This is a genomic window from Paenibacillus sp. FSL R5-0923 (genome assembly GCF_038009145.1).
Taxonomy (GTDB): Bacteria; Bacillota; Bacilli; order Paenibacillales; family Paenibacillaceae; genus Paenibacillus_AQ.
In genome coordinates, this window is the sequence record NZ_JBBPAT010000001.1 from 2,537,548 (window position 1) to 2,595,218 (window position 57,671).

At 43.3% G+C, this 57,671-nt stretch carries 54 protein-coding genes and 2 pseudogenes (2 of these 56 only partly in view); 43 read left to right on the plus strand and 13 right to left on the minus strand.

The genetic code is table 11. The features are described 5' to 3' along the window. The 10 genes from MKX35_RS11210 to MKX35_RS11255 all read left to right on the plus strand — a co-directional run. Positions 1 to 1,551 carry the 3' portion of an insulinase family protein gene (locus MKX35_RS11210; RefSeq protein ID WP_076300764.1) on the plus strand. 1,380 nt of this gene lie to the left of the window's left edge, so only the last 1,551 of its 2,931 coding nucleotides appear in the window; its start codon lies beyond the left edge, outside the window; its stop codon occupies positions 1,549 to 1,551. A gap of 258 nt (positions 1,552 to 1,809) precedes the next feature. Beyond that, positions 1,810 to 2,241, plus strand: a complete 432-nt coding sequence (locus MKX35_RS11215; RefSeq protein ID WP_042190718.1) for a MarR family winged helix-turn-helix transcriptional regulator — start codon at positions 1,810 to 1,812, stop codon at positions 2,239 to 2,241. A gap of 18 nt (positions 2,242 to 2,259) precedes the next feature. Then, positions 2,260 to 3,642: an MATE family efflux transporter gene (locus tag MKX35_RS11220; protein ID WP_076300765.1), complete on the plus strand. Its 1,383-nt coding sequence runs from the start codon at positions 2,260 to 2,262 to the stop codon at positions 3,640 to 3,642. A 293-nt stretch (positions 3,643 to 3,935) separates the two neighbouring features. Further along, positions 3,936 to 4,835 carry a carbohydrate ABC transporter permease gene (locus tag MKX35_RS11225; RefSeq protein WP_042190714.1) on the plus strand — a complete coding sequence of 300 codons (900 nt, stop codon included), beginning with the start codon at positions 3,936 to 3,938 and terminating at the stop codon, positions 4,833 to 4,835. 63 nt (positions 4,836 to 4,898) lie between these two features. Next, on the plus strand, positions 4,899 to 5,681 hold the full coding sequence (locus MKX35_RS11230; RefSeq protein ID WP_042194330.1) for a carbohydrate ABC transporter permease: 783 nt from the start codon (positions 4,899 to 4,901) through the stop codon (positions 5,679 to 5,681). Between the two features lie 139 nt (positions 5,682 to 5,820). Then, complete coding sequence (locus MKX35_RS11235; RefSeq protein ID WP_076284704.1) at positions 5,821 to 7,185, plus strand: ABC transporter substrate-binding protein; 1,365 nt, start codon at positions 5,821 to 5,823, stop codon at positions 7,183 to 7,185. A gap of 105 nt (positions 7,186 to 7,290) precedes the next feature. After that, entirely contained in the window at positions 7,291 to 9,090 is a 1,800-nt protein-coding gene (locus MKX35_RS11240; RefSeq protein ID WP_256716403.1) for a cache domain-containing sensor histidine kinase, read from the plus strand. Further along, positions 9,065 to 10,663, plus strand: a complete 1,599-nt coding sequence (locus tag MKX35_RS11245) for a response regulator transcription factor (RefSeq protein ID WP_076300766.1) — start codon at positions 9,065 to 9,067, stop codon at positions 10,661 to 10,663. Before MKX35_RS11240 ends, MKX35_RS11245 begins: the two co-directional genes overlap by 26 nt. A gap of 24 nt (positions 10,664 to 10,687) precedes the next feature. Then, entirely contained in the window at positions 10,688 to 12,553 is a 1,866-nt protein-coding gene (locus tag MKX35_RS11250; RefSeq protein WP_256716404.1) for a DUF2264 domain-containing protein, read from the plus strand. Then, complete coding sequence (locus MKX35_RS11255; protein ID WP_076300767.1) at positions 12,543 to 13,658, plus strand: glycoside hydrolase family 88 protein; 1,116 nt, start codon at positions 12,543 to 12,545, stop codon at positions 13,656 to 13,658. Before MKX35_RS11250 ends, MKX35_RS11255 begins: the two co-directional genes overlap by 11 nt. Before the next feature lie 175 nt (positions 13,659 to 13,833). Here MKX35_RS11255 and MKX35_RS11260 read toward each other — a convergent pair whose 3' ends face one another. Beyond that, the gene (locus MKX35_RS11260; RefSeq protein ID WP_076300768.1) at positions 13,834 to 14,844 is read right to left on the minus strand and encodes a LacI family DNA-binding transcriptional regulator; all 1,011 of its coding nucleotides are present in this window, start codon (positions 14,842 to 14,844) and stop codon (positions 13,834 to 13,836) included. A 345-nt stretch (positions 14,845 to 15,189) separates the two neighbouring features. Here MKX35_RS11260 and MKX35_RS11265 point away from each other — a divergent pair, with 345 nt between their 5' ends. The 10 genes from MKX35_RS11265 (at position 15,190) to MKX35_RS11310 (ending at position 28,196) form a co-directional block, all read left to right on the plus strand. Continuing rightward, positions 15,190 to 16,503, plus strand: a complete 1,314-nt coding sequence (locus tag MKX35_RS11265; protein WP_076300769.1) for an ABC transporter substrate-binding protein — start codon at positions 15,190 to 15,192, stop codon at positions 16,501 to 16,503. Positions 16,504 to 16,505: 2 nt separating this feature from the next. Further along, positions 16,506 to 17,384, plus strand: a complete 879-nt coding sequence (locus MKX35_RS11270) for a carbohydrate ABC transporter permease (RefSeq protein WP_179085781.1) — start codon at positions 16,506 to 16,508, stop codon at positions 17,382 to 17,384. Beyond that, a complete protein-coding gene (locus MKX35_RS11275) occupies positions 17,371 to 18,210 on the plus strand; it encodes a carbohydrate ABC transporter permease (protein WP_076284699.1) in 840 nt (279 codons plus the stop codon). Before MKX35_RS11270 ends, MKX35_RS11275 begins: the two co-directional genes overlap by 14 nt. Before the next feature lie 23 nt (positions 18,211 to 18,233). Further along, on the plus strand, positions 18,234 to 19,889 hold the full coding sequence (locus MKX35_RS11280; RefSeq protein WP_256716406.1) for an alpha-glucosidase: 1,656 nt from the start codon (positions 18,234 to 18,236) through the stop codon (positions 19,887 to 19,889). 17 nt (positions 19,890 to 19,906) lie between these two features. After that, on the plus strand, positions 19,907 to 20,851 hold the full coding sequence (locus MKX35_RS11285) for an MTP-1 family protein (protein WP_076284698.1): 945 nt from the start codon (positions 19,907 to 19,909) through the stop codon (positions 20,849 to 20,851). Positions 20,852 to 20,887: 36 nt separating this feature from the next. Continuing rightward, on the plus strand, positions 20,888 to 21,949 hold the full coding sequence (locus MKX35_RS11290) for a BtaManbiosPhlase (protein WP_076300770.1): 1,062 nt from the start codon (positions 20,888 to 20,890) through the stop codon (positions 21,947 to 21,949). Between the two features lie 67 nt (positions 21,950 to 22,016). Then, positions 22,017 to 24,566, plus strand: coding sequence for a beta-mannosidase (locus MKX35_RS11295; RefSeq protein WP_076300795.1), 2,550 nt, complete (start codon positions 22,017 to 22,019; stop codon positions 24,564 to 24,566). Between the two features lie 31 nt (positions 24,567 to 24,597). Continuing rightward, a complete protein-coding gene (locus tag MKX35_RS11300; RefSeq protein WP_076300771.1) occupies positions 24,598 to 25,611 on the plus strand; it encodes a zinc-dependent alcohol dehydrogenase family protein in 1,014 nt (337 codons plus the stop codon). Positions 25,612 to 25,813: 202 nt separating this feature from the next. Then, positions 25,814 to 26,998, plus strand: a complete 1,185-nt coding sequence (locus MKX35_RS11305; RefSeq protein ID WP_076300772.1) for an MGDG synthase family glycosyltransferase — start codon at positions 25,814 to 25,816, stop codon at positions 26,996 to 26,998. Continuing rightward, positions 26,985 to 28,196: an MFS transporter gene (locus MKX35_RS11310; protein ID WP_076284695.1), complete on the plus strand. Its 1,212-nt coding sequence runs from the start codon at positions 26,985 to 26,987 to the stop codon at positions 28,194 to 28,196. The genes MKX35_RS11305 and MKX35_RS11310 overlap by 14 nt, the downstream gene beginning before the upstream one ends. A gap of 23 nt (positions 28,197 to 28,219) precedes the next feature. Here MKX35_RS11310 and MKX35_RS11315 read toward each other — a convergent pair whose 3' ends face one another. After that, positions 28,220 to 29,605 (minus strand): MFS transporter, encoded by a 1,386-nt coding sequence (locus tag MKX35_RS11315; protein WP_076300773.1) that lies wholly within the window; start codon positions 29,603 to 29,605, stop codon positions 28,220 to 28,222. Positions 29,606 to 29,715: 110 nt separating this feature from the next. Here MKX35_RS11315 and MKX35_RS11320 point away from each other — a divergent pair, with 110 nt between their 5' ends. From MKX35_RS11320 to MKX35_RS11330, 3 genes are all read left to right on the plus strand, one after another. Then, a complete protein-coding gene (locus tag MKX35_RS11320) occupies positions 29,716 to 30,600 on the plus strand; it encodes a LysR family transcriptional regulator (protein ID WP_042190664.1) in 885 nt (294 codons plus the stop codon). Between the two features lie 421 nt (positions 30,601 to 31,021). Continuing rightward, positions 31,022 to 31,645 carry a hypothetical protein gene (locus MKX35_RS11325; RefSeq protein WP_076284693.1) on the plus strand — a complete coding sequence of 208 codons (624 nt, stop codon included), beginning with the start codon at positions 31,022 to 31,024 and terminating at the stop codon, positions 31,643 to 31,645. Between the two features lie 74 nt (positions 31,646 to 31,719). Continuing rightward, positions 31,720 to 31,908 (plus strand): hypothetical protein, encoded by a 189-nt coding sequence (locus tag MKX35_RS11330; protein ID WP_042129995.1) that lies wholly within the window; start codon positions 31,720 to 31,722, stop codon positions 31,906 to 31,908. 56 nt (positions 31,909 to 31,964) lie between these two features. Here the strand turns inward: MKX35_RS11330 and MKX35_RS11335 are convergent, their stop codons facing one another. After that, entirely contained in the window at positions 31,965 to 32,201 is a 237-nt protein-coding gene (locus tag MKX35_RS11335) for a hypothetical protein (RefSeq protein ID WP_341044162.1), read from the minus strand. Between the two features lie 281 nt (positions 32,202 to 32,482). Between MKX35_RS11335 and MKX35_RS11340 the strand changes: the two genes are divergently transcribed. The 3 genes from MKX35_RS11340 to MKX35_RS11350 all read left to right on the plus strand — a co-directional run bounded on the left by MKX35_RS11340 (position 32,483) and on the right by MKX35_RS11350 (position 35,485). Then, positions 32,483 to 33,466 carry an ABC transporter ATP-binding protein gene (locus tag MKX35_RS11340; RefSeq protein WP_076300775.1) on the plus strand — a complete coding sequence of 328 codons (984 nt, stop codon included), beginning with the start codon at positions 32,483 to 32,485 and terminating at the stop codon, positions 33,464 to 33,466. Next, the gene (locus MKX35_RS11345; protein ID WP_076284690.1) at positions 33,444 to 34,217 is read left to right on the plus strand and encodes an ABC transporter permease; all 774 of its coding nucleotides are present in this window, start codon (positions 33,444 to 33,446) and stop codon (positions 34,215 to 34,217) included. Before MKX35_RS11340 ends, MKX35_RS11345 begins: the two co-directional genes overlap by 23 nt. A gap of 128 nt (positions 34,218 to 34,345) precedes the next feature. Continuing rightward, entirely contained in the window at positions 34,346 to 35,485 is a 1,140-nt protein-coding gene (locus MKX35_RS11350; RefSeq protein ID WP_076300776.1) for a 5-methyltetrahydropteroyltriglutamate--homocysteine S-methyltransferase, read from the plus strand. A gap of 592 nt (positions 35,486 to 36,077) precedes the next feature. Here the strand turns inward: MKX35_RS11350 and MKX35_RS11355 are convergent. From MKX35_RS11355 to MKX35_RS11365, 3 genes are all read right to left on the minus strand, one after another. Next, positions 36,078 to 37,019, minus strand: coding sequence for an NAD(P)H-binding protein (locus MKX35_RS11355; protein WP_076300777.1), 942 nt, complete (start codon positions 37,017 to 37,019; stop codon positions 36,078 to 36,080). Positions 37,020 to 37,097: 78 nt separating this feature from the next. Next, positions 37,098 to 37,997, minus strand: a complete 900-nt coding sequence (locus MKX35_RS11360; protein ID WP_076300778.1) for a LysR family transcriptional regulator — start codon at positions 37,995 to 37,997, stop codon at positions 37,098 to 37,100. A gap of 89 nt (positions 37,998 to 38,086) precedes the next feature. Next, positions 38,087 to 39,277, minus strand: coding sequence for a coenzyme F420-0:L-glutamate ligase (locus MKX35_RS11365; protein ID WP_076300779.1), 1,191 nt, complete (start codon positions 39,275 to 39,277; stop codon positions 38,087 to 38,089). A gap of 205 nt (positions 39,278 to 39,482) precedes the next feature. On the opposite strand from MKX35_RS11365, the gene MKX35_RS11370 reads away from it, so the two are divergent. Both MKX35_RS11370 and MKX35_RS11375 read left to right on the plus strand, forming a co-directional pair. Further along, complete coding sequence (locus MKX35_RS11370) at positions 39,483 to 40,430, plus strand: helix-turn-helix transcriptional regulator (RefSeq protein ID WP_076300780.1); 948 nt, start codon at positions 39,483 to 39,485, stop codon at positions 40,428 to 40,430. A 67-nt stretch (positions 40,431 to 40,497) separates the two neighbouring features. Next, positions 40,498 to 41,040 carry a DinB family protein gene (locus MKX35_RS11375; protein WP_076284853.1) on the plus strand — a complete coding sequence of 181 codons (543 nt, stop codon included), beginning with the start codon at positions 40,498 to 40,500 and terminating at the stop codon, positions 41,038 to 41,040. Between the two features lie 61 nt (positions 41,041 to 41,101). Here MKX35_RS11375 and MKX35_RS11380 read toward each other — a convergent pair whose 3' ends face one another. Together MKX35_RS11380 and MKX35_RS31860 are read right to left on the minus strand one after the other, a co-directional pair. Then, positions 41,102 to 42,709: a response regulator transcription factor gene (locus tag MKX35_RS11380; protein WP_256716408.1), complete on the minus strand. Its 1,608-nt coding sequence runs from the start codon at positions 42,707 to 42,709 to the stop codon at positions 41,102 to 41,104. Positions 42,710 to 42,723: 14 nt separating this feature from the next. Beyond that, complete coding sequence (locus MKX35_RS31860) at positions 42,724 to 43,071, minus strand: sensor histidine kinase (protein ID WP_143759571.1); 348 nt, start codon at positions 43,069 to 43,071, stop codon at positions 42,724 to 42,726. On the opposite strand from MKX35_RS31860, the pseudogene MKX35_RS11385 reads away from it, so the two are divergent. Beyond that, positions 43,068 to 43,445 (plus strand): annotated as a pseudogene (locus tag MKX35_RS11385) (lacto-N-biose phosphorylase central domain-containing protein); the annotation flags it as partial. The gene MKX35_RS31860 and the pseudogene MKX35_RS11385 sit on opposite strands and share 4 nt — an antisense overlap. 33 nt (positions 43,446 to 43,478) lie before the next feature. Then, positions 43,479 to 43,643, plus strand: coding sequence for a 1,3-beta-galactosyl-N-acetylhexosamine phosphorylase C-terminal domain-containing protein (locus MKX35_RS11390; RefSeq protein ID WP_256716409.1), 165 nt, complete (start codon positions 43,479 to 43,481; stop codon positions 43,641 to 43,643). A 433-nt stretch (positions 43,644 to 44,076) separates the two neighbouring features. Here the strand turns inward: MKX35_RS11390 and MKX35_RS11395 are convergent, their stop codons facing one another. Continuing rightward, a complete protein-coding gene (locus MKX35_RS11395) occupies positions 44,077 to 44,982 on the minus strand; it encodes an AraC family transcriptional regulator (protein WP_076284683.1) in 906 nt (301 codons plus the stop codon). A gap of 173 nt (positions 44,983 to 45,155) precedes the next feature. Between MKX35_RS11395 and MKX35_RS11400 the strand changes: the two genes are divergently transcribed. Beyond that, complete coding sequence (locus MKX35_RS11400; RefSeq protein WP_042190633.1) at positions 45,156 to 46,010, plus strand: sugar phosphate isomerase/epimerase family protein; 855 nt, start codon at positions 45,156 to 45,158, stop codon at positions 46,008 to 46,010. 125 nt (positions 46,011 to 46,135) lie between these two features. Next, positions 46,136 to 47,149 carry a Gfo/Idh/MocA family protein gene (locus tag MKX35_RS11405; protein WP_076300782.1) on the plus strand — a complete coding sequence of 338 codons (1,014 nt, stop codon included), beginning with the start codon at positions 46,136 to 46,138 and terminating at the stop codon, positions 47,147 to 47,149. An 88-nt stretch (positions 47,150 to 47,237) separates the two neighbouring features. On the opposite strand, the gene MKX35_RS11410 is transcribed toward MKX35_RS11405, so the two are convergent. After that, complete coding sequence (locus tag MKX35_RS11410; protein ID WP_042190628.1) at positions 47,238 to 47,456, minus strand: hypothetical protein; 219 nt, start codon at positions 47,454 to 47,456, stop codon at positions 47,238 to 47,240. Positions 47,457 to 47,722: 266 nt separating this feature from the next. Between MKX35_RS11410 and MKX35_RS11415 the strand changes: the two genes are divergently transcribed. The 4 genes from MKX35_RS11415 (at position 47,723) to MKX35_RS11430 (ending at position 50,703) form a co-directional block, all read left to right on the plus strand. After that, the gene (locus MKX35_RS11415; RefSeq protein ID WP_076284680.1) at positions 47,723 to 48,253 is read left to right on the plus strand and encodes a hypothetical protein; all 531 of its coding nucleotides are present in this window, start codon (positions 47,723 to 47,725) and stop codon (positions 48,251 to 48,253) included. A gap of 16 nt (positions 48,254 to 48,269) precedes the next feature. Beyond that, positions 48,270 to 48,917, plus strand: coding sequence for a hypothetical protein (locus tag MKX35_RS11420; RefSeq protein WP_076300783.1), 648 nt, complete (start codon positions 48,270 to 48,272; stop codon positions 48,915 to 48,917). A gap of 100 nt (positions 48,918 to 49,017) precedes the next feature. Further along, complete coding sequence (locus MKX35_RS11425; protein WP_076300784.1) at positions 49,018 to 50,130, plus strand: hypothetical protein; 1,113 nt, start codon at positions 49,018 to 49,020, stop codon at positions 50,128 to 50,130. Then, complete coding sequence (locus MKX35_RS11430; RefSeq protein WP_076284677.1) at positions 50,131 to 50,703, plus strand: type 1 glutamine amidotransferase family protein; 573 nt, start codon at positions 50,131 to 50,133, stop codon at positions 50,701 to 50,703. A 56-nt stretch (positions 50,704 to 50,759) separates the two neighbouring features. On the opposite strand, the gene MKX35_RS11435 is transcribed toward MKX35_RS11430, so the two are convergent. Beyond that, positions 50,760 to 51,332 carry a hypothetical protein gene (locus MKX35_RS11435; RefSeq protein WP_042190616.1) on the minus strand — a complete coding sequence of 191 codons (573 nt, stop codon included), beginning with the start codon at positions 51,330 to 51,332 and terminating at the stop codon, positions 50,760 to 50,762. 310 nt (positions 51,333 to 51,642) lie between these two features. Between MKX35_RS11435 and rnhA the strand changes: the two genes are divergently transcribed. Genes rnhA through MKX35_RS11450 form a run of 3 tightly spaced genes read left to right on the plus strand, consistent with a single transcriptional unit; the run spans position 51,643 to position 53,454 of the window. Beyond that, positions 51,643 to 52,305 carry a ribonuclease H gene (rnhA, locus tag MKX35_RS11440; protein WP_076300785.1) on the plus strand — a complete coding sequence of 221 codons (663 nt, stop codon included), beginning with the start codon at positions 51,643 to 51,645 and terminating at the stop codon, positions 52,303 to 52,305. A gap of 44 nt (positions 52,306 to 52,349) precedes the next feature. Further along, complete coding sequence (gene ung, locus MKX35_RS11445) at positions 52,350 to 53,018, plus strand: uracil-DNA glycosylase (RefSeq protein WP_076284675.1); 669 nt, start codon at positions 52,350 to 52,352, stop codon at positions 53,016 to 53,018. Between the two features lie 31 nt (positions 53,019 to 53,049). After that, the gene (locus MKX35_RS11450; protein ID WP_042190609.1) at positions 53,050 to 53,454 is read left to right on the plus strand and encodes a hypothetical protein; all 405 of its coding nucleotides are present in this window, start codon (positions 53,050 to 53,052) and stop codon (positions 53,452 to 53,454) included. A gap of 93 nt (positions 53,455 to 53,547) precedes the next feature. Here the strand turns inward: MKX35_RS11450 and MKX35_RS11455 are convergent, their stop codons facing one another. Together MKX35_RS11455 and MKX35_RS11460 are read right to left on the minus strand one after the other, a co-directional pair. Further along, complete coding sequence (locus MKX35_RS11455; RefSeq protein ID WP_076300786.1) at positions 53,548 to 54,657, minus strand: AI-2E family transporter; 1,110 nt, start codon at positions 54,655 to 54,657, stop codon at positions 53,548 to 53,550. A gap of 199 nt (positions 54,658 to 54,856) precedes the next feature. After that, positions 54,857 to 55,147 carry a hypothetical protein gene (locus MKX35_RS11460; RefSeq protein WP_076300787.1) on the minus strand — a complete coding sequence of 97 codons (291 nt, stop codon included), beginning with the start codon at positions 55,145 to 55,147 and terminating at the stop codon, positions 54,857 to 54,859. 309 nt (positions 55,148 to 55,456) lie between these two features. On the opposite strand from MKX35_RS11460, the pseudogene MKX35_RS11465 reads away from it, so the two are divergent. From MKX35_RS11465 to MKX35_RS11480, 4 genes and pseudogenes are all read left to right on the plus strand, one after another. After that, a pseudogene (locus MKX35_RS11465) lies at positions 55,457 to 55,639 on the plus strand (DeoR family transcriptional regulator); the annotation flags it as partial. Further along, the gene (locus MKX35_RS11470; RefSeq protein WP_340974950.1) at positions 55,613 to 56,230 is read left to right on the plus strand and encodes a DeoR/GlpR family DNA-binding transcription regulator; all 618 of its coding nucleotides are present in this window, start codon (positions 55,613 to 55,615) and stop codon (positions 56,228 to 56,230) included. The pseudogene MKX35_RS11465 and the gene MKX35_RS11470, both read left to right, overlap by 27 nt. Before the next feature lie 147 nt (positions 56,231 to 56,377). After that, entirely contained in the window at positions 56,378 to 57,289 is a 912-nt protein-coding gene (gene pfkB / locus MKX35_RS11475) for a 1-phosphofructokinase (RefSeq protein WP_076300789.1), read from the plus strand. A 38-nt stretch (positions 57,290 to 57,327) separates the two neighbouring features. After that, on the plus strand, positions 57,328 to 57,671 hold the 5' end (the start) of the coding sequence (locus tag MKX35_RS11480) for a PTS fructose transporter subunit IIABC (protein WP_042190597.1). Its footprint extends 1,585 nt past the window's final position; only the first 344 of its 1,929 coding nucleotides appear in the window; it begins with the start codon at positions 57,328 to 57,330; the stop codon falls past the right edge of the window.

The window sequence follows — 57,671 nt, forward strand, 5'->3', positions numbered from 1 at the left end:
GTGGTGGTACTGAACCCGTCCAAGACGATCGCAGCGGAAAAGGAAGCATCCACTCAGCATCAATTGAGTGAATACAAAGCGTCACTGCAACCAGATCAGTTGGAGCAGCTTGTTCAGAGTACACAGCATCTTCTGGCGCGGCAGAGTCGTGCGGATGCAGCCGAAGATTTACAGAAGCTACCGAGCTTGTCTTTACAGGATATTAACCGCAGCGTAGAACCTCAGGTGCCGACCCATGAACAAATCCATGAGGGAATAAAAGTGATCCACCATGAGGTAGCTACCCATAAGATTGCCTACTGCAAGCTTTATTGGGATACGGGTGTTATAGCCCCTGAAAAGATTCCTTATTTGGTGCTATTGGCAGAGGTATTGGGCCAAATGGAGACTGCGTCCTACAGCATCGAAGAGCTCACCAGTGAAATCGGGATCAAAACCGGGGGCATATATTTCAGGAATGAGCTCTATGGCGCTGCAAAAGCTACGGGGGCGAGTTATCAGCCTAAATTCTCTGCGCTGGTGAAGGTGATGGCGGGGCATATTGGTGAATCACTGGACCTACTGCGAGAGATACTCTACACAAGTGCGCTCGACAATCTGACCAAGCTGCAGGAAATCGTCCGCCGGGAAGCCTCGCAGATGGAATCGATTCTGAATCAAAGAGGGAATGAGATTGCGGCCAGCCGCCTGATGTCCTATTTCTCGGATATGGGAGCTTATCAGGAACAACAGGGCGGTGCTACTTATTACCGCTTTATCCGCGAGCTTGCGGAGACGTTCGACCAACAGGGAGCTCAGGTGGCAGACACACTAAAGGGCATCTGTGGGGATTTGTTCAATAAAAACAATTTGATCATCAGCGTGACTGGTACGCCTGATTTGTATGAAGAATTCATAGCTAATGCAGCGAAGCTGGGTATCCAGGATCGGCCAGTAGTAAATAGGCCTAAGATTACGGCACAGGGACATGCGGACAATGAAGGATTCATGTCTTCCAGCCAGGTGCAATATGTGGTTAAGGGATACGACTTCACTAAGCTAGGATTCACATATTCAGGCAAAATGCAGGTGCTCAAGAAAATCATGAGCCTTACCTATCTGTGGAATGCCGTACGTGTGAAGGGCGGTGCGTATGGCGGGAACCTGGTTCTGCGCAGAGATGGGATAATGATGTTCACCTCCTACCGTGATCCGAATTTGCAGGAGACGCTGGAGGTTTATGATCAGGCTTATCGATTTGTTGAGGGGTATGAAGCAGATCCCGATGAGATGACCAAAGCGATCATCGGTACCTTATCTATGCTGGATCAGCCTCTTAGTCCCAGCGCACAGGGACGGCGGGCGGACCGACATTATTTTGAACAGGTGACGGAGGCCGAACTGCAGCGAGAGCGGGATGAAATCTTGTCGACAACACCAGAAGATATCAGACAGTACACCGATTTACTTAAGGCTGTGACGGAACAAAATTATTTCACTGTAGTCGGCAATGCGTCCAAGCTGAAATCGACAAAAGCATTATTCGGAAGTTTAGAGGAACTTGTGAAGTAAGTTTCTCTAATCGCTCCTTTTCAGTACATGTCTACGGGCATGTGCTGGAGAGGGGCGTTTTTTAATAAGGTGAACTAAAAAAACATTCTACAAGGGAACAGTGGCCGGAAGTCCAAACATTCACCGCCGTCATGTACTTACCTTAAAGGAAGAATAAAACCAGTTTATTTAGTTAGAATATTGACAGTTAGAGTTCTAACTATTATGATAATGATGTTACTTAGAGTTCTAACTAATACGAATGCGGAGGAAATAATAATGAGCAAACCCGTTGAAAATACACCATTTTCTAATTTGATTCGAGAGATCGGGATGAAACTAAAAAGTACAGCTGACGCCAGGCTGAATGAGCTAGGGCTGAATTCACAGCAAGGACGCATGATCGGTTATATTTTTGAGCATCAAGAAAAAGGTGTAATTCAAAAGGATTTGGCGGAAGTCTTTAATAGAAAAGGGGCGAGTATCACCAGCATGCTTCAAGGGTTAGAAAAGAAAGGCTATATCAAGCGTGTCACACCTGAAAATGATGAACGGCAGAAGAGCATTTTTGTTTTGGAAAAGGGCGCTCTTTTGGTCGAGGAGTTCAATGAGATTTTCTCAGGGGTAGAAGCAAGCATTACAAAAGCACTCAGTCCGGAAGAAACAGCAAACTTAAAGTCTTTACTGCAAAAAGTTAATTCAAGTCTATAAACGTTCGGAGGGTTAATCATGGAAACAGAAGTCTCCAATCAATATTATTTAGAATCGGCGCCGATCAAGAAGGCAATTGCTCATTTATCCATTCCTATGATGATCGGGATGTCTGTTGGTACCATCTATAATGTAATCAATGCTTATTTCATTGGCTTACTCCACAATACTAGTATGCTGACTGCCATTACGCTGGGTCTACCCATCTTCACAGTCCTTATGGCCTTTGGGAATATGCTTGGCGTAGGTGGCGGAACATTTATTACAAGGCTCGCGGGGCAAAAGGATACGGAGAAGGGAAAGAAGGTTGCCGGATACACTTTTTATGGAAGCATTATAGTGGGTATTCTTATTGCTCTAATAGCGATGTTAGCGATTGATCCAATTACGCGATTACTAGGCGCAGATGCTGCTACTCTAGACTTTACTAAGGCTTATGCTTTGACCCTTTTTGTCGGTGGATTTGCCATTGTGCTTAATTTTGCCTTGGAACAGCTAGTCCGTTCCGAAGGTGCCTCCAAAGAATCGATGTACGGTATCTTTATTAGTACGGCTTTAAGTTTAATTTTTGATCCACTCTTTATTCTTGTGCTGAAATGGCATGTGGCAGGTGCTGCGTTGGCGATGGTTTTAGCGAATGTGGGTTCCGCGATTTATTATGTCTATTTTTTAGAAACGAAAAGTGAGCATTTAAGAGGATTTTTGAAGCATTTCAAGATATCTGTTCGAGATCAATTAGAAGTATACAAAATAGGTGTATCAGAGTTATTGCAATTTAGTTTTGTGATTGTGAGCACGCTTTTGTTAAATAACTTCGCGATTCAATATGGAGAAAATGTGGTTGCCGGATTTGGTGTGGCCTTAAGAATTGTGCAAGTTCCGGAGTTCTTATCAATGGGCTTATTCTTAGGTTTGATTCCGCTATTTGCGTTTAACTTTGCTAGTCAAAATATGGCGAGACTTAAATCAACAATTAAACATGCTTTTGCCTATATCGGAGGTATTGCTTTTGTCTTTGTAGGTCTAGTGTTTCTGTTTAGAGGAACGATCCTGCACTTCTTCTCTAATGACCCTTCAGTGTTAAGTATGGGAACTTATATTTTGGTAGCCATGCTGATTTCTGCTTTATTTAATGGATTTACAGGTTTGTTTATGAGTATTTTTCAAGCGACAGGACAGGGAGTACCAACCAACATTATGGCCATCACACAAGGCGTATTGTTTATCCCTATGATTATCGTGTTACATTCTGTTTTTGGACTTCATGGCGTGATCTGGTCAATGACCATAACAGAAGTTATAACGAGCTTAATGGGCGTCATCTTGTTTGTGATTTTTAGTAAGAAGCTGAAAAGCACGGGTGGGGATGGAAAAGGTGTTGTAGAGGTTGCGTCCGTGTAAAACGATCTTTACTTTACGTGGAAAAATAGAAATGTAGTGGATGGCGGGAGCTTGGCTCGCGCTTTTTTTGCAAATATAAGAAAATATAAGTTTTACAATATACTTTATGTCTTATATTTCTCGCATAAACGCCTTTGGCGTCCTTATAAGGACGCCAAAGGCGTTTATGCTTGGTTGTCTAGAAAACTTCGCAACTAAAGGATCGGTAAAATTAGTTCCAAAATGAACAATTCTAGTTCTTATGATTACGGCTTACTTTTTCTACAATTATGGATAAGTAAAGGAGGAGAACTATGATACGAAAATTTCATCTTAAAATGGATACGCGCGAAGCAATCGCTGGGTATTTATTCGTCGCTCCACTGATGTTGGGGCTGATCATCTTGACCTTGATCCCAGTGCTGGGCTCACTGCTGTTAAGCTTCACGAACTGGAACTTTGTAGCTGGGTTAGGGGGGATTAAGTTCGCGGGCGTGGATAATTTCATAAGGCTGTTTCATGATGATGCTTTTATGAAAAGCTTGCTGAACAATCTGCTCTTTATTATCACAGTACCGGTTACGATCATCGTTGCTCTGCTGTTAGCGATCCTGATTGATAAACAGGTGTTCCTGAAGGACTTGTTTAAAGTGATTTACTTCCTTCCCTACATCTCCAGTGTAGTTGCCATCGCTATGGTTTGGCAGGTAATGTTTCATCCCTCACTAGGACCTGTCAATCAATTCCTGATGTCACTGGGGTGGAGTAATCCGCCAAAATGGTTAGCTGATATCCATTATGCTTTGCCGTCGCTTATGTTGATCCAGATTTGGATTCAACTCGGTTACAACATTATTATTTTTATCGCTGGGTTACAGAGTATTCCGAAGGACCTTTATGAAGCAGCTGATATTGATGGGGCCAATAGCTGGCGGAAATTCCGCAATATCACGGTTCCCTGCATTTCGCCAACTACCTTTTTCCTGCTGGTTACGGGGGTCATTGGTTCATTTAAAATCTTCGATCTGATCCAAGTGCTGACACAGGGTGGACCGGCCAATTCCACGACCGTTATCGTTTATGAGCTATATGACACCGCCTTCAATCAATTGAAGACTGGTTATGCCTCTAGCATGGCACTTGTCCTGTTCCTCATCTGCCTGATCATTACAGCCCTGCAGATGTTAGCGCAAAAAAAATGGGTCAATTATTAAAGGCAGAAAGGAGAAATTACAGTGAGAAAAGAGCTTCTATCCAGAACGTTCTGGACAATCGCAATGGGACTGCTAGGTATCGCATTTCTTTTACCGTTTCTATGGATGTTATCCACTTCCTTTAAACTGGAGAAAGATGTGTTTGATTTTCCGATACAATGGCTGCCACAGCAGTGGAACCTCATTGAGAATTATAAACAAGTTTGGTCAGGTGATTTCGCTCGTTATTACGGAAATTCCATTTATATTACGCTGGCAACGACTATAATTAATGTGCTGATATGCGCACTGGCTGCTTATGGGTTCTCCAAGCTACGTTTTCCGGGTAGAGATGCGATGTTTGTAGTTGTATTGGCCCTTTACATGGTTCCTCCACAGGCTTCGCTGGTTCCACAGTTTCTACTATTTAACTGGCTGAATCTGATTGATACGCATTTAGGATTGATCTTAATTAACAGCTTTAGTATTATCGGTGCGTTTATGCTCAAGCAATTTTTTATGGGGGTAAACAACGAGTATCTTGAATCGGCGCGGATGGATGGAGCAGGTCATTTTCGTTCTTTTCTACAAATTGCATTTCCGCTGATCCGTCCCGCTGTAGCTACTTATGCTATTCTGCGTTTTATCTGGACCTGGAACGACTATCAGTATCCACTCATTTTTTTGAAATCTAAAGAGCTGTTTACTATTCAGTTAGGTATTCGGTTGTTTGGGGACCAATACGGGGATGTTTATTCCCTCATGATGGCTGGTGCGGTATCTGCAATTCTGCCACTGCTGATTATTTTTGCTCTCGGTCAGAAGCAGGTTATTGAGGGAATTGCCCTCGGAGGCGTGAAAGGATAATAAAAGTCAAAATAGTTTCTCTTCGGTAGAATATGAGAACTTTCCTCGTCTATCCTGCATGTTAGGATGTTCTTGTAAGCAGTTACATAGCTTTGGCTGTAAAGCGAGGTATACCCAACACATTTATAGGAGGGTCTATATGAAAAAGAAATTATTATCCGTGCTTATGATCACATCTATGGCGTTGTCATTGGCCGCTTGCGGTGGAAATGCGAAAACAAATAATGCAGGAGCAACAGATGCGCCTGATGCTGGTGGAAATAAGGAGCCTGCAGCAGAGAAGGTTACGCTGAAGCTGAGTACCTGGCAGACGGAAGCCAAAGCGAAGTGGAGCACGATTATCGCAGAGTTTGAGAAGGCGCATCCCGACATTCATGTAGAAGTGGATCTACTGAATGAAAAAGGCGATTCTGTAGCCTCTATGCAGAAGCTGGATTTGATGGCCGCTGCAAGTGACCCGCTGGATATTGTCGAACTGCCGTATACCAACTATTCGCAGCGTGCAGATATCGGTGTGTTAGCACCGATGGACGAATATATTCAGAAAGAAGGGTATAAGCTCTCCGATGAATATCTAGTGGACACTACGGTCAATGGCAAAGTCTATGCGTTACCGTCATCTATGCAGCGCTGGTTCGTGCTTCTTAACAAAGAAATGCTAGATGAGGCTGGTCTGCCGGTTCCGACCGACTGGACTTGGGCGGATTTCGAAGAGTATGCCAAGAAATTGACCAAGGGTGAGGGCGCAACGAAGCGTTTTGGCGCATATCTGCACAATTGGCCGGATTATTTCCAACTCCAGCTGATGAGTAAACCTGAGGATAATACTTTTCTAAAATCTGACGGAACCTCCAATGCCCTGGATCCGCAATTTAAGGCTAATCTGCAGATGATGAAGAAAATGATGTACGAAGATAAGAGTGCTACTCCTTACGAGGATATTATTTCGCAGAAGCTTGCCTACCGGAATCAGTATTTTAATGGTTTAGCAGCGATGCTTCCGATGGGTGACTGGATGGTTGCGGAATCGGGTGGAACGGATGCCATTCCAGCAACCTTCGTTACCGCGTTTGCGCCGATCCCTCGACTGGATAGTGAGAGCAAACATTACTCACCTGTTCAGCCAACCTATATGGGGATAGCTGCTAAATCCAAGCATAAGGAAGCAGCTTACACCTTTGTACGCTGGTATACCTCAGAAGGACTGGAAATTGGCGGACGTGTCTTCTCTGGCTGGGCGAAATCGGATACGAACAAATTGGTGGATACGATTGTGAGTGGTTCTAAGGATCCATCTATGATTGATGTTGATTCCCTGAAATATACGATGGAGAATTCGGCACCTGGTGCGACGCAAGTTCCGGCTAAATATGCGGATGAAGCTAAGAACAACGTTATTCCAGAAGCGGAAATGTATCTCCTTGGCCAACAGGATCTGGATGTCACCGTTACCAATATCGATAAGAAAATTTCGGAAGTGGTTCAGAACAACAGCGGAAAGTAGGCGGAGACTGATTGTACGCTTCCCCAAGGGGGCTTATAATGTGGGGGCAGGAAAGCATTTCTGCCTCCTGCTCCAAATTTAAAACAGATATGGGGCCTGTCATCCGTGTTTAGAAAGCATCAATCACTTCGAATGAAACTTGTCTGGTCTTCAATGATTTGCGTACTGATCCCGCTAGTCTGCATTTACATGGTTACAGATTATTTAACCCGGGATCTGATTCTGGAGAAGGCCGTTGGCAGCGCAAGAGAATCTCTCAATGCGTCCAGTGCCAATATGAATGCCATTTTTGAACAAACGCTGGAGCAGTCCAATTTTGTGCTTCAGAACAGCGAAATCAGGCAGATGATGTCTGCTGTTCCAGAGTCGCTCCATTCAGCGAAAGAGATCATCCAGTATAACCGTATGTCGCGGATGCTGGATGATATGTTCGTTCTTTCAGAGTATTTGAAAGTGACGCTGATCGGTAAGAATGGATTTATTTATACGAGTTATCCTTATAGCGACTTTAATCCGAAAACCTTTTATAGCGAGCGTTGGATGTCACTATTGAAACAAACTCAGCCGATTTCGACTTTCTGGAGAGCGGAGCACGACACCTACTACAACTATTCTGATAAGGGCTCAGCCAATTGGGTAACTATTGCGAGACCTATACAATCGACCTCCAGCAGCACGATCGGATATATGATTATTAACATCAATGAGCGTAAACTCCGCCCTTATCTGAACAATGACAATGGCAAAGAGATGATGCTTTTGGATGACAAGGGAACTGTAGTCTCACATGCTGATCCAGCCCGAATTGGTGAAACAATGACGTGGTGGAAAAAGGAAGGTCGGCTTGATACTGTCGAGATCAGTGGGGAGAAATTCTTGTATGTTGACCAGGAGCTGAGCAGCAACAGATGGCAGATGGTGAGCATTATCCCTATGAAGGCGGCATTGTCAAAGAATAAACAGATTTTATTTATCAGCTTAGCCGTGCAAATTCTATTCTTTACCTTCTTTTCCGTTCTCTTAACCGTTCTAATCTCTAAGCTGACTCAGCCCATCGTGAAATTAAGTGCTTTTGTAAAGCGAATAGGTCGTGGTCAATTGGACGAACGTTCGCTAATCCGTGGGAATAATGAGGCGGCTCAACTGGCCCGTACCATCGACCAAATGCTAGATCGAATCGAGTCCATGATTGAACAAATCACCTATGAGCAAACAGGAAAAAGAAAAGCTGAACTGGAAATGCTGCAGGCACAGATCAATCCGCACTTTATGTTTAATCTGTTGAATTCGATCCGGTTAAATATTCTGATGCAAGGAGACAAGGAGAACGCCGAGTTGATTGGTTCGTTGTCGTCTTTGCTCCGTATGACCTTTAACAGAGACAATGAGTTTATCCCGCTTCGTGAGGAGACAGATACGATATCACATTATGTGACTTTGATGAATTTTCGTCATGCCAATCAGGTCAGGCTGGAAATGAATTTAGCAGACGGAACTGCTGAAGCACTGGTGCCTCGGTTTATGATTCAGCCTATGATCGAGAATGCCATCATCCATGGTTTCGAGCAGTTTGGTGGTGAGATCTTTATTGAAGCTCGTATTATTGCAACTACAGGAACCTTGGTTATCACCATTAAGGATAATGGCATCGGAATGTCACAGGAGAATTTAAAAAGACTTCGTGAAACCGCATACAGTAGTGAGCAAATTGCAGAAGAGGACAGAAAAGGATTCTCTGGCATAGGCTTACGTAATGTGGCCCAACGCCTCAGTATGATTTATGGTGCTTCATTTAAGTTGAATATATCAAGCGAACCTGATGTGGGTACGGAGATTTGTTTGGAGTTTCCACTGAACTACGGAAAGGTGGGTATAGAGAATGCTGACGGCAATTTTGGTGGATGATGACTATCCGGTTATCCGTTATTTGTCGCAAGCCGTGTCATGGAGTGAGCTCGGGATTGAACTCACCGGATGTTATTATAGCGGTCTTGAGGCTTGGGAAAAAGCACGGCAGAATCCACCGGATCTGATTATCACCGATATTGGTATGCCTAAGATGAACGGACTGGAGATGCTTGAGAAATTCAGAGCGATGAAGCCCGGAATTCGTGCGATTATTCTGTCCTGCCACAACGAGTTCAAATACGCTCAGCAGGCGCTGAAACTAAACGTAGGAGAATATATTTTAAAAGAATCACTGAATATCGAGCAGCTGGAACATGCACTCAGAACACTTGTGAAGGAAGTGGGTCTGAACAGGCAGCAGCATACCGAGATGCTGGTATATAAGCAAAAGCAATCACAAAACCGTGCTGCGCTAAAAGAAAAGTTTCTAAAAGATACGTTATACCAATCTTGGGACAAGGTAGCTTGGATCGAGCAAGCCCGGTCAAACGGAATTATGATCCATGCCAAGACCTACATTCCAATGCTTATAGTGATTGACCGTCCAGAGGAAGCTTCACGGGTGCGCCGTATGAGTGAATATACGATTTCTTTTGCCGTCGAGAATATTATGCAGGAAGTGCTTGAGGCTGATCACAGTTTATTTATTTCGAGATACAGCCATAAGGAGATTGTTATTCTTTTCTGCAGCGACCAGTCTTCCAGAGACCACCAAGCGATTTATCATTCCATTCAAAATGCAGCCTCTGCGGTACAGAAATATCTCAAGCTGTCTGTCTCCTGCATATTTGGTGCTGAGGCGCGCAGTCCTGAGGAAATTCGCGGAACACTGCAGCGGATGCTAAAGGAGAAGATTCAGCGGTTTTATTTTCCAGCGGCGGGCATTCATCGTTTTGAAGAGATTAGCTTTTCGCGGGATGATATTTATGCCGAATATGGAAGTCTGTACGCTGATATTAATGATGATATTGCCCTGAATAGGGAAACAGAGCTTCGTATTCATGTAAAGGAATGGCGAGAATGGGTGGCAACGCAAAAGTTTCATCCAAATGAAGTTAAGGAATGTGTTCTCCGGTTGCTGATGGACTTGCAATTGAAGACGAAACAGCTGCTGCAGTCTCCATTGCTTATGGCAGAAGAAAAGCTGTTTAGCGTGGTGAGTGACATTGATACCCTCGAGCATTTGGAAGAGTGGTTAGTTCAGTACTTGGAAGAATTAGCGCGGAAAATAAGTATATTCTCTATCAAGTCGAAACGGAGCGAGGTTATTAAAGCCCAGCAGTTCGTGATCAGTCATGTAACGGAGAAAATAACGCTGGAGGATATGGCTGGACGCCTGAACTTGAATGCCAGCTATTTCAGCCGCTTGTTCAAACGGGAAACAAACCAGAATTTCATCGAATATGTAAATATGCTAAAGCTTCAGAAGGCAAAAGAGCTGCTTAATCAGTCTGGAAAGACTGTGGAAGAGATCTCCGAGTATCTGGGATATGCCAACAAAAGTTATTTTATCAAGCTGTTTAAACGGGAAATGGGCATGAGGCCCAGTGAATATGCGGCTTGGCATTGAGTAAGGATTGGAGGAACCATTACTGTGGAACTGAAGGGTACTAAAAATGAATTACAAATGTTCTTAAATGACCTATATGCTCCGCTGGATAGTCGATTTACTTCTGGATGTGCAGGAATCGATATGGGAGCTACAGGATCAATATACAATGAAGCTACCGCGCTTATGGAAGCCTTCGCTCGTCCGTTATGGGGGCTTGTTCCCCATGCCAGCGGGGGAGGGGAGAGTGCGCTTTGGCCGAAGTTCCTCGAGGGGATCGTCAATGGGACTGACCCTGAACATGAAGAATACTGGGGTGAATTCTCAACCAAAGACCAGCGTATGGTGGAACAGGCTGTGCTGGGACTGGGGCTTGCTCTTGCGCCGCATAAGCTGTGGGAGCCGCTGAGTGATGTTCAGAAAATGCAGGTATATAACTGGTTGAACCAGATCAATCATGTGGATCGTTCGAACCCGAATAACTGGCTGATGTTCACGGTTCTTGTGAATGTGGGCTTTAAGAAAGTCGGATTGCCCTACGATCAAGAGATAATGAATAATTATTTGGAGAAGATTGATACCTACTACTTGAGTGATGGCTGGTATTCCGATGGGCTGACCGATCAGAGAGACTATTATATTGCTTTTGCTATGCATTATTATACGCTGATATATGCTAAATTGATGGCGGATGATGATCCTCAGAGGGCTGCAGTTTACCGGGAAAGATCCGCGCAATTTGCCAAAGATTTTATGTATTGGTTTGCTGAGGACGGAAGTGCGATTCCTTTCGGACGTAGTCTGACCTATCGTTTTGCGCAGGTCTCTTTCTGGAGTGCGCTGGTGTATGCTGAGGTCCTTCCTTTTTCATATGGCGTTCTCAAAGGAATTATAATGCGTCATTTTCGTTGGTGGTTTGAGAAGCCTATTGTGGGAATAGACGGATTACTAAGTATCGGATATGCTTACCCGAATCTGGTAATGACGGAGAACTACAATGCCCCCGGATCACCGTATTGGGCCTTTAAAGCTATGCTTATTCTTGCCTTGCCGGACGATCATCCTTTTTGGCAAGCGGAAGAAGAACCACTGCCTGTATTGAAAGAGATGTTACCACTCGAAGAGGCACGTATGCTGGTGAGTCGTCCGGAAGGAAATAAGCATGTTATTGCCTATACCTCTGGTCAGATGGCTAACTTTGATATGGCCCATAGCGCAGCTAAATATTCCAAGTTTGCTTACTCCACGCTGTTCGGATTCAGTGTGCCGAAGGCGGGTTATGGCTTAGTTCAAGGCGCTTACGACTCTACATTAGCATTGTGTGAATGCGATGAACATTACCGGGTACGCAGATTCTGCGAGACGTGGGAAATTGGAGAGAATTATGTATATTCACGCTGGCATCCCTGGAGCGATGTACATGTGAAGACATGGATTATTCCAGCGGGTCTGTGGCATGTCCGTATTCACAGCATTCATAGCGCCCGGTGTCTCGACGTAGCGGAGGGTGGATTTGCCATTGGCCAGTCTGCTGGCTTCTCACGCAGTGATCGGGAAATCATTCATGTATCTAACACTGCTGTCTCGGTGCAATTGCCCTGGGGAATCAGTGCCATACATATGCTAAGCGGTTTTGACCGGGGAGAATGCGTGCTACCCGAACCGAATACTAATCTGCTGAAGTCTCGGACGTTTCTTCCGAGCTTGATCTCCAGATTGGAGCCGGGAGATCAGGTACTGATATCTGCTGTCTTTGGAGCAACGAATACTCCGGAGAATCAGGCCAGTCTGGCTTCGCCGCCGCTTATTCAGTGGCAGTCAGACGGAAGGATTGCTGTATACGATCCTAGTAACGATGCACTTTTGCATACTGTTGATTTATTGGAAAGGAGCAACAAAGATGTGGACTAAGGCCATTGAGGATGCGATTCACAAAATTGGGAGTAACATTACTAACCATCCGGGCAAACTGCCCCATATCGCCGAGGGGCAACAGTACGAATGGGGAGACAATGATGATTGGATAGAGGGATTCTATGTGGGCATGATGTGGCTTGCCTACGAATATGGTAAAGATTCATTCTTTAAGGAGGCGGCAGCCTCATGGCTAGGGGACTTCAAGCATCGTTTGGATCAGCACATCGCTTTAGATCATCATGATATTGGCTTTTTGTATTCACTAACTGCAGTAGCGGAGTGGAAAATAACAGGCAGTGAAGCGGCGCGGGCTGTCGGTCTGCAGGCTGCAGATACGTTGTGCAAACGCTGGCGTGAAACAGCTGGAATCCTCCAGGCTTGGGGTCTAGAGAGTGATCCTGAGAACGGGGGGCGTATCATTATTGACTGTTTGATGAATTTGCCTCTGCTGTTCTGGGCTGCGGAGGAAACGGGGGACAATCGCTACTATGATATAGCCCTTCAGCATGCGTTAAAGAGCCGAAAATTTCTTGTGCGCGGGGATGATTCCTCTTATCATACTTTTTACTTTGATCCGGCTACGGGGAGTGCGATTCGTGGAGGAACTCATCAAGGGTATGAGGATGGTTCGACCTGGACTCGTGGTCAAGCCTGGGGAATATACGGTTTTGCGCTGGCGTATCGCTATACGCAGAATGAGGATTTTCTTATTACTTCTAAAAGCCTGGCTCATTATTTTATAAGCCATCTTCCGGAGGATAGTGTGGCTTATTGGGATTTCGATGTGCCTGTGGAAGCGGGGACCCCTCGTGACAGCTCAGCTTCTGCGATCGCGGCTTCCGGCCTCTTGGAACTGCTGGACATTCTGGACGCAGATGACCCGGACCGGGCTATTTATGAAGAGGCACTACTCCGCAGCATGAAATCTCTGGTGGAACATTATGCGACATCTGGAGATCCAGAGGCGGAGGGACTTCTAAAGCATGGCTCCTATCATGTCAGAGGCGGACGCGTGCCTGATGGCCATATGATTTGGGGAGATTATTATTATTTAGAAGCGCTGATCCGCATGCAGACCGGAATCCGAGGATATTGGTAGTAGGATGAATGGAACAACGGTCCATTCACGTAGTGACCACAACGAGCGTCAACATACATCCTAATCTGAAAGTAAAGGGAGAGTTCCACAGCCATTTCATGGCTTGTGGGACTCTCCCTTTTTGTGATGTGCGTGTATTTATTCTCCATACAACATTCCTGTCTATATGAACTGATTATGTATTTGGATGTTGTGTGGATTCCCGAATGATCAGATGGGTAGGAAGGAGAATTTCTATAAAAGGCTCCTCGGGATGATCAATGCGCCAGAAGAGTTGTTCTATAGCTTTTCGTCCAAAGTAAGACAAATCTACATCCATCGTTGTAGTCAAAGGAGTTGTTATCCGTGATAACTGTCCATTATCAAAGCTCACAATAGATACATCTTGGGGGATCTGATACCCAAGCTTGTACATCACGGAATTGATCAAGAACCCAAAGCCGTCATTGACACAGAACCAAGCCGTAGGCTGCTTATCCAACTTTTGTACAGCGTTGAACACATCATCCATTTCTTCAATGGCACGATCGAACACCCATATTGGATTGTATTCAATTGCAGATTGGTATAGAGCCAGGCGATAACCTTCTAAACGCTCGTAATAACTTGGTGAGAATTGAATATTGCCGATGAAGCCAATACGGGTATGTCCCAATTCAATTAAATGCTGCACCGCTGTATAAGCGGCATAACGATTATTGGTGAGAATACTATCGGCCTTAAGATCAGGGTGATGGTGATCAATTAACACGGTGGGAATCCCTGTGCCCGTCACTGCTTGAATATATGGGGTCGTAATATGGGACAGAATCAAGATTCCTTCTACGGAAGGATCAAATAATATAGGAGGCAGGATCAATTGTTCGGAAGCGTGATGATCAATAGATTGAATAACCATACGCTTATTTCGCTTCGCTGCTTCCTTCTCAATACTTAAATAAATTTCTCCAAAAAAGTTACGTTTGGAAAATGCAAATTCTGATGCCAAAATGACAAAGGTTCCAACTTCTTCTTCTGTGCTTTTGCGCCCTCGCGAATAGGTGTAACCCATTTCATTCGCAGTATCGATAATTAACTGTCTCGTTTCCTCACTCACACCGTCTTTACCGGACAGAGCCTGAGAAACAGAGTTCTTCGATATATTCAATCGATCGGCGATATCTTGCATTGTTACCTTCACCTTCATGCGAAGATACGTCCTTTCTAATTAGAAGTGTAATGAATATTCTTCCATACTGTCTCTCATAATACTAAAGATTATGCTGTAAAACTACATTACAACTATAAATTATTTTAACATTACAAACTATTTAAGTAAAGTTAATTTGTAATGTGATTAATCGTGTCTTTTTCATTAATACTCGAATAACAGGTTGACATTTTCGCTAAAAACTATAATAATAGCAATTGTAACGCTTACAAATTCGCTTGCAGGTATATATTTATCTTATTTTGTAACGTTACAAAATTATATCTAGGAATTACAAAATGCTGCACTGATGTGCATCGATACTCAGGGAGGGTTTATTTTATGAAGAAGAAGCTTTCAGTAATGCTTGCACTTACGCTTGTATTCACGATTCTTGCCGGTTGTGGATCGAAGAGTAGTAATTCAGGCACTTCAGCAGATGGAGTAACAACTATTGAGTTCTGGGCTGCACCTAACCCGACTCAACAAGCATATTGGCAGAAAATCGCCAAAGAGTACGAGACTGTTAACCCTAAGGTGAAAATTAACGTAAGTGCGATCAAGGAGTCCCCTACTTCTGAGGCGAGTATCCAAGCTGCAATCGCGGGTGGAAGTGCTCCAACGATGACTGAGAATATTAGCCGTGGTTTTGCAGCGCAACTTGCGAACAGTAAAGCGTTAGTTCCTTTGGATACAATAGCAGGCTTCGATGATATTGTGACAAAACGTAATATGTCCAAAACGATTGAGCCTTGGGAATTTGCGGATGGTCATCAATATGTTCTTCCAATCTACTCGAATGCGATGATGTTCGGATGGAGAACGGATATCTTGAAAGAAGCTGGTGTGAACGAAATTCCGAGAACATACAGTGAAGTGATTGAGGCAACGAAAAAATTAAAAGCAAAATACCCGGATAAATATCTTTGGGCGAAACCAGACTTAGCAGATCCTACATCATGGAAAAGATGGTTCGACTTCTTTATGTTGTACAATGCAGCATCTGATGGTAACAAATTTATTGAGGGTAGCCAATTTGTTGGCGATGAAAAAGCTGGTGTAGACGTACTTTCTTACGTGGACAATCTTCGTAAGGAGAAAGGGCTCTTGACTCAGAACGTAACGGAACCTTTCGAAAATGGCGTGGGTGTATTTACGGATGTCGGTCCTTGGACATTTAACATGTGGGCTGAGAAATATCCGGAACTTGAGTACAAAAAGAACTTTGAAGTCACATTGCCTCCTGTTCCGGACGGTATGGATCCAGCAAATGCGAAAACTTTTGCGGATGCTAAAGGAATTGTTATCTATGCATCGGCAAGCCCAGAGCAACAGGCTGCTGCAATAGAATTCATCAAGTGGGTATACTCGGATGTTCAAAACGATGTTGCCTTTTTCCAAGAAACGAACTTGCCTCCAGCACGTGATGATGTAGGTACGAATGAAGCATTTAAACCTGTATTTGAAAAAACGCCTGTATTGCAAGAGTATGCAAAAGCAATCCCGAATGCTGTTCCATCCATGGACAATCCAAAATTCAACGAATTGCAAACCTTTATTGGTCAAGAGGCCTTTAACAAAATCGTTCGTGGTGAGATTGATCCAAAAACGGGTTGGGACAATATGAAGAAGGCGATTGAAGGGGAACTTCAATAATGATTGAAAAAAATAATAATCGGTTAGGCTGGCTTTTTGCCAGCCCTTACCTTATTTTTTCGACTGTGTTTTTCTTGGGCCCGCTTATTTGGTCTCTATATTTGTCTTTTACTAACTGGGACTTGATTTCACCAACTTATGATTTTGTAGGATTCAAGAACTTTACCAAAGCATTAGGCACACCAGGGGTAAGATCGGCATTTTGGGTAACGTACAAATTTATGATCGTATTTGTACCGATTGTCACAGCCATGTCGCTTTTTGTAGCGGTAATTGTAAAAGGCTTACCTAAATTAAAAACCGTATTTCTTATTGGATTCTTCTTGCCTTACCTATCCTCAGGGGTTGTTGCATCCCTTATTGTTAAAGGTTTTTTGTCACATACAAGTCCTGTTCAGACGTTTCTAAGGGATCGGTTAGGTCTTGATATTGACTGGCTCGGCGGATCTTTCTCGGCATTGTTCGTCGTTGCGATGATTATGGCTTGGAAATTTACAGGTTACTATGCGTTAATTCTTACTTCAGGTTTAGAAAGCATTGATCAGGAAGTATATGAAGCAGCGGCAATTGATGGCGTGAAGGACAGCCAAAGGTTCTGGAGAATTACGTTGCCTTTGCTTTACCCTGCGATTTATACAACCTTAATTTTATCCTTTGGTGCAACATTCGGTATCTTTACTGAGGTCTACCAATTAACAGGCGGCGGACCGAACTATGCAACGAATACATGGCAAATGGAAATATACAGTCAAGCATTTAAGAACCTGCAGGCAGGTTACGCATCAGCTATCGCGATTATGGCTGCGGTTGCGACATTTATATCTATATTCGTAATCCGAAAAATTCTGGAAATGTGGGGTAAGCGCAATGGTTGGGTCTAATTCAAACATCAAGCTCCGGCTGTCGATCCGCTATCTGATTGCGATCGTACTGCTCGTGATTATGGTATTCCCCTATTTATATATGGTATTGAACTCACTTGCAGATTGGTCACAGGTAGACCGGAAGCTGATACCGACGAAATTTACGCTGCGCTCGTATCAATGGCTCTTTACAGGTGGTGAGACCGGGATTACAAGACCATGGATTCACGCCTTCTTTAACAGTGTGTTCGTTTCCCTGGTATCTACAGCCTTAATGATGATGTTCGCGATTATGGTCGCTTATGCGTTGGCGAAGCTGAAATTCCGCGGGAGAGACTCTATTAACAACTTTGTGTTGTTTCATATGTTCTTCCCGGCAATCATTCTGATCATCCCTAACTTTTTGATTATTCAAAAAGTAGGACTGTTCGATACGTATTGGGCGCTCATTATTCCCAAAGCGATGAGTTTATGGGGGATCTTCATGTACACCAACTTCTTTAAGGCGGTACCCGACGCTTTCATTGAAGCTGCCAAGCTGGATGGGGCATCCGATTTCAAAATCCTGTATAAGATTATGATGCCGATGTCGAAGTCCATTACGACCGTTGTATTCCTATTCCTGCTAATGGAACGCTGGACAGAGCTCCTATGGGATATGATCGTCGTCCGAAGTGACGGCATGTTAACATTGAACGTTTTATTATCTCAGATGTTCGGTCCGTATCAATCGTATCCGGGTCCGATGTATGCCGGTGCAGTGATGCTCACCTTGCCAATCATTATTTTGTTCATTATTTTCGGCAAGAAGTTCCAGGAAGGCATGCAATTTAACTTGAAATAGGTCTGCACAGGAGGGGTTATCGGTTGGAACAGCCGTGGTGGAAAGGGACGGTATTCTATGAAGTGTATATGCCAAGCTTCTGTGATAGTAACGGGGATGGGATTGGTGATTTCGGCGGTCTTACTTCCAAGCTGGATTATTTGCGGGAACTTGGCATCGGAGGGATTTGGCTAACGCCGTTCTATAAGTCTCCAAAAGTAGATAACGGGTATGACATTGCAGATTATTGTCAGATTGATCCAGACTTTGGAACGATGGAAGATTTCGAACGGTTTATTCAGGAAGCGAAGGCTCGCGGGATCAGAGTGATTGCCGATCTTGTCCTGAATCATACGTCTTCAGAGCATGCATGGTTCAAGGAATCCCGATCTTCAAGGACGAACCCGAAGCGGGATTGGTACATTTGGAAGGACGCTGTGAACGGCGGCGTACCTAATAACTGGGAATCGTTTTTTGGTGGAACCGCGTGGGAATGGGATGCTGCAACAGAACAGTATTACTATCATGGGTTTGCGAAAGAACAGGTCGATTTGAACTGGGCGAATCCCGAAGTTAAAGAAGCGATGAAGGATGTTATGGCTTATTGGCTGGGCAAAGGCGTAAGTGGCTTCCGGTTAGATGTTATCAACTTCTTATCGGTGTCCGATCAATTCCCAGATAACCCGATGGATGAAGTAACGGGTGAGCAGAAGCATGTACATGACCAGAATCAAGATGGAATTATGGATGCCATCGAGGAGATTAGCGGGTTTGTTCATGCGCATAGCGGAGTGTTCATGGTAGGTGAAGTCGGCTCTGAAGATATGGACATGCTGAAGCGTTACAGCGGAACGGGTAAGTTTGATGTGGTCTTTAATTTCAATCTGGGAAGCCAGAAGGAATTTAGTCCAGAGAATTTGTTCGCCGAGCTTAAGACAATGGAGAAAGTTCACGGTGCAGATCAGATTCCTACTTTATTCTTTGGCAGTCATGATATGGACCGCGTGATTTCGCGTTTTGGTGAAGGGGATGCGAAGATTGAGGAAGAACGGGCCCGCCTTATGGCAACGTTGGCCTTGACCGCAAAAGGGGTACCTTTCTTATATTTCGGTGAAGAGATTGGGATGCGGAATTTCGTAGCCCATAAGCTGGAAGATATGCGGGACATCCAAGGATTGAAGGCATATGAAATCGCACTACAGCGGGGGATAACCCGGGCGGAAGCCCTGAAAATTGCGAATGCAAAGGGAAGAGATGCGTCTCGCTCACCAATGCAATGGAACGAAAGTCCACATGGCGGGTTTACGTCAGGAACACCATGGATTGGCATGGGACCAAATTATCAGCAATTAAACGTGGAGTCCGAATGCAATCAACCGAATTCATTATTACATTATTATAAAAAGCTTCTCCACTTGCGCAATACACAGGATGTATTTCAATTCGGGGATTATGACGTGCTGGAACGCAGAGGCAATCTTATTTTATATGTAAGAACATTGAAAGAAACCAATACCAGAGCGCTCGTAGCCTTGAATTACGATAATCAGAGCATACAGATTGATCCTAGTGAGCTGCTGGATGGGCAAGCAACTAATATATTATCAAGCCGCCGAGACAAAGTGAGCGGTACAGACTTGGTAACTCTGTTGCCGAATGAAGCCGCAATATGGATGCGTGCGCCGCTATTATTTGACTAGAGAGGAACTTTATTATTATGAAACTGCTCAAGAATGCTGTGAAGACATGTGAACAACTGCTCATGGAATACGCGATGAAAGACGTATCCGTAACCAATACACAGAAATTAACATTCACAGGTGTAGATCATAAAGATGTCTACAATATTACAGCTCCATTCCAAGATGAGGGTGAGTGGGTGATTGCGGGTCGGGTTGAATCCCGTGACAGCGAGCATTCCGATGTCGTTTTTTTTGTCGAACGTGATGGACAATGGGTACCCCGTGAAGGAGCGCCTACCCTTGAACTTCAAGATCCTTTTTTCACGAAAATTAATGGCGAATTGATAGTTGGAGGCGTTCAAATTTATCCACATCCAGTAAAGGCTGATGCCTTAATGTGGCGTACAGTATTCTACCGCGGGAAGAACATCGCGAGCTTAGAACCCTTCTTTAAAGGACCGGATGGCATGAAAGATCTACGCCTAGTGGATCTGAAAGATAGCATCGGAGTACTGACCCGCCCTCAAGGAGATAAAGGAGGACGCGGTAAAATCGGCTTTACCCGCATTGCATCTTTAGAAGCGTTATCCATTCCATTGATCGAAGAAACACCGTTATTGGATGGACAGTTTGTTGATGAAGAGTGGGGCGGTGCGAATGAAGCACACTTGCTAAAGAACGGACTGCTCGGTGTTCTTGGGCATATCGCATCTTTTGATGATTCGGGCGATCGTCACTATTACCCGATGGTATTCGCTATCGATCCGGCAACAGGTGAGTACTCGGATATTCAATTAATCGCTGTACGCAATCAGTTCTTGCCAGGCGTTGCCAAACGTCCTGATTTGGAGGATGTCGTGTTCAGCGGCGGGCTCGTACGTCATGAGGACGGTACAGCTAACATATATGCAGGAATCAGCGATGCGGAAGCACAACGAGCAACAATCCCTGATCCTTTTGCTCAATTTGAAATTTTATAAGTATGAAATCCATTTGGTTAAGGGAGTTATTACAACATGAAAATCTATCGTTATGAACAAAATCCACTTATTACACCGGCGGACGTTAAGCCGTATCACGATGACTTTGAAGTGATTGGTGCATTTAATGCCGGTATTGCTAGCTATAATGGTGAAATATTAATGTTTCTCCGTGTAGCAGAACGCCCAATTAGCAAGGATCCAAAAATTGTGAAAGCTCCGATTTATAATCCGGAGACCAATGAATTGGATATTTTGGATCTGAATACAGATGATGAGCGCTTCGACTTCTCTGATCCGCGTGTGATTAAGAATAAATCCGCTAGTGCTACATTTCAGTACTTGACTTCATTATCTTATATCCGAATCGCTCGAAGTAAGGATGGACATCATTTTACAGTGGATGAGAATCCATTTGTTTACCCTTCCAATTCACTGGAGACCTTCGGGGTAGAAGATCCTCGGGTAACCCAAATTGGGGATACCTACTATATTTATTTCTCGGCAGTCTCCCCTGTGGGCGTTGGAGAATCGCTGGTATCAACTAAAGATTTCGTGAATGTAACTCACCACGGCATGATCTTTGGGCCGGATAATAAAGACGTATTGATTTTCCCGGAGAAAATTAACGGCAAATATTATGCATTGCACCGTCCAACAACGAAAAGTACGGGAGATCCGGAAATATGGATCGCAGAATCGGACAACTTATTATATTGGGGTAACCATAAGCATCTGATCGGTTTGCGTGAGGGGATGTGGGATAGCGGCCGGATTGGCGGCGGTGCGGTTCCATTCAAGACCGAGAAAGGCTGGCTGGAGCTGTATCATGGAGCCACGCTGGAACATCGTTACTGCATGGGAGCAGTTTTGTTAGATCTAAATGACCCCTCGAAGGTGATTGCGCGCTCCAATGCTCCTATCATGGAGCCGGAAGCGGATTATGAGAAGAACGGATTCTTCGGCGATGTTGTATTCTCTTGCGGTGCACTCGTGGAAGGCGATGTTGTTAAAATGTATTACGGAGTCGCGGATACATCAATGGCTTGCGCAGAACTTAGTGTACAAGAAATTTTAGATAGCTTGATATACGTATAACAATAAAACGTCAAAACCGAAGTGGTTTTGGCGTTTTAATTTGGGAGAGAGGATGAAGAGAATGAACATTAAATTAACTGAAAACTGGAAACTTCGTGATTTTCATGTGGGGGAAGCCCGGGATCTTGAAGTTGCATCGCCAGAGTTTATTGATTATTTCTGGATGACCACCTCAGTGCCCGGTGACATCCATACGACGCTTCGGGAGAAAGGCATTATTGATGATCCTTTCTTTGGCCACCAAGATCAGAAATGCCGTTGGATTGAAGAAAAGGTATGGTGGTATCGTACGGTCTTTTCATACGATTCTGATCTTAAACCTGGTGAGAAGATGGAGCTATTATTCGAAGGGTTAGATACCTATGCAACCGTATATCTCAACGGTGTGGAGCTTGGATCAACAGATAATATGTTCATTAGCCATTCATTTGATGTAACCCGTGAATTAAATAAAGGGAAAAATACGCTTGCCGTAAAATTTGATCCTATTCATGTACACGCTGGCGATAAAGTCCAATATTATTGGTCGGGCTATAGTAAGAAGCGGATTTGGACACGTAAAGCGCAGAGTCATTTTGGCTGGGACTGGGGTCCGCGTCTGGTCTGTGCAGGCATATGGAAAGAGGTACAGTTGATCAAACGGCGTCATGCACATTTAGATCATGTGTTTGCCCGTACAACTTCGATAGAGGGTCAAGTAGGTGTTGTTGATGTGGATTTATGCGCACATGCCTTTGATCGCGGATGTTCGTATACGGCGCGTGTGGAACTATTAGACGGGACGGAGCGTGTTGCGGAAGCGAATGTCGCTTTGGACAGAGCTTCAGGGATTGCAGTTGACGGGGCGATTACAGCGCGTACGCTTCATCATTCAGTTACCTTGCAGGTTATGGATCCAAAGTTATGGTGGACCCATGATCTAGGAACGCCTTTCTTATATCATCTACGCATTACGTTATTTGCTGATGGGGAGCAAATAGATACCTATGAGCAGCCATTTGGGATTCGAAAGATCGAATTGATGCAGCTGGATGAAGAAGGGCACCATGCTTTCACTTTTGTATTGAACGGCGTAAAAGTTTTTGCTAAAGGTGCTAATTGGATTCCTATTGATAGCTTTATTGCGACCGTGCCAGACAGCCGCTATGCACATCTGCTTCAGATGGCCAAGGATGCCAATATGAATATGATTCGTGCTTGGGGTGGAGGCATTTATGAGCGGGATATTTTCTTTGACGAATGTGATCGGTTAGGAATTTTAATCTGGCAGGACTTCATGTTCGCTTGTGCACTGTATCCAGATTACAATCGTAATTTCATGAATAATGTTCACCGCGAAATTGAGCAGGTCGTAAAACGTCTTCGCAGTCGTACGAGCCTTGCTCTATGGTGTGGGAATAACGAGAATGATTGGTTGTATGAGGCACTGTCCTCTAACGGCGAGATCACACATCCCTTTTATGGAGAAAAAATTTATCATGAGCTCATGCCTGCAGTACTAGAGCAACTCGATCCCACACGAACGTTTTGGCCTAGCTCGCCTTTTGGCGGCAATGATCACAATTCACGTGATGTGGGCGATACCCATAACTGGCAAGTCTGGCATGGGAATAATGAGCCGCGTCAGTTTGGTGAACCGCAGACACAGGATTATAGTGTTGAAGGGATATCGTTCAAACGATTCAAGTCAGACTTCACGAAATTCGCCAGTGAATTCGGGCTGCATGCCGCTTCCAATCGTTATACCTTAGCAAAGAACATGCCGGACAATCAGTTCTATTGGGATAGCGATGAAATGAAGTATCGTAATAAAGATGTCCATTATCCTAAGGGCATTATGCTCATGGAAGGTTATACAGGAGTTCCGAAGGATATCAATGAATATATTCAATTCTCCATGCTGACTCAGGCTGAGGGATTGAGGTATGGCATTGAGCATTACCGCCGTAATAAGCCGGACACAAGCGGGGCTTTATTCTGGCAGTTCAATGATTGCTGGCCGGGAACAAGCTGGTCTGTTATCGATTATTATGGTTTACCAAAGGCGAGCTACCACTATGCGCGTAAATTCTTTGCACCGGTACTCTTATGTGTGGATCATGATCCGAATGGACTGCTGCAGTTATGGGCTCTCAATGATCGCCGCGAAGCTTATCAGGATGAGGCGGAATTAACGATCTATCGGATGGATGGTACAATTGTATATCAGCGTGCATTCGACGTTACCGTTGATTCGAACAGTAAAGTTAATTTTGCCAAGTTAACTGAAGCTGAGGTACTGCAGCAACATAGCGCTTGCGAGGTTGTGGTCGTACTTCGTTCGAAGAAACGGTTAACAGAAGATTATGTACTCTATTTAAGAGACTATAAGGATATGGATTATCAACCCGCACATGTTCAGATCTCCGTGGATGAAGCGAAAGGACATATCCACTTGATCTCAGATCGCGTTGCCCGGATGGTGATGATCGAACTAGATGCACCCTGGGTGATTATGGACGATAATTTCTTTGATCTGATTCCGGGTGAGGAGAAGACGGTTCGTGTGCATCATGTGGATGCTGGGGCACTGCCTTGGGAGACTTTACGTGTAACGGCAATGAATGATGCGGGTTAACAAAAACTTGGATTTAAGGAGATGAGTTAAGATGAAGGCGGCTGTATTTCAAGGAACTAAGCACATTGAATTTAAGGACTGGGAAGCTCCGGCTGTTGGCTCCAAAGAAGTTAAACTTCGTGTGAAATGCTGCGGGATCTGTGGTACAGATCAGCATATTTATCATGGATACCCAGGGTCTGCGGAGGTGACAGCTCCGATTGTGTTAGGACATGAGCTTGCGGGCGAAATAGTGGCTGTGGGGGATGAGGTTACGACCTTGCAAGTGGGGGACCGTGTATCGGTTGATCCGAACATCTATTGTGGAAACTGTTATTTTTGCCGGAATGGAAAAGTACATTTATGCGATAACTTGCAGGCTGTTGGGGTGACTCGTGACGGTGGCATGGGCGAGTATTGTGTTGTTCCTGTAGCGAACTGTTACTTGCTACCTGATGAAATGAGCTGGATCGAAGGGGCGATGATTGAACCTTTAGGTTGTGTACTTCACGGTTATAAGAAGCTGGATATCCGTAAGGCACACCAAGTCCTGATTATCGGCGGAGGTTTTATTGGTCAATTGTTCTTGCAGCTCGTCAAGGCTGCGGGTGTTAAAGGGATTATTGTCAGTGAGCCAGAAGTGTTCAAACATGACCGATTAGTCGAATTAGGTGCGGATGAAGCCGTATCTCCTGCAGCAGAAGGTGTGATGGAAGCTCTCCATCATCAATTTGATATTGTGATCGAATGTGTAGGCCGGGCAGATTCCATGGAGCTGGCGGTTAAGGCATCGCGTAAGGGTGGACAAGTCTTAATGTTTGGAGTTGCTTCCCCGGACACGTTGATTCAAGTCTCACCATTCGAAATTTTTACAAAAGAGTTGAACATCATGGGCTCTTTCATTAATCCATATACACATGAGGAATCGATTGCGTTAATTGAGAAGGGGATCGTTCAGATTGAGTCGTTGATTAGCCATCAGTTTTCGCTAAAAGATATACCGGAAATCATGGGCGAATATCCGAAACTGCGTGTTTCTAAAGGGATTATTGTGCACGAGAGGTAGTATTTAATCATAGTAAGCGTACAACAACGATGACTATTGGCTATTTGCCATAGGTCATCGTTTTTTTGTGGGCAAAAACTGGCTGCGACGAGGTCTCTCTTTATAAAATATTGAAATTAATATTCAGTTGAGAATCCCTTCACTATCAGTTTACGATTCAGAGTTAGAGTTAAAGGAGGCCGTGAGAAAAAGGAGCTTTGTCATGAACACAGATCCTAAAGTACTTATTGTTACGTCGGCATTTGGGGACGGGCATATGAAAGTGGCTGAGGCCATCGAACATTCATTTAGACGTCGGGGGATTAGTAGGATTACAACTATGGATCTATTCGCTGCAGTCCACCCTACCTTGAATGAGCTATCCCGAAGATTCTATTTAAACAACACGGGGTATACGCAAGAATTTTATGGATTCTTGTACACAATGACGAGCAAGATGAGACCAGAGCAGTTCATGGGTAGACTCATCCATTCTATGGGCAAACGAAAAGTACAAAGGATCATCGACGAGATACAGCCGGATATTATTATTCATACCTTTCCTTATTTGGCTGCTGCTGAACTAGCTTCAACAACAGGAAGTCGAACACCTCTGTTCACGGTTATGACGGATTATGTAGTTCATGGCAGGTGGCTTCACCCACGAACGACGAAATATTTTATCGCTTCAGAAAGCATGAAGGCGACTCTGATGTCAGCAGGGATCGCTGAAGAGAAGCTTGTGGTCAGTGGGATTCCCATTCGCGAGGCTTTTGAACAGTCTCAGGATCGTGAAGCGCTTTTGCGCAAACATGGGTTAAACGGAAATCGTCAATATCTATTACTAGCGGCAGGAGCTTACGGCGTATTAAGTGACATTGGCGGTTTAATAAAACGAGTACTGCTTCAATCAAGCTTCGATGTCATCGTATTGTGCGGGAATAATCATAAGCTTCGAGAAGCTACAGGGGAGCTTTTTCAAGAGAACCCTCGAGTTCACATTTTGGGATATACCGAAGAAATGCAGGAGCTGATGTGCATAGCTTCCTGTCTATTGACCAAGGCTGGCGGGATTACCTTGACTGAGGCGATGGCTCAAACACTTCCAGTTATCGTCTACCGACCTCTCCCCGGTCAGGAGGCAGGCAATGCAGAATGGTTATCTGGGCAGCATTTGATAGAGATTGCACGAAATGAGGAGCAGGTAGTAGAGCAGCTCCAGCGATTGGAGCATATGGCGTACAGAGATGAAAGGGAACAGCATATGAAGGTCTTTTCGCGGAAATCAGCCTCGGATGCTATCGTTACCGAAGCTTTAGAGGCTATTAAATTGCGTCAGCCCTCTGTTCCCGCAGCAAAATCCATGCTTGTTGAAGGGCAGGCGAAGACGATTCATGGATATTATTAGGAAGAAAGAAAGACAACAGCAGACGTTTACCCGCCTCGCAATGATTCTCTTTTTTATAGAGTGGATAAGAGGGGCTGTCCTAATCACGTTTTTACCCACTTATATATTGACGAGCTGGGGGCTTACAACGTCAGTAGTTGGCATTGCGGTCTCCGTACACTATTTAACGGACAGCTTGATCAAAAGCTTCATCGGCTATCTCTTGGATAGATATCCTGGGCGTACCGTGCTTCATGGAGGGTTCTTTCTTGGGTTCGTTGGACTGTTATTGATGGTGACAACGCATAGTCCGTGGATGCTTATTGTAGCCTCTGCTTGCTTAGGTGCTGGATTCTCACCGATCTGGATCCTATGTATGAGCCAGGTATCAGAGGAAAAACGAGCACAACAGATGGGAACCTTGTACGTATACTGGATGGCTGGTCTAGGTCTGGGTCCCGTAATGATGAATTTGTTAATTGGTGGTGGTCTGTCACTGTCCCTTGCTGTCATTGGATTATTTTTCGTAGCGGGCTGGATCATGGTAGGTCTTGTAAAGATGAACAAGGTCTCGGTGCAGAGTGTGAATATATCCGTAGGTGAGCAGTTTGTATCTCTATGGAACAAAGTAAAAAAGGGAGGATTTCTGGTCCCTGGCATGCTGCTGCAGACTACAGCGGGCGGGATACTAGTTCCTTTTCTAACAAGCTTTGCTATTTCGCATCTGGGTCTATCCCATTCTCAGCTGTCTATCGTGTTATTTATGGGAGGAGCAGGCGTAGTTCTATTTCTTGTGCCCATGGGAAAATGGTTTGATCAAGTCGGAGGGAAGTGGTTCCTTGTCATTGGGTTCGGCGTATTTGCGGTTGCCTTGTTCGGCTTAACTTCTATTAATTCCTTCTCCGCCGCCATTGGGCTCTCGCTTCTGCTAGGGTGTGCTTATGCTGCTTTGCTTCCCTCTTGGAATGCTTTAATGGCCAGTTACATTCCCGAAGATTCTGTAGGGATCAGCTGGGGACTATTGTTTTCCATAGAGGGTTTAGGGGTGGTTATTGGTCCGCTAATTGGAGGCTGGCTGGGAAGCTCAGGAAATCAATTGCTGCCTTTTCAAGTCAGTGCCTGTTTGTTTGGATTGATTAGTGTTGTCTACTTGCTATCCCCCGCCCGATTATTTATTCACAGAAACAGAGGGATGGAGAAGCTTCCAAATGTATCGTAGTTAAGATTTATTTAATAGACTCTTCACAATTCCTGCAACTCCCCTGACTTCCGGCGCCGCCGACTCATGAATACCAAAGACAATGCAATGATCGTGAGAATAATCCCAAGTACTTGAAATCCCTCAAAGCTGAACTTGCCTCTCATTACGATGCCTATCAACAAGGAAGAGAGAATGGTTCCCAAATATCTTGAAGTATTAAATAAACCGGATGCTACGCCGATTATTTCCTTGGGTGAACTTTGGAACAAAGCTGCTTGCATACCTACATTATTCAACCCATTGCTAATTCCGAATGCAGCCAAAGCCAGGCACACGCTAATAACCGGTGAAGATTGATTCAATGTCACGAGCCATACCGATCCCGCAGTCATCAATATTGCAGACACTAGTAGTGCCGGTCCTGGTCCGGATTTATCGATCCATCGTCCTGCTATTGGAGAAGTAACAAGAGAGCATAGGCCTAAGGTTAGCATAAGTATCCCTGTTTGATACTCGCTGACATGGCGAACCATTTGCAAGTAGGACGGAACTCCGAAAAAGAGTGAGTAAAAGAGTACATTAACGAGCATGAATTCCACATTAACCCACGTCATTGCAGGATATTTGGCGAATGTGCGTAAAGGGATAAAAGGCGAAGTCGCTTTTAACTCATGTCGTACGAATACCCCTAGAAGAGCGAGTCCTATCAGTGAAACAATGACATTTCCTACAGCGATGTGCCCGGATGATTTTGCTGAGAGTAATCCAATGAGCAGGGCAACCAGTCCCACTGTGAAGAGCAGGATCCCTGATCCATCTATCCAATTGAACCATTTGCGAAGGGACATGCCCGATGAAACGGTTAATGACGAGTTTTCCTTAGGGATATTTCTCCAAGACAATAGAAAGCTCACTACCACAAATGGAATATTAACGAAAAAGATAGCGGGCCAGCCCCACCAGTGTATAATAACCCCGCCAATAAAGGGTCCAATGGCTGCCGCACCAGATAGGAAGATGGATAAAACAGACAGCGCTGTCGCTTGTTTTTCCGTTACATGAATTCGCACTATAGCCATACCGACGGCAACCATCATGCTTGTTCCAATGGCTTGCACAATGCGGAACACGAGGAGCCATGCGAAGCTTGGTGCGAATGGAGCTAATAATGAGGCAATGAAGGCTACTACAAGCCCGGTAAGAAATATCTTCCTCCTACCAAATAAATCGCTGGCCTTTCCCATGACGGGTTGAGCGATGCTACTAGCAATGTAGAAAGAAAAAATAATCCAGGAAACACCTGTATAGTCAAGTTGGAATACATTTTGCAATCTTGGAATAGCAACAGAAACCATTGAAGAGTTTAATGGGTTCAATAGTATCCCTAGACCCACTGAAATCATTAACCACCAATTCCGAGCACTCATTTTGTGTCCCCCTAAAGCGTATTAATGTCATCCTACTTGATTTTAATTATTCATTCCAACGCATTTTATGTTATATTCTCATTGACTTAAAGGAATGAATGGGGTGCGAAATGGAACTTCTACAGCTGCAATATTTTCTCGCGGTAGCTCGGTTGGAACATGTGACTGAAGCTGCGCGAAATCTGCACGTTACTCAATCATCACTTAGCAAAACAATACAGCGCTTGGAGGAGGATCTAGGAGTCCCTTTATTCGATCGAGTAGGGCGGAACCTGCGTCTGAATGAGTTCGGAAGCAGATTCCTTCGCCGTGCAGAAAGAGCTTTGTTTGAATTGGAGCAGGGGAAGCAGGAGCTTAGCGATTTATCTCACCCGGAACATAACACGCTTGAATTAGCAGTGACCACCGCCAGTACATTACCCAATATCCTTCGCGAGTTTCGAAAAAAGCGACCTGATATTCAATTTCATGTGCAGATGCTGACTACGAAGGAAATGGTTACACTTTTGGATAGAGGAGAGGTGGATTTCTGCTTGTCCTCACCCCCTTTAGAAGGGGACGACATCGAATGCCAAGTCGTATTTATCGACCCAATCCTTGTAGCGGTTCCTAAGGGGCATCGGTTGGCAGATCGAAGCAGCGTATCTTTGATAGAGCTGAGAGATGAATGGTTCGTCGGGGTTAAGAGTGGTTATGGAACTCGGGATTTAATAGACTCTGTGTGCCAATCGGTTGGATTTACGCCTAAATATGTATATGAGGGGGATGAACCTGCAAGGTTGATCACTCTTGTGGAAGCTGAGATTGGACTGGCCTTCATACCAAGTACAGCAAGAAATTCACGGGAAGACATCAAATATCTCCAAATAAAGAATCACGAATTGGTACGGGAAATTGCTTTAATATGGCACAAGAGTCGGTATATTTCGCGAGCTGCTCTGGAATTTCGTAAGGTAGTTGTAGAATATTTCGGATCGTTATCCAAAGAGGCTTAAGACAATCGGGGATGGTTATCTAGAGGTATTTAACTGGATGCAAAAGAACAATTGCATCCAGCTCAAGAACGCATAGTCTATAGAAATATTTTATAATGAAGATGTAGAAGAATCAGGTAGTGTTTAGTTATCTGATGTTGGTTCTTCCATAAACCATGAGATATGGGTGCATCTCTTACAAATAAGTATAGCAGCGTTTTTATTCGCCCAGTCAAATCCTAGAAAGGATGCTCCGCTTGTGTTAAGCAGTTTATAATCCAGATGAAAGGTATCGTTTTGACAACAAGGACAGGTTATTCGCGCGCCTGCAGCACTGTATCTCATTTTAAAAACCTCCTGTGAATTTGTATAGTTCTTTAACGCATCTGAGGTTATTAAGGTTTCATGTACTCGAACTTACTAGTCAATTTGGGGTGGAATTATGAATAGCTGGGAAATAGCTTTGTCAAAGGTATGTGAGCTTTATTTTTCATCGGAAGTGAATTCGAAATTAGAATGGATCTTGGTTGGCTCGGTGGGTTCGGTTTTACAGGGCTGTGAAATGACTCCGGGAGACGTTGATATTTATACAAAAAATAAAGAAGGGATTGCACAATTTGCAGAACTTCTGAAGGAATATTCCTTGCTGGATAAATGTGAATTCCCTCATGGGGAGAACTGGTTATCCTCTTTAGAAGAACCTACATACACTCAGACCTTTTCTTCAGGCTTTTCATGGACAAAAGGGAGTTGGATCATCGATGGGTTTAAAGTGGAAGTCGTTCATATCTCCAATTCAGTGGGAATTCCTGATTCTATGGATGGCGATGGGATATGGGAAGGTGGACAATTCATTTGGAATCATTTTAGGAATGTGACAATCGGACGGTACACTATTCCTACGGTTCCTCTAGAAATACAGCTAGAATCAAATTTAAGAAGACAACGATCAGACAGGACACAAGCGATTATTACTGCATTGCAAAAATATGGCTACGATCATGAACTAATCGAAAAAGCTCTATCAAAGAAACACTTACCTTATTTTCATTCTCAAATGAATTGAGCAAAGGAGATTATTTTTAAAAAGGGAATTAACTGGTATAATATGGTTTATAATCGAGAAAGGTGTTGATTTCTATGTCTGACTTTTTTGATCCAGGACCTAATCCAAATGTGACGGACCCTGGCGGTCATAAAGCAAACCATGATGTCAATGCGCAAAAATATCATACACAAGGTGTTCCTGGATTTTGGAGCGAGGTAATCAATCTCTTCATCGTGGTGGCAATAATTGCAGTTATTTTCTTACTCATATGGATCTTCTAATGGCCATGTAATGAAAAGATGACAGTCCTCATTTAACTTGAGGGCTGTCATTATCGTTATTGAGCTGAGTATCCTCCATCGATGGAATTAATTTTCTGCCAATCCTCATCTGAGACAACATTAAATTTCATTCCATAAACATTCTGTTTCTGGCTTACTTTCTCTAGCGCTGCCTCATTAATGTCTGCGGCAATAACGATATGATCATTGTTAGTGTCAAAAATAGCCCGCCTGCTGTCATAACGCCACTTTTTGCAACTCCAAGCATTAAAGCCAGTCCTACTAATACCCACCACGCAAAATGGATTTTTTCTTGTTGTGATTCATGATGTCCTCCTCGTTTTCTCTATGATGAAATAACCTACATTTGCTCCATGCCGGACATTCACCCAATCATTCTTAAAAAATGCGATATTTCCTTTAGACATATCATAGTTGTCGTCTATACAAATCTCATTCCTCAGACGGAGAAAGTATCCATCTGGAGCCAGTTATCTAAATTTAGATACTCAAATAAAATAAATTTAACAATGGAATCACTCTTTTAAATCGTACGGGAGAGGATGGTTATAAGGTGGAGAAAATTATAGAAGTACGGGGGATTAGCAAGGTCTACGAGAAAAGAAAGACGAAAGAGAAAATACATGCCGTTCGTGATGTTTCTTTTCATGTAAATCGTGGAGAGGTTCTAGGTTTACTAGGCCCCAACGGTGCTGGGAAAACATCAACGATAAAGATGCTCTGTGGTTTGTTAGAATCGGATGGGGGTTCTATATCCATTAATGGCTTAGATATTTGCAAGAAGAGACTTAAAGCGCTAGAGCATATCAGTGCTGTATTAGAAGGGAACCGGAATTTATATTGGCGTCTTACGGTTCGGGAAAATTTAGAATATTTTGCAGGTAACCGGGGGTACTCTCGGAAGCAAATTTCCGATCAGACAGATAAGTTATTAGAGCAATTCAACCTTAAAGAAAAGGAGAATGAGCTGGTTAATGGATTATCTCGGGGGATGCAACAAAAGCTGGCAATCGCTGTGGCGTTATTAGCTAATACGGATGTCATCTTGCTGGATGAGCCAACGCTCGGTTTGGATGTTGAGGTTAGTTATGAATTACGAAATATTCTAAAAACGATAGTGAGGGAAGAGAAACGTACGATCATTATTAGCTCACATGATATGCCTGTCGTTCAGGAGCTGTGTGACCGTACCATTATCATTAACAAAGGTGAAGTTGTGATTGACGACAGGGTGGAGAATTTACTTAAGTTATTTGAAACAAGGGCATATTCCATTAAATTAGGTGAGCAATTAAGCCCTGAACAGGAGAATAAACTGTTGAGTATATTCCCTTTAAGTACTTATAAAGCAAGCTCTCATGAAACGATCGTGGAAGTAAATTTAGAGCATGGTCAGGATATCTACGAGTTGTTCGATCTTCTGAAAGAGGAAGGAACGATGGTGGAAAGTATTGATCGAATAACCATTGATTTTGAACAAGTGTTTATTCAGATTGTGAAGGGAGGTAAGACTCATGAAATGGCTCCATTTATTTAATGCTAATTTTCGTAAGGAATATATTGAGTTGAAACGATATTTACCGAACACGATTGCATTAGTAGTCACTTTTTATATTATATTTCTGGCTGCATTTTTTGGAATTATGTTCATAGGAGATCCAGCTAGTTTTGATACGAATGTCCAATATTCAATTGTAAGTGTGGTCTTTTGGAGCTTAACGATGATGACGATGAACTTTATTGGTTATTCGGTAATCACAGAAGCGACGCGTGGAACGTTAGAGCAGTTATATATGTCTCCCATGGGTGTGTGGAAAATTATGCTCACGCGGATCGTCAGTCAATTGGGCTTACAGTCCGTCATTATGATTCTCTTGCTGTTTGGTGCGATGCTAACCTCGGGACAATGGTTGAGTCTTAATCCCATGACAACGATCCCAATCATTATAGTTACTATGATAAGTATGGTAGGCGTTAGTTTTATGATTGCTGGTTTGGCTATTATTGTGAAACAAATTCAAGCATTTCTACAGATTTTCCAATTTGTATTGATGGGACTTGTATTTGTTCCGATCACTGTAGCTCCGTTTTTAGCTTTTGCTCCATTCGTTAAAGGCGTGAATATGGTAAGAACGGTGATGCTGGAGAATCTAACGTTAACGGATCTATCTTTATCTGACTATGGCGTATTAATATTAAATTCGCTGGTTTATTTGATTCTAGGGCTCGTTGTGTTTGATCGCTGTGAGAAAATAGCCATGAAGAAGGGGCTTCTGGGGCAATACTAGCGCACACAATCGTTTATTTATTAGGTATAGCTAATACTTATAACCTGCCATAACTCATTGGTGTAACGGTATAGGCAATCGGATATGCTATATTAATTTTAATAATTTGTTCACGAGGAGATTAATATATGAGCACTCAAACCGAACCTAAAAAGCGAACCGTTACTCCATTTCGATATGATATTGTTGGCAGCTTCCTGCGCCCTCAGGCGTTGAAAGAGGCTAGATTAAAATTCAAGAACAGCGAAATTACAGCAGAGCAGTTGAAGGAAGTAGAGAACGACGAGATTGTGAAGCTCGTGCAAAAACAAAAAGAGGTAGGTCTTCAAGCGGTAACCGACGGCGAATTCCGCCGCTCTTGGTGGCATCTCGACTTCTTCTGGGGCTTTGACGGTGTAGAGCGGACCATTATTGATCAAGGCTACCAATTTAATGGCGCGGAGTCGAGACCAGAAACTGCCCGACTGACCGGAAAAATAAGCTACAGCAGCCACCCTTTTGTATCACATTATGAATTTTTAAAAGGCGCTGCTGGTGAGGACGTTGTTGCGCGTCAATCGATTCCTGCGGCTGCGCAATTCCTGTTTGAGCTGGATCGGGTAGAAAATAAGGAAAGCACGAATGAATTATACCCGAATCGTGAAGAGCTAATTTCGGATATTGCCAAAGCATACAAAGCGTCAATTCTAGCCTTTTATGCAGCGGGCTGCCGCAGCATTCAAATCGACGATTGCACGTGGGGAGCGCTGTGCGACGAACAGTTTATAGCATTTATGAATCAGGTTGGTGTGAATGTAGCTGAATATGCGAACGAGCTTGCGAAGTTGAACGAAGAAGTGGTATCCGGTCTGCCGGAAGATCTCGTTGTAACGACACATGTATGCCGAGGCAATTATGTTTCTACTTATGCTGGAGTAGGCGGAGGTTATGAACCTATCGCGCAAACACTTCTGAATATCAATAACTACTCAGGTTACTATCTGGAGTTTGATACTGAACGTGCTGGTGACTTCAAACCATTACGCTTCCTTAAAGACAATCAGCAGGTCGTGCTTGGTCTGTTCTCTTCCAAATTTGGTGAGCTGGAGAGTAAGGAAGATATTCTAAAGCGTATTGAGGAAGCGAAGCAATATGTCGATCTAAACCGGATTTGCCTGAGCCCGCAATGCGGCTTCGCTTCGACGGAAGAAGGCAACCACCTGACAGAGGAGCAGCAATGGCGCAAGCTTGCTTATATTAAAGAGATTGCTGAAGAGATCTGGAATTAACTCTAATTAAAAAGTAGACAGAGACAATACACCTTTAACCATTCGGATGTTCATCCGTACGGTTAAAGGTGTATTTTGATTTAAAGAGTGTACATGGATTTACTTGGCGTGCTGTCACTATACCAGTGGATTGTGAGTAATTAGGGAAAATCTCCCTAATAAAAGCCGATAATTGCTTTAAATGGATGGAATCAGGGAATTCCTCCCTAAAAAACAGAGTGAAATCAAGATTTACCGTCAAATTAGTCGAATTTCAGGGAGGAATTCCCTAATTATTAGTCTGATGACCAGAATCCTCTGATAATAAGGGAGGAATTCCCTAATTATCTCCAGGTGAGCATATGATTGAGCTTTACGGAGCAGAGAGACAGAGAATTAATTTGGAATTATTAACTCGCGGCACTTGCTGAGTTGCCCACGATTGTGGTTGCAATGGCAGAAAATTGTGTGTGTTCAGTAAGTAGAGGAAGCTTGGAATGCTCCTTCTGACCTTGGAAAACGGGTTGTTTTTGTGCCATCCTCAGCATAAAAGAAATCACCCCCGTTTATTAAACGGGGGTGATTTAGTCTAAGAGGTATGAGGTGCCACTTATTAATTGTCTTTAGAATGTCTTTCGCCAACCTGAAATTCATCGGCATGTTCAAACATGTATTTCACGGTCAGTGGCTCTTGCCCCGTCAAATTTTTAAAGTCGTCTGTAAAAATATCCATTTTCCCTTCACGGATAGCCTGTCCAAAAGTAACCATACCTTCGGAAGAAAAGGGTGCTTCGGAACCTTCTTTAAATGCACCGTCGGTAGTTCTAGGCACACCCATGGCTTCGAATACGGCATAATTCTCTTCATCCGTATTTTCTTTGTAGGTGATATGATTACCGGTTACTACATTACCGATCTTAATGAAGTCAGTAATCGTCATTAATTCTTGTCCATTGATATCAAGGATCGCTTCATGATAATTTTTGGAGGCTAGGGCATGAGCAACGGCTTTTGCACAATCCTTCCGCGAGATATAAGCCATTTTACCGTCACCCTGATTGTTTGTTAATACCCCGTCACCCTTCACATAAGTGAAGTAATTGGTAATCATCGCTTCCGCGTATTGGGAATTACGAAGGAAAATATAATCGAGCCCTACGCTTTGAACATAACGTTCGGTATAAATATGATCAATTTTCTCAACGCTTGGATTGGTTTCATCAGCCGCATTTACTAGAGAAGTATAAATGATCTGTTTGACTCCGGCTTTTTTGGCAGCATCAACCACATTTCTGTGTGCATTTTGGCGTTTCTCCCCAACAAAAGGCATGGAGATCAGAGCAAGTTTATCAGCATGAGCAAAAGCTTCGGCAAGGCCTTCCTTGTTATTAAAGTTGGTCACATGTGTTTCAATCCCTTGTTCCGCATATTCTTTCAAACATGCTGGATCGTAAGCGCAAAAAATGATTTGGTCCTTATCTACCAGCTCTAACAAATATTCCGCAGCTTGCTTCCCTAGATTTCCATCGACACCCGTCAACAATAATTTACCCATGATCATCGTCACTCCTTGTGGATATGATTTATACCCTTATAGTATGTGAAAAAACGAACATAGTCTAACACATAAAACTTATGGTCGATTGCTAAAACCAATGTGGATTTGCTGAAGGAAGGAGGGCAGGGCAGGGTTGGTATTGTTTTTAAGATATCCTGCTTCGATTGCAAAGGTATGATGTGAATCCTCTAATGGGATTAACCGGACTTTATCTTGAAGATAGGCGAGCTGATAGTTATCCGGAAAAAAGCCAATCAAATTCTCCGTGATGATATAAAACAATTCTGTCTCCACATCGTCTACGGTTCGAAGGATGTTCGGCTGATAGCCGTCTTCAATTGCATGCTGGATCATTAGATGATAAGAGTTTCCAATAGCTGTTGGATTCAGCATGACTAGTGGATGTTCATATAACTCCTCTTTGGCGATCGATTCATGATGAAAAAGAGGATGGTGATGACTCACAGCCGCACAATAACGTCCCTTATATAAGGGATAGGTTACAATGTCCTCTTTTCCCTGAAACTCGGAGTCAAAGGCAATAGCTACGTCGTAGATCCCCTTTTGCAAGTATTCTGCAATATCTTTTAGCAATACTTTATTCAGTTCCAGCTTAATATTCGGGTGATGATCCTGAAATGAGGGAATCAATTTCAATAAACTTTGGATATCCGTCATCGCCGCATATTCGATACTCAGGGATTGCGTATTATACTTTTGGAAATTCTCCATACTTATCTTCATATGATTGTATTGCTTCCAGAGGATGAGGGCTTCGCCATAAAAAAGCCATCCGGCTTTGGTTGGTTCGATAGGGATCTGCTTTCTATCAATCAATTGAATGTTGAATTCCTCTTCAAGCGCGGCGATTTGTTGACTAATGGTGGTCTGCGATACATAGTTCTTTTTAGCTGTTTCGGTAAAATTTCTGCATTCAACGAGATCAATAAAATATTTAATCCTTCTTATGTTCATAGGATCCTCCGCTTACCGCTGTTTGCTTTATTATACCCCAGATAGCAAAAAGAGAGCCTCATTTACGAGACTCCCTTTTTGTACTCATCCTATTTTGTATAGTTATCGAAATAACCTTGAATATAAATCATCGGTGTTCCTTTATCGCCACTACCAGAAGTCAAATCAGATAATGAACCAATCAGGTCCGTTAATCTACGAGGAGTAGTCCCTTGTGCTTCCATCGCACCAACCAGGTCATCATTTTTATTCTGGATGTATTTAGAAATGGCTTGTTTCAGCTCTTCACCACGAAGATGAGAGAAGTTGTTATCGGCCAAATATTTCAATTTCACTTCATTTGGTGTTCCATCAAGTCCGGCAGTGTAAGCAGGGGATACAACTGGATCTGCCAGTTCCCATATTTTACCGACTGGATCTTTGAATGCTCCATCGCCATAAACCATAACTTCTACAGTTTTACCTGTAATTTCTTTGATTTTTGCTTGGATACCATCTACGATAGGTTGGCAGTTGTTTGGAAATAGTTTTACGCTTTCTTCTGTTGCTTTATTGGATCCAAGCAGACCATAAGCTTCGTTAAAGCCACTGCCATCAATGGATTGTGTAAGAATATCATCCAAGCCAAATACTTTTTCAGCACCGTTGTTTGTGAGAATGCGTTTGGTTCTGAAGCGAGTGTGAATATCGCAAGTTAATACATTTTTTGTATAGTTTAAAATGGTTTTTGGGTTGTTGGAGAAGATGACTTCGCAAGCCACACCTTCAGCTTCAATCAAACCTTTATAATATTCGATATAGTCAACACCTGTGAATGGGTGCTTAATATAGCCGAAAAACTCACGGAATTGAGCCTCTGTTAACACATCCGTCCATGGATTAACGCCCTTAGCATCTAATTCGTCGATGTCTACAAGATGGTTGCCCACTTCATCAGATGGATAGCTTAGCATTAAGACTACTTTTTTTGCTCCTTTGGCAATTCCACGCAAGCAGTTAGCAAATCGGTTACGGCTAAGGATAGGGAAAATAACACCCACAGTTTCTTCACCGAATTTTGCCTTTATATCAGCAGCAATATTATCAATTGTCGCATAGTTTCCTTGTGCCCGAGCCACAATGGATTCCGTTACGGTTACAATATCACGATCCTCGATCGAGAAACCTTCGACTGTTGCTGCATTCAATACCGTTTGCACTACGATTTCTTCAATGTTATCCCCATTGTTAATGATAGGCCCGCGGAGTCCACGTACCACTGTTCCAACTACTCTTTCCAATATGATCTCTCCTCTTATAAGGGTATACTCTATATATAAGTAACGGTTATAAACCCTATATTACTATACCCTTTTAGAGCGATATAAGTAAAATTAATGTTTATAATATCTAATATAAAAATGATTTATAGATATAGAAGCTTTTAGAGATTTTTAACATTGCCGTTAGAGATAGAAAAACAATTTCTCGGGGAGGGAGAGTCGTATGAACAAAATGGACCGTTTGTTAGCTATAGTGCTTGAATTGCAGCGTAATAAAGTGTTGCGAGCGGAGGATTTGGCGGCTACGTTTGAAACGAGCGTGAGAACTATTTATCGGGATATTCAGGCACTTAGTGAAGCGGGCGTATCCATAATAGGAGCGCCAGGGCAGGGCTACTCCTTGATTGAGGGCTATTTCCTGCCACCCGTTAGTTTCACGCTGGACGAAGCAGTGACATTGCTTATCGGGACTGACTTTATCGAGCAGTGGTTTGATGCCCACTATGGCAATAAGGCTAGAAGTTCTAAAGCGAAAATAGAAGCTATCCTGCCAGAAGCCATCCGCAGTGAAGCATCACAGATCCGCAAAAGTTTTCGTTTATTTGCATCCGCAGCAGATATAGCACCAATACAAGAAAAGGCATGTCTGGAAGCCATTCGTCGAGCGATATTAGAGGAAAGGAAAATAAGATTTCGTTATTCCAAAAGAATCGCCGAAGCCGATGGGAACCGTCAAAGTATTCGTACGGTTGCTCCTTACGGACTTGTGCTTCATCAAGGATCATGGGTACTCGTCGCCTGGTGTGAATTGCGTCAAGACATCCGTCATTTTCGGTTATCCCGAATGAGGGAGCTTATTGATCTGGAAGATAAATTTATACGGCCAGCGGATTTTCAATTGGAGGTATACCAACCTCCTGATGATCGTAACGTTCATGTGGTTATCTTAGTCCATTCTGACATAGCTGATAAGGTAAGGGAATCGAACAATTTCTATATGGAAACTATAGAGGATCATGCGGAAGGCTTACGGGTTACTTTTCGAGTTCGAGAGCCAGCGGAATTGCTGCAATGGGTGCTGGGCTGGGGAGGTGGCATGGTTGTGCTAGAGCCGGAATCTTTTCGCCATCAAGTTAGAAACGAACTAGAAATAATGTTAAAACGCTACTGACATAACGCTGTCAGTAGCGTTTTTGTATACTTGGATAATCAATGACTACAGGAGCTGATATATAATGATTACAACAAAAGAAGCCTTACAACGTTTCGAAGAAACTGCGACATACTATATTCATGAAGTAGAGCGATTCAATCTGGAGCAGCTGAAGCAAAAGCCAAGTGAAAACGAGTGGTCCATCGGACAGATGGTTCAACATCTCATTAACTCGGCACTGTATATGCAGCTTCGTAATATTGATCAATGTCTGGTGCTCAACCAAGATCCCTTGGTATCTCATGTGGGGAAAACCGAGGATGGTGCGGCTATATTTGCACAAGGCAGTTTTCCGCCCATTCGTATTCAGGTTCCGCCTTCCGCCCAATATACGCCGGAGCAGCCGGAGAGCAAGGAACAATTAAGTCAAGGGTTACATTCAGTTATCCAAAGAATGAGAGAAATCGAACCGTCTCTTGAAAAAGCGTCCAAACAAAATACCGTATCTCACCCGCGATTCGGTGGACTATGCGCGGAGGAATGGTTCCTGCTTATTGAGATGCACTATCGTCATCATCTTCTGCAGCTGGAGCGATTAAACAATGAATTGTTTCGGAAAGTGTTGTAATACCAAAAAAGAGGCCGTTGCTGATCTACAGCAACGGCCTTTCGTCGTAAAAGAAAGGATCTTAATTTCCTGAGCCAAGCGTCGCTTGAACATAATCTTTATATTCACTCGGATTAACTCCAAAATGCTTCTTGAAAAGTCTGGTGAAATAAAATTGATCATGTATACCGATTTGCGTAGAAATCTCTTTGACATAAGGGTTGCCCTTTAGAATTAACTCTGCGGCTTTCTCCATTTTTACGGTGTTAATGTAATGAATGATACTTTGGCCGACTTCTTCTTTAAAGATTCTGGATAGATAGTTCTCACTTAAGTTGACCTGCTTGGCAATCAGAGATAAGGTCAGCTTTTTCTGATAATTTGCATTGATATAATCAATTGTTTGTTTAACATCCCTATTATGGGTAGTCACAATCTGTTGTTTTTGATGTGAGAATAATTGAAATAAAAGCTCCATCTGCGTTAGAATCTCAGCACTTCGTTTACTGTTTGCAATATTCTCAATAGTTGTTTTCAAAAGCTTTGGATCCTCAACGATAATGTGAGCATCGCATAATGGAAGATAGTGCAGACAATTGACGATGAATGTTTTGGCTTCAGCCGGCTTTATTTGTTTCGATCTGCAGGTCTCAAGGAAATTTTGAGTGGCTTGATTAACGGCTTCAACGCCCGAACGTTTCCAGGCCTGTATTAAATTCGTAGAGAACTCATGAACGTTTTCGAAATCGAGCGTATCATTTAAATGGACAATCTCGGGATCAATAATCGTTATTTCGTTGTAAAATTGGATTTCCAAGGATTCTTTACATCGCTCTAGCATTACTTTCGCCTCAGCGTATCCTCTAATGGGCTGGGAATAAACAATGGTAGGGGTAATGGAAATATACATTTTGATCAACTGAATGACTCTATGGATAAAGTCGGTACGGATAATTTGCTGATTGTCCAAGGTATCAGTGGAGATTAGCAGCAACAATGCATTCGATTCAAGCTGAATAATTTCGAATTGATCTACGGTTTCTAGGATATCTAAGATGATGTTTTCAATGAAGGATACCGATAGCTGGTTTTTACGTGCGCTAGGGCTGGCGCTATTTTGCTCAAAGGTGATGTAGAACAAGTAGCAGCTATTTTCACTAAAAGCGAGTGTTATAGAATTTTGCTGCTCAAGCTGATTCATATCATAATATGGGTCGGTAAAATAATCTTTTAAAATCGCATTCTTCACACTCTTTAAATTGTGTTGCAATAGCTGAGATTGTGTCTCTAGCTGCTGCTTGGACTGAAGCTGTTCTTGGATTAGCTGCGTGGATTTCTCCAGCAACTGGATGAGGTCCGCAGTCTTCATACTAATCTTAAGCATATAATCTACAGCGCCAAGAACTAATGCTTCACGAACCAACTCATACTCCCCGTGGTTACTTGCCACCAGGATTTTCCCGGCAAACCCTCTGTTATTGAGTTCTTTTATCAGCTGCAAACCATCCATATTAGGCATTTTGAGATCTGTAATGATGATATGGGGATTAAACTTCTCAACAAGGGTTAAAGCTTCAACTCCGTCAGAGGCTGTAGCACAGATCATATATCCAAGCTCTTCCCATGGAATCATGGTTCTGAGCGCGACTTTTACAATGGGTTCATCATCCACCAGCATTACATTATACATTGGATACACTAGTATCACCCCTTATCTTCTTCGTAGGTTTGTTTGGGGATAATCAGGCGGCAACAGGTTCCTTGACCCACCAAGCTTGTGATGAATAGTCCGTAGCTCTCACCATATTGAAGCTTAATGCGATCGGCTACATTAGAAATTCCGATACCGGACAGCGTATCAGCCTTTTCCGATTTTTTCGTGTCAAAGCCTTTTCCGTTATCAATGATTTCTATAACAAGTGTATATTCATTTTTTGCGTAAGCCTTAATGCGGATAAGAACTTTTCCTCCAATATCCGTAACCCCATGGATGATAGCGTTCTCAGCGATCGGCTGCAGAATAAGTTTAGGGATCAGACTATGTTCGTGAATGGGTGCATCAAGGCGGCGGCTTTATTGGAATTGGTGATCCAACGGCATATGAGCATCAAGGGGTTCTCTTTCAACTAGCGGATATTTTAGGTGTTCAAAAGGAAATGGGTTTTACAGCAAGCGTTAATAAGCCTAAGGTAACGCCAGTAAAGAAGCATTTCATTACGGAAGATCTGGAAGGCGACATTGATTATGGTGAAGGGATGACCATGATTTATCAAGCGGAGATTGGAGCACAAGTCTTGGATGTGCACGACAATAGCTGCAATCTTGCCGTGAATTCATTTGGGCAGGGTCGAGGCGTTTATATTGCAGGGCTGCCGTATAGTATCCAGAATACTAGATTACTGAGCCGGGCGATCTTTTGGGCTGCACATCAAGAGGAACAATTGTATTCTTGGTTCTCATTGAATCCGAATGTAGAGTGTCATGCTTACCCTGAGACTGGCCGCTATTGTGCTGTAAATAACACAGCGGAGACCCAAAAGACGACGATCCTTATGGAGAACGATTTGAGAATAGAGCTCGAATTGAACGGAATGGAAAGTGTGTGGCTGGATATGAATATGTAACTTCACTTTAAGACATACATTTAAGGAGTCAGTCGTAACTACGGAGAATATTTGGACTTGCGGCCGCTGTTGTCTCAAACTTTCCTGAATTGTACCGCTTCGATAGAGTAATTGGGGGATTTCTCCCTGAAATTCCGGGATTTTTGGTCATTAGATTAATAATCAGGGAAAACCTCCCTAAAGTTTTGCTGATTCGATAGCAATTAAAGGAATCCCCCTTATTATTAGGGAGGAATTCCCTGATTTCGTTCGTTTAGAGCGAATTTTGATTATTTTCAGGGAGTTTTTCCCTAATTAGTTTTAGAGCCGCCCCCTTCTTCGATTTTTCAGGGAAGGGGGCTTTTTCTTTTTAATCATAAGCATGAATCCATCAACCGCAATGTTTTTGGCGAGTTCTTCTTACTTGGATTGAGATGTTCTGGGGTTTCCGTATCTAGAGAATCCGAGACAACTTGCGATACGCCCGCGGAGAAATCCCCTCATTTGCCGTGAACACCCTGCTGAAATAATGGATATCGGGATAGCCGACCTGATCGCCCACCCTCTCAATCGGCCAATCCGTTTCTCGCAGCAGCTTACGCGCTTCCCTATGCCGGATCGAGCGGAGGTATTCTCCGGGGGGCATACCTGCAACCTCACGAAAGAGCTTGGCAAAGTGGTCCTCATGCATATTCATGGATGTGGCCATGGATTTATTGGTCCAGCGTTCTGCTAACCGCTCTTCTAGCTCGTCTATTAATGCCCTGATCCGCTCAGTATGAACTGAAGACTTAGCTGCAACGCGGGAGTTTTGCGTTCGAAGCAGCGAAGTCAGAATACCAAGTAGTAGCCCTCGACAGACCCACTCATAACCGGCAGGCCGCATAGTGAATTCATGAACGAGCTGTTCCATGGCATGAACACATTCGGGTGGCGGGGAGTAGATCGGTTCTTGTGACAATGGCATGAAGGGGACGGTTACGGCTTCAAAGGCGAATTTATCGTGTATGACTTCATCCTCATTAACTACCATATCTTCATCATGTGTAATAATTGATTCCCCAAAGAAATCAAAATGGATTCCAATAAGCTTAGTATCTGAATCTGACAGGATAACATTCTGATGATATACCCCAGATGAGAGGAAAATTAGCTGCCCAGCGTTCAGTATATATTCTTCCGTATCCATCTTTGTTAATAATTTGCCCTGGCGAACATATAGTAGCTCGAAGTCATATAGCCTTCTTCTTTGGAAGGTGCAAGGCGGAAGTGTCTGCAATTGTGCATAGTGAATTCCGGGTGCCCAATCACGAGAGGGTACCTGCTTTCTCAGTGGGTAAGAGGGATCTTTGTCAGACATGTCACTGCCTCCTGAATCTTTAATAGAATAGACCGGAATAATGCAAAAAGTCTCTTCTTCGCCTAAATAAATCGAATTTTAAATCTAGTATAATATAAATAATTAAAGGATACAAAGTGCATCTAAGCCTAGGGAGTGGAAAACGGAAAAGAACAAATAGGAGGAGGATTCAAATGAAAAAGGGAATAAACATCTGGTCGTTTCGCGAAGGAACTGAAATTAAAGAATGCGTACGTCTAGCCAAAGCGGCTGGATTTGAGGGGATCGAGCTGTCATTAAATGAGTCAGGTGAACTTGGCCTGCAAACCACTGAGAAAGAAGCGCGTATCCTTCGTGATTCTATTAATGAAACGGGTCTGGAGATCGCGGGGCTGGCAACAGGTCTATATTGGTCTTATGCGATGACTAGTGAATCTGAAGCGAATCGAACCAAGGCAATCGACGTATGCAAAAAGCAACTGGAGCTGGCGGCTGCGCTAGGTGTAGATACAATTCTTGTCATCCCTGGCGCTGTTGGTGTGGATTTCATCGAGGGCTGTGAGGTTGTTGATTATGAAAAAGCTTATGATAGAGCGCTGGAAGCGATTAGTCATTTAGCCAAGGATGCTGAGCAAGCAGGCGTTTCTATTGGTCTTGAAAATGTGTGGAATAAATTCTTGCTGTCTCCGCTTGAATTACGTACTTTTATTGATACGGTCGGTTCCAGTTATGTAGGTTCCTATCTTGATGTTGGAAATATCGTGCATTCCGGTTATCCAGAGCAGTGGATACGGATTCTAGGCCATAGAATTAAAAAAGTGCATTTCAAGGATTACCGTCGGACGGCTGGTGGGCTTCACGGATTTGTTGATCTGCTCGCTGGGGATGTGGATTATCCAGCAGTCATGAAAGCGCTTGAAGACATTGGATACAACAATTATGTTACCGGTGAAATGATACCGTCATACACACATTATACGGAGCAAATTATTTTTAATACTTCTGCAGCTATGGATGCCATTCTCGGACGTACCACTTTCAAAGCTTAAAGTAAGGGGGAAAGGCGATGCTCAGTCTATAGCAATCATTGAGGCTGAGATACAATCCGCTGGGCTGGAAGGTGCTTGGATAGAGCTTGTTTAATTATTAATCATTTAGCTGGGGAGGCTTCACTATGTTGAAAATAGGTTTGATTGGCTTTGGATTTATGGGCCGGATGCATTTTGATAATTATGTTCGCTTAACGGAAGAGGGGCATCCCATTGCCCTTAAAGCCATCTGTGACTTGCGAATTGAGGAATTGAAAGACGGTAAAGCGGACGGCAATATGAGTACCGCTCGAGAAGTGTATGATTTAACAGCTTACAGTCTCTATGATGATCTGGAGAAAATGATAGCGAATGAGGAACTGGATATGATCGATATCGCAGTTCCTACTTACCTGCATGCTGAAATGGCTTGTTCTTTGCTGGAACGAGGATATCATGTCTTTTGTGAGAAGCCGATGGCTAGAACTTCAGTAGAAGCAAAGAAAATGGTAGAAGCAGCGGAGCGCAGTGGAAAGAAATTGATGATCGGACAGTGCCTGCGTTTTTGGCCAGGGTATGAATATTTGAAAGAAGTTGTGGAAACTGAGCAATTTGGTAAAGTGACAGAAGGATATTTCTACCGTGGTTCAGGGGCTCCTAAAGATTGGTTTCTGGATGAGAAGCTGAGCGGTGGATGCATTGTGGATATGCATATTCACGATACGGATATGATTAACTATCTGTTCGGCAGACCGGATAAAGTATCGACTTTGGGACGGAATGTTCTACCGGGAAGCGGATATGATATTGCTTCTACACACTATTTTTATAAGGATGCAAAGGTGATCAATGCTCAGGTGGACTGGACGCTGGAGGGCGACTTTGGATTCTACATGGGGTACAGGGTTAACTTCGAGCGAGGAAATGTTGTATTTGATGGTAGTGGAGTCAAGGTGAATCCCAATGATGGAGCAGGCTTTACGGTAGAGCTTTCCCCGGATGCGGGCTACTACAGAGAGCTGGTCTATTTCTTGGATGCGATTATTCAAGATAAGCCTATTATCATTTGTACGCCTGAGAGTGCAGCAGAATCTTTGGAAATCATAGAGGCGGAAGTACAGTCAGCAAATGCCGAAGGGGAATGGATTGTACTTAACTAGCAAGATATAGAGGATGCAAAGGCGTGACGAGAGGAAAGATCATTGTAGATGATTTCTCCAGTCACGTCTTTTTGGCATGCATTCTCATCTAACCTTTATTGCGCTGGAATTTTGTATTGTCCCTAGCATAGTGTGATACGGAGCCGTCATATCTTCTAAGGCGTACCTGTACATCGGAGAACTCTTCAACGATTCCTGAGGCAACCTCAGAATACATTCCATCAGGGTCAAGCTGTAGGGCAGTGATATAAGTTTGGGATAAAGCGGCTATGAAAAAATCAATATTTTTATTAAGTGTATGTGGCATGGTATTCCCTCCGGTGATATCTTCAACATGTATGAATATAAATAATCCTAAGGAACTATTTTACCACGATTTGCGGATGAATTTGAGGAGGAATTACTTGATTTCGGTCAAAAATATGCGAAATTTGGTTGTAATTGTATTAAAATCCGAAGATCATCCGAGGGCAGGTAGCGAAGTTGTTTCGCTGTCTGTCTTTTTTTTACTTTCTGGTTTGAAAAGAAACCTGCGGACGGATATGATTTGTGTAGTGAAAGGATGATCGTCAAATGACAGAACAGCTACAAAGAGCCAAGGAGTTATACACACGATTTCTGGGTCATTTTTTAGATATGCATAAGGCAGGTTTGCTTAAGGAGTATAAGCGTTTTGAAATTCCTAGAGAACAAGAGATAGAATGGCTCAATGAAATGGCCTTGGCGTACGCCGAGCAGTTGTCGATCCGAGATTGGGATGCAATTACTGCACTAGACGCTTTATCGAGAAACTATCAAGACAGCTGGATTGTGGAGAAGGTATCTTCTTTTGCCTCGCGGAATATGATGAGTGCGGATAGTCTGGTTAGATTGATCTACGCAGAGAAACTGGTAGGGATTATTGGTTCTCATAAACAAGTGATCTCAAAAGAGCTGTTATTTGGGGCTTGTAAAGTTGCCGTCCAAATCCTCGAAAATGTAATTTCACAGCCGATGGTCATTGACCCTGGACATGAGCTTAAGGAGCTTAGCCTTAAAGATAAGAGAGCTTTGAACAGTCGTGCAGAGCAAAGCTTAGAACAGGTGAAGGTGCTAATTAATTAACCGTTGGAGGGGAAATATGAGATTACTCGTAGCGCAACCTAATCACGAACCACATTTGGAGCATTTGCTCAAAGAAATGAGCAGACAGGATTCTTTTGACGCGGTGTTGTATCCAGAAGGTTATGTAGCAGATGAAGCCAGTGTAAAGACCTTATGTGAAGTTGCCAAAACATATAAAAAGCTGATCATTACAGGATATAGGAACAGCAATAACAAGGATAGAGCGCTAATGATTCATCCATCTGGGGACATCATTTTGGAACGAGCCAAATCGCCGATGGATGAACAGCTGTATCGCCCGTCAGTTGCGGAAGCGGATGGTCTCAGTATTGGTTATTTGCTGTGTGTTGAGCTCCTGCAAGGATACGTGGGTTTGGAAGGACAGGCTAAGTCGTTAGATTTCATCGCACATCCGATTGGGGTAGGCATGTTCAGCGAAGAACAATTTGAATTATGGATCGAGGAAGCCACTAGGATTGCTGTGAAATATAACACGATGATTATTGGGACAAGCCATGCTGACGGATCTTACCGAAATTGTGGAATTTCGATTCCCATCTCATATTGGATCGACTCTACCGGACAACCTATTTATATTTCGCGTAATGATACGAGAAGTCGAATGATTAATCTCGATACTAGGCAGGTTAATGTTCTAGATTAGGGAATAGCCGAAGTTGACACACTGTTGTCAAATTGGGTGTGCTACGATTTCATAACAGATTAACTTCTGATGATTTATAGAAGAAAATGAGGGATACACGATGGCTGAACCTTTAAAAGCGATGTACAATGAACAATTCCTGCTTGGTTTTGGCGAAAAGATTCGCAGTGTACATAGTGTTTTTGATACTGATGCATTTGTAATTTCGGCTATGGCGGAACCTTGGGATACGCTCGAACTGAAGGCAAGGATGCGGCGGATTACGGAGACACTGGGAAGTCATTTACAGCTTCCTTATGAGGAAGCGCTGGCGATTCTGTTCGCTATTACTGAGGATTGTGTGGGATTTCCATACTTGATCTTTCCAGATTTTGTAGAGGTATTTGGTCAAGGGGCTGAGCATTGGGAGTTGTCTATGCAGGCGCTGGAAAGGTTCACACCGAAATCATCAGCAGAGTTTGCGGTTAGACCGTTTCTCTTGCGTGAACCGGAGCGGATGATGGCGCAAATGCTAGTATGGTCGAAGCACCCCGATGAGCATGTGCGACGATTAGCAAGTGAGGGTTGTCGCCCTCGTCTACCATGGGGACAGGCGCTCCCAATGTTTAAGGTAGATCCAGCCCCTGTGTTACCTGTACTTGAGCAACTGAAGAAGGATTCCTCCTTATATGTGCGCAAAAGCGTGGCTAACAATCTGAACGATATTGCGAAGGATCACCCGGAGGTGGTACTTGAGACAGCTCGCCGCTGGATAGGTATAGATCCCCTCACAGACTGGATTGTGCGGCATGGTTGTCGTTCTTTAATCCGTAAAGCTAATCCGGAGATTATGGCTTTATTCGGATATGCGGAGCAAGCAGACGAAGCAACACCACTCATAACGAGTGCTTCTATAACGATTGATCCTACCCAATTGCGAATTGGAGAAAACTCTGAATTACAATACGAACTTCAAGTTTGTGAAGGAACTCCTGCCCGTGTTCGAATAGAATATGGCATCTATTTCGTGAAGGCTACAGGTCGAACCTCTCGTAAATCTTTCTTACTATCGGATAAAACAGTACCTGGGGGTACAATTCTGACAGGCAAACGGACGCATCGCTGGGCGGATTTAACCACTCGTCGTCATTATCCCGGGGAACATCGGATTGTACTGTTGGTTAACGGGCGGGAAGTTGCAGATACGTTGTTGAAACTTGAGGGGGATCAGTAAATGAAAAAAGAAGTATTGATTTTTATTTCTAATGGATACGCGGATTGGGAAGCTGGGTATATAAGTGCTGAACTAAACAAGCCAGAAAGTGAATACAAAGTTAGGACAGTTTCTTTAAATAATGACAATGTACAATCTATGGGCGGATTTACTGTTATTCCAGACTATACTATAGACAGTTTACCCGCCCAGTTTGAAATGTTAATTTTAATTGGGGGTACAGGCTGGAAAGATAATTCAGCAATTACTCCAGTGATTGAAAGTTGTATTCAGAATAGAACTCCTATAGCGGCTATATGTGACGCATCAACCTTTTTGGCAGAGCGTGGCTATTTAGATGAGATTCCTCACACTGGAAATTCATTAGATTACTTAAAAGAGTTCGCTCCTAATTATAAAGGACACGCAAATTTTTTAGAAAAACAGACCGTTTCGAGTGAGGATATCATTACTGCTAATGGTACGGCTTCTTTGGAATTTACAAGAGAAGTCTTGAAGAAGTTAAAGGTTATGCCATTAGAACAAATCGATGGATGGTATAACTTTTTCAAAAATGGGTTTTATCAAGAATAATGAAGTCATGAAAAAAGGTGTTCTCAGGTCTTATCGACTTGAGAGCACCTTTTTACTTACTTTTTCACTTCTGTAACACCCGTTACTTTTCCTTGATCCGAGGTATCGAAGGTGGATTGATACTTAGCATCTGCGAAGTAAACATTCCCTTCAACCGTTGCATTTACTAAACTGAAGCCATCTGCTTCGACGTATACATCACCAATAAATGTGCCGCCTTGAATACGGGCGTTTTTACTTTTGATCGTAAGTTTTGGTGCAGTTAGTTTATAGGAGTTAGTAATATTGTGCTCTGCATCTTGTGTGTAGAGAGCGATTTTTCGAGCAGGTTCATCTTTATTCGTGAATTGTCCGTCCAGCACGAGATCCTCGGTGAAGGTTAAGTCTTTCAGCGTAGCAGCAATCCAAGTACCGTCCGCACTGATTGCCTTTTTAAAGGCCTCTTCATTATCCACTACCGACGCTGAGGTTACAGCATCAGTGGTGTTATTAGTGTTGCCAGCGTTATTGGTGTTACCAGGTGTAGTTGTGGCGGTAGGGGTAACATTGGCATTGTTATTGGTTGAGTTTCCGCATCCGACCAACAGCACAATTGCAAATACTGCGGCTACGCTTGCTATCTTTCTCATCTGTATAACCTCCCTGAGTAATTGTACTGATATCCTACGAGCTTAATATAGACTGATTAGTTAGTATTAATGTGGTGTAAGCACAAACGCTTACCGTCCTTGAGAGACGATGAAGACTTTTCTGCTTGAGTACACAATAATATTTACCGATCATTCTACAAATGGTAATATAGGCCTGGACATCTCTGGCGTATAGTATGACCTGGAAAATATGAATTATTCGAAGGAATTCACGAAAAATAACATTCTTCTTTTGATGAAGAAGCATTTTGGATTACAATAAGTTAAGGTGAAAAAAGGAGCTGTACCAATGGCTAAACAGAAATATTATGTAGTATGGGAAGGCAAGCAGCCGGGAGTCTATAGCACTTGGGCGGAATGCCAGGCGCAGACCGATCACTATACCGGAGCCAAATATAAATCGTATGAATCTAAAGCGGCGGCAGATGCGGCATACACAGCGGGCTGGAAAGGTAATTGGGGAACAGGGTCATCAGCATCCGGTGCGGCTAAGTCTAAGGGGACAAGTTCTTTTAAACGAAGTGCTACAGTGGAAACCTCAGCGGAGATCGATTACAACAGCATTTCTGTGGATGTAGGAACTCGTGGCAATCCGGGTCCAGTCGAATATAAGGGTGTGGATACGCAAACCGGAGATATTATCTTCTCTTGTGGGCCGATCAAGAAGGGCACTAATAATCTAGGTGAGTTTTTAGCGATTGTGCATGCTTTGGCGCTCCTGAAGAAAGAGGGAAGTGATAAGACAGTCTACAGCGACTCTGTGAATGCAATGAAGTGGGTAAAGCAGAAGAAAGTAGCGACAACCTTGCCACGCGATGCTTCAACCGAGGAAATATGGGTACTTATTGATCGGGCAGAACGTTGGTTGCAAACCAATACATATGACAATAAAGTGCTTAAGTGGCAGACTAAAGAGTGGGGCGAAATTAAAGCAGATTATGGTCGGAAATAGTTACAGTAAGGTTCTGGGTTTCGGCTAGAGGAGGAGAATTGGGGATGTTCGGCAACGATTGGGATGAGATATTACAAGATGAAATGCAAAAGCCCTATTTTCTGGAGCTAATGGCTAATCTGGAAAGTGAATATAAGGAACATACAGTCTATCCGCCAAAAGAATTACTGTTCACGGCGTTAAAGCATACACCTTATAGTGAGACAAGGGTTGTTATTTTGGGACAGGACCCATACCATGGAGCGGGACAAGCACACGGTTTAAGCTTCTCGGTAAATCCGGGGGTGCGTATACCGCCTTCACTGCGTAATATTTATACGGAGCTATCGGAGGATATCGGTGTACCAATTCCAAACCACGGATCCTTACTGCGATGGGCAGAACAGGGAGTGCTTATGCTCAACTCGGTACTAACGGTACGTGAGGGAGAGCCAAATTCTCATAAAGGTCTAGGATGGGAGACATTCACAGACACCATAATGAAGAAGTTAAATGAAAGAACTACGCCGATGGTGTTTATTTTATGGGGAAGTCATTCACAGAAAAAGGGTGCCTTCATAGACCAAAGTCGTCATGAGGTTATTCAGTCTCCACATCCGAGTCCGCTCTCGTCGTATCGTGGATTCTTTGGTAGCCGTCCTTTTTCGAAGGTCAATCAGTTTTTGGAGTCGAAGGGAATGAAAGGTATCGATTGGTTCATTTCGGACATATAACTAATGGGATGTTGGGAAGGGGGAGGGAGCAATGAAGCATTGGGTTGGTAAACCGGTTATCATGTACTGCGGGGACGAACCTTACACGATCATGAAAGGCATTCTGCGCAAATGGGATCTTTCCGCTTCTGTAGCGGTCATCGGTCATCAGGAAATTGCTGTGCCATTTCGGGATATTGTGGTCATCAAAGCTTTGGCTCCTAGAGAAAGAGCACTGCCTCCAGTCTTGCATTCTGTGGGTTATGTGATGAGGGAACGGCAGCAATTTGATAATGCAGTATATTTTAAATCGGCTGTAAGTGTTTGGAAAGAAGATCGGCTGATTGCTCTGAATACGACCATCATTTCGCATACCAAAGGTTCAGTTACACTTCAGGATGGACAGAACCTTATGAAAGGCAATCATATTTTTGTAGTTCGTTCTTTGCGAGGTTAATTTCAGTAATCCTATAAAGAAGCACGAAAAGGTACATCTCCAATTGGAGATGTACCTTTTTTTATTTATGGAATCTCATTCAGTTCGTAAGTGCTATAGATTCTCATGCTTGAGAGGCTCAGCCTCTTCCTCTCGATCTGCAACAATAATCTCATACACTCGCAGAAAAATAATTTTGGCAATCATATAGACGGGCAGCGCAATAAGCACACCAATAATACCGTAGAAATCTCCACCTATAAGAACAAGAAGGACCGTGGTCAGTGGATGAACATCTAATGATTTTCCGTAAATGATCGGTGAGAGTACATTATCTTGGATTTGCTGTGCAATGAATATGACGACCAGCGACCATATTGCCATCGTGGGCGATTCAATGAATCCAACAATAACTACTGGTACTCCCGCAAGGAAAGAACCCACATAAGGAATGAAATTGAGCGGTACTGAAATTACTGCGAGCAGCAGTGAATAAGGCAATCCGATGATAAGGAAACCGATATACAACATAATACCGAGTACGACGTTTAGCACCACACGTGTGACGATGAAACTGCTCAGTGCGCTGTCGATATCCCCGAACATTTCTTTGCCTTCTTTACGGTACTTTCTAGGGATTAAGCCCTGTAGTTTTGGTGACAGCTTATAGTCATCTTTTAGCATGTAATACAAAATGATGGGCAAGGTAGCGATTAGAATAACAATGCTGGAAACTACGCCGATCAAATTGGACATCGAATTGGTCACCCAAGTAATAGCCTCGCTAAGATATTCTGATATACGGGCAGCTACGTCGGAGTCCCCTTGGAAAAAGCGTGAGAGTGTCGGATTATCCCTTAAAGCATTGAACTGATCCTGTAATCCCTGAACAAGGTAAGGCGTGTTATCAATAAAGTTCTGAATTTGTTCTTGCAGTGTCGGCCAGACTAGAACCCAGAAGAGAATAAACAATCCAGCAAACAAGAAATAAATGAGCAGGATGGAGAATGCCCGGTTTAATTTTCTTTTCTCAAGAACTCTTACTAACGGTCGTAGTAAGTAGTACATGAAACCTGATAGTACCATGGGAACGAGTAATAATCTGATAATGGCAGCCAGTGGTGCGAATAGAAACATTACTTTGGAGCCCAAGTACAAAATAAGTAAAAAAGCGATAATAGCAAGACTTGTCCGAAAATACTTCTGTTGTTGCAATAGGAACATCCCCCAAGTTCAAAATATAATCTATGTAGTTTAATAACCCTAATTCACATGACTTGATTCAAAAGAATGGATTACTCTCCTATAGGTAGTTCTTGGCATATCCGTGGAGGATGACCCAATGACTGAGGCTACGCCAAGTAAGTTGTTCACAACACATAACTGTACATCATCATATAAATCACTCGGGGGGCTTTGTGGATCATCTTAACTTCCGTCTATAAGGTTTCTTCTTCGTGGAAAGGGTGAATATTTCTGGTACTTCAATCTCGCCTCCGGTTTCCTTCGTAACTTGTCTTGCCTTGACGAGAGATAAAAAAGCAAAAAAATCCCCTAAAGTGGCCAGTGCGGCAGCAATGATTTCATAATCTTCAGCACTTAATTCTGCTGTTTCCTCACTATTACCGTTCCCGTTGTTTTTTCCATTACTATTTCCGTTACTCTTAGCGTTGCTGTTACCGCCCATTTTTTTGTTGTTTCTTCCGTTGGCCATTTCTGATCACCCGCTTTTTCCTATATGTAGTATTAATATGTTTTAAACACCAGTGAGGAGATAGGCAATTGGTATGTAATTTTCTTATGGGCCTGTTTCAGCTTGAGCGAAGCGTGAAATCATTCCATTTATTACATTTTGCCGGAGTATGATTTTTAATGTTAAAGCGCTTTACAGATGATGAAAACGCTGTTAAAATCATAAACGAGCACAAATGATCAATAACAGTCAGATATAATCAAATAATGGTCATGGATTTCCAAAGATAAGCGCATTTAATAAATGGGATAGCACTGTAACTTAAAGGAGCGAACCACGATGTTGTTTGAGGAAGAGAGAAAACAAAGAATCGTGCTTTTTGTGGAAAAGAATTCAAGAGCTTCGGTACAGGAGCTAAGTCAGGAACTGGGCGTGTCTGAGTCTACTGTGCGCCGTGACCTGAAAGAGCTTGAAGAAGCCAAGTTGTTGAAACGAACGCACGGCGGGGCAGTTTCCCTGCAGAGCGTTAACTTTGAGGCGACTTATCCAGATAAGGAAGATCGATTGTTGGATGAGAAGCAGAGGATAGCACGCAAGGCTGTAGAGATGATTCAGGAAGGCGATGCTATTCTGCTGGATGCTGGAACTACAACGCTACAGATTGCCAAAGAGCTGAGGGCTTTTTCTAATATCAAAGTCATTACGAATTCGATTATGGCGCTTAATGAACTGCGGGATTGTCGCAATATAGAAGTCTCGATTACAGGCGGAATGTTGCGGCCGGATACATTGGCTTTTGTAGGACCGATGACAGAGCGCTCTTTAGAGATGGTAAGAGTTGATAAAACCTTTCTTGCAACCAACGGATTAGATTTACGAGAAGGAATCACTACACCTAATATGCTTGAAGCAGCGACCAAACGTAAGATGATCTCGGTTGCGAAGCAAGTAATTCTTCTGGCTGATCATAGCAAGCTCGGTCAAGTATCCTTCTGTAAGGTTGCCGACGTGACGGAAATGGATCACTGCATTATTGATTCTGGTGCGTCAGATAAGTTCATCCGTGAGATTACGCAAATGGGCGTAGATTTCTCGCTGGTATGACCTTTAGGTGGAGGATGTTCTACGATTAGAAAATGTCTTAATTTGAGTGGTATGGAATCATTGTAAGATCGTTTGGAGAAATTACATTTGCCGCATGTTTAGCCGGTAATCTATGGCTTAGAAAACCAAAATAATTGAGGGATAATTATGATCTATACAGTAACGCTTAATCCTTCCATCGATTACATCGTGGAAGTTGAAGATTTGAGACTAGGTGGCTTAAACCGGATGAAACGTGATTTGAAGCTTCCTGGAGGTAAAGGGATCAACGTATCACGCGTGTTAAATCAGCTTGAGGTTCAGAATAAAGCTATAGGCTTTCTTGGTGGATTCACTGGACGATATATTGAGGAATGGTTGCGGAAAGAGTCGATTTCAAGTGATTTCGTATTTGTTTCTGATGATACCCGAATAAATATCAAGCTTAAGCATGGAGAGGAAACGGAGATTAATGGTGCAGGGCCCGTCATCCGAGATATGGAGGCAGAGGCATTATTACAGAAGATGGCTGTTCTGAATGCAGGTGATGTTGTGATATTGTCCGGAAGTGTTCCTCCTTCACTGGGTGCTGATTTCTATGACAAGTTGATATCTGTATGCAAGCAAAGAGGGGCTGAATTTGTCATTGATACTACAGGTTCAGCGCTGAAAAAGGCACTCCCTTATCAGCCGTTGCTCGTTAAGCCTAATCATCATGAGCTTGCAGAGCTATTCGGCGTTACGATACAGACTAAGGAAGAAATTATAACTTATGGTCGCAAGCTGCTCGAAGCTGGCGCGAAGCATGTGTTAGTTTCAATGGCTGGTGAAGGTGCCTTGTTCATTACGGAACAGGGGGTATACCACGCCAATGCTCCAAAAGGAGCAGTAAAGAATTCTGTAGGCGCAGGCGATTCTATGATCGCTGGATTCGTTGGCACATTTTCTTTGACTGGAGATTTAATGGAAGCTTTCCGTGCAGGTGTTGCCTCAGGTAGCGCAACAGCTTTCTCTGATGACCTGGCAGATAGAGCATTCATTGAGCAGCTGAGACCGCTGATCAACATCTCAGAAGTGTAAGCTAACAGCATTCAAAGTACTCAAGGGAGTTGGAAGATATGAGAATTACGGATTTGATGATAAAAGATACAATGATTATGGATTTAAAAGCAACCACTAAGGAAGGTGCAATTGATGAATTGATTGCCAGTCTTGCCGCAAGTGGTCGTATCAATGATCCTGTTCTATTTAAAGAGATGATCCTCAAGCGTGAAGAGCAGTCCAGTACTGGGATTGGTGGCGGTATCGCAATGCCACATGCCAAGACTAAAGCGGTGAATGAAGCGACCGTTGTGTTTGCCAAGAGTGCGACGGGCGTGGAATTCGAATCGCTTGATGATGAGCCGGCTCGGATCTTCTTTATGATTGCCGCCCCAGAAGGAGCGGGCAACATGCATCTTCG

What these genes read in the sequence shown, in the direction of transcription:
- MKX35_RS11215 (WP_042190718.1), top strand. Translation starts at nt 1,810, where the DNA reads ATGAGCAAACCCGTTGAAAATACACCATTTTCTAATTTGATTCGAGAG.
- MKX35_RS11220 (WP_076300765.1), top strand. Translation starts at nt 2,260, where the DNA reads ATGGAAACAGAAGTCTCCAATCAATATTATTTAGAATCGGCGCCGATC.
- MKX35_RS11225 (WP_042190714.1), top strand. Translation starts at nt 3,936, where the DNA reads ATGATACGAAAATTTCATCTTAAAATGGATACGCGCGAAGCAATCGCT.
- MKX35_RS11230 (WP_042194330.1), top strand. Translation starts at nt 4,899, where the DNA reads ATGGGACTGCTAGGTATCGCATTTCTTTTACCGTTTCTATGGATGTTA.
- MKX35_RS11235 (WP_076284704.1), top strand. Translation starts at nt 5,821, where the DNA reads ATGAAAAAGAAATTATTATCCGTGCTTATGATCACATCTATGGCGTTG.
- MKX35_RS11245 (WP_076300766.1), top strand. Translation starts at nt 9,065, where the DNA reads ATGCTGACGGCAATTTTGGTGGATGATGACTATCCGGTTATCCGTTAT.
- MKX35_RS11255 (WP_076300767.1), top strand. Translation starts at nt 12,543, where the DNA reads ATGTGGACTAAGGCCATTGAGGATGCGATTCACAAAATTGGGAGTAAC.
- MKX35_RS11260 (WP_076300768.1), bottom strand. Translation starts at nt 14,844, where the DNA reads ATGAAGGTGAAGGTAACAATGCAAGATATCGCCGATCGATTGAATATA.
- MKX35_RS11265 (WP_076300769.1), top strand. Translation starts at nt 15,190, where the DNA reads ATGAAGAAGAAGCTTTCAGTAATGCTTGCACTTACGCTTGTATTCACG.
- MKX35_RS11275 (WP_076284699.1), top strand. Translation starts at nt 17,371, where the DNA reads ATGGTTGGGTCTAATTCAAACATCAAGCTCCGGCTGTCGATCCGCTAT.
- MKX35_RS11285 (WP_076284698.1), top strand. Translation starts at nt 19,907, where the DNA reads ATGAAACTGCTCAAGAATGCTGTGAAGACATGTGAACAACTGCTCATG.
- MKX35_RS11290 (WP_076300770.1), top strand. Translation starts at nt 20,888, where the DNA reads ATGAAAATCTATCGTTATGAACAAAATCCACTTATTACACCGGCGGAC.
- MKX35_RS11300 (WP_076300771.1), top strand. Translation starts at nt 24,598, where the DNA reads ATGAAGGCGGCTGTATTTCAAGGAACTAAGCACATTGAATTTAAGGAC.
- MKX35_RS11305 (WP_076300772.1), top strand. Translation starts at nt 25,814, where the DNA reads ATGAACACAGATCCTAAAGTACTTATTGTTACGTCGGCATTTGGGGAC.
- MKX35_RS11310 (WP_076284695.1), top strand. Translation starts at nt 26,985, where the DNA reads ATGGATATTATTAGGAAGAAAGAAAGACAACAGCAGACGTTTACCCGC.
- MKX35_RS11315 (WP_076300773.1), bottom strand. Translation starts at nt 29,605, where the DNA reads ATGAGTGCTCGGAATTGGTGGTTAATGATTTCAGTGGGTCTAGGGATA.
- MKX35_RS11320 (WP_042190664.1), top strand. Translation starts at nt 29,716, where the DNA reads ATGGAACTTCTACAGCTGCAATATTTTCTCGCGGTAGCTCGGTTGGAA.
- MKX35_RS11325 (WP_076284693.1), top strand. Translation starts at nt 31,022, where the DNA reads ATGAATAGCTGGGAAATAGCTTTGTCAAAGGTATGTGAGCTTTATTTT.
- MKX35_RS11330 (WP_042129995.1), top strand. Translation starts at nt 31,720, where the DNA reads ATGTCTGACTTTTTTGATCCAGGACCTAATCCAAATGTGACGGACCCT.
- MKX35_RS11345 (WP_076284690.1), top strand. Translation starts at nt 33,444, where the DNA reads ATGAAATGGCTCCATTTATTTAATGCTAATTTTCGTAAGGAATATATT.
- MKX35_RS11350 (WP_076300776.1), top strand. Translation starts at nt 34,346, where the DNA reads ATGAGCACTCAAACCGAACCTAAAAAGCGAACCGTTACTCCATTTCGA.
- MKX35_RS11355 (WP_076300777.1), bottom strand. Translation starts at nt 37,019, where the DNA reads ATGGGTAAATTATTGTTGACGGGTGTCGATGGAAATCTAGGGAAGCAA.
- MKX35_RS11360 (WP_076300778.1), bottom strand. Translation starts at nt 37,997, where the DNA reads ATGAACATAAGAAGGATTAAATATTTTATTGATCTCGTTGAATGCAGA.
- MKX35_RS11370 (WP_076300780.1), top strand. Translation starts at nt 39,483, where the DNA reads ATGAACAAAATGGACCGTTTGTTAGCTATAGTGCTTGAATTGCAGCGT.
- MKX35_RS11380 (WP_256716408.1), bottom strand. Translation starts at nt 42,709, where the DNA reads ATGTATAATGTAATGCTGGTGGATGATGAACCCATTGTAAAAGTCGCG.
- MKX35_RS11395 (WP_076284683.1), bottom strand. Translation starts at nt 44,982, where the DNA reads ATGTCTGACAAAGATCCCTCTTACCCACTGAGAAAGCAGGTACCCTCT.
- MKX35_RS11400 (WP_042190633.1), top strand. Translation starts at nt 45,156, where the DNA reads ATGAAAAAGGGAATAAACATCTGGTCGTTTCGCGAAGGAACTGAAATT.
- MKX35_RS11405 (WP_076300782.1), top strand. Translation starts at nt 46,136, where the DNA reads ATGTTGAAAATAGGTTTGATTGGCTTTGGATTTATGGGCCGGATGCAT.
- MKX35_RS11410 (WP_042190628.1), bottom strand. Translation starts at nt 47,456, where the DNA reads ATGCCACATACACTTAATAAAAATATTGATTTTTTCATAGCCGCTTTA.
- MKX35_RS11415 (WP_076284680.1), top strand. Translation starts at nt 47,723, where the DNA reads ATGACAGAACAGCTACAAAGAGCCAAGGAGTTATACACACGATTTCTG.
- MKX35_RS11420 (WP_076300783.1), top strand. Translation starts at nt 48,270, where the DNA reads ATGAGATTACTCGTAGCGCAACCTAATCACGAACCACATTTGGAGCAT.
- MKX35_RS11425 (WP_076300784.1), top strand. Translation starts at nt 49,018, where the DNA reads ATGGCTGAACCTTTAAAAGCGATGTACAATGAACAATTCCTGCTTGGT.
- MKX35_RS11430 (WP_076284677.1), top strand. Translation starts at nt 50,131, where the DNA reads ATGAAAAAAGAAGTATTGATTTTTATTTCTAATGGATACGCGGATTGG.
- MKX35_RS11435 (WP_042190616.1), bottom strand. Translation starts at nt 51,332, where the DNA reads ATGAGAAAGATAGCAAGCGTAGCCGCAGTATTTGCAATTGTGCTGTTG.
- rnhA (WP_076300785.1), top strand. Translation starts at nt 51,643, where the DNA reads ATGGCTAAACAGAAATATTATGTAGTATGGGAAGGCAAGCAGCCGGGA.
- ung (WP_076284675.1), top strand. Translation starts at nt 52,350, where the DNA reads ATGTTCGGCAACGATTGGGATGAGATATTACAAGATGAAATGCAAAAG.
- MKX35_RS11450 (WP_042190609.1), top strand. Translation starts at nt 53,050, where the DNA reads ATGAAGCATTGGGTTGGTAAACCGGTTATCATGTACTGCGGGGACGAA.
- MKX35_RS11455 (WP_076300786.1), bottom strand. Translation starts at nt 54,657, where the DNA reads ATGTTCCTATTGCAACAACAGAAGTATTTTCGGACAAGTCTTGCTATT.
- MKX35_RS11460 (WP_076300787.1), bottom strand. Translation starts at nt 55,147, where the DNA reads ATGGCCAACGGAAGAAACAACAAAAAAATGGGCGGTAACAGCAACGCT.
- pfkB (WP_076300789.1), top strand. Translation starts at nt 56,378, where the DNA reads ATGATCTATACAGTAACGCTTAATCCTTCCATCGATTACATCGTGGAA.